Annotated in this window: 60 protein-coding genes and 2 tRNA genes (2 of these 62 only partly in view); 21 read left to right on the top strand and 41 right to left on the bottom strand. The window is 61.3% G+C overall.

The genetic code is table 11. The features are described 5' to 3' along the window. From flgB to QA637_RS01315, 5 genes are all read right to left on the bottom strand, one after another. On the bottom strand, positions 1-67 hold the beginning of the coding sequence (flgB, locus tag QA637_RS01335; protein ID WP_136506090.1) for a flagellar basal body rod protein FlgB. Its footprint begins 314 nt before the window's first position; 67 of the gene's 381 nt are visible here — the first part of the coding sequence; its start codon is at positions 65-67; its stop codon lies beyond the left edge, outside the window. Between the two features lie 222 nt (positions 68-289). Further along, the gene (locus tag QA637_RS01330) at positions 290-847 is read right to left on the bottom strand and encodes a flagellar protein (RefSeq protein WP_184108450.1); all 558 of its coding nucleotides are present in this window, start codon (positions 845-847) and stop codon (positions 290-292) included. After that, positions 844-2,247, bottom strand: coding sequence for a flagellar protein export ATPase FliI (gene fliI, locus QA637_RS01325; protein ID WP_153438897.1), 1,404 nt, complete (start codon positions 2,245-2,247; stop codon positions 844-846). Before fliI ends, QA637_RS01330 begins: the two co-directional genes overlap by 4 nt. Before the next feature lie 15 nt (positions 2,248-2,262). Continuing rightward, complete coding sequence (gene flgF / locus QA637_RS01320) at positions 2,263-2,985, bottom strand: flagellar basal-body rod protein FlgF (RefSeq protein ID WP_283063022.1); 723 nt, start codon at positions 2,983-2,985, stop codon at positions 2,263-2,265. 1 nt (position 2,986) lies between these two features. Further along, positions 2,987-3,766, bottom strand: coding sequence for a DUF1217 domain-containing protein (locus QA637_RS01315; RefSeq protein ID WP_184108431.1), 780 nt, complete (start codon positions 3,764-3,766; stop codon positions 2,987-2,989). Between the two features lie 183 nt (positions 3,767-3,949). Here QA637_RS01315 and motA point away from each other — a divergent pair, with 183 nt between their 5' ends. The 6 genes from motA to QA637_RS01285 all read left to right on the top strand — a co-directional run bounded on the left by motA (position 3,950) and on the right by QA637_RS01285 (position 9,206). Further along, a complete protein-coding gene (gene motA, locus QA637_RS01310) occupies positions 3,950-4,828 on the top strand; it encodes a flagellar motor stator protein MotA (RefSeq protein WP_153438433.1) in 879 nt (292 codons plus the stop codon). Between the two features lies 1 nt (position 4,829). Beyond that, positions 4,830-5,777: a FliM/FliN family flagellar motor switch protein gene (locus tag QA637_RS01305; protein WP_153438434.1), complete on the top strand. Its 948-nt coding sequence runs from the start codon at positions 4,830-4,832 to the stop codon at positions 5,775-5,777. A gap of 58 nt (positions 5,778-5,835) precedes the next feature. Continuing rightward, positions 5,836-6,450, top strand: a complete 615-nt coding sequence (fliN, locus tag QA637_RS01300; RefSeq protein ID WP_167528201.1) for a flagellar motor switch protein FliN — start codon at positions 5,836-5,838, stop codon at positions 6,448-6,450. 28 nt (positions 6,451-6,478) lie between these two features. Next, the gene (gene fliG, locus QA637_RS01295) at positions 6,479-7,510 is read left to right on the top strand and encodes a flagellar motor switch protein FliG (RefSeq protein ID WP_153438438.1); all 1,032 of its coding nucleotides are present in this window, start codon (positions 6,479-6,481) and stop codon (positions 7,508-7,510) included. Between the two features lie 167 nt (positions 7,511-7,677). Beyond that, positions 7,678-8,760, top strand: a complete 1,083-nt coding sequence (flhB, locus tag QA637_RS01290; protein ID WP_153438440.1) for a flagellar biosynthesis protein FlhB — start codon at positions 7,678-7,680, stop codon at positions 8,758-8,760. Then, positions 8,760-9,206 carry a hypothetical protein gene (locus tag QA637_RS01285; RefSeq protein ID WP_184108449.1) on the top strand — a complete coding sequence of 149 codons (447 nt, stop codon included), beginning with the start codon at positions 8,760-8,762 and terminating at the stop codon, positions 9,204-9,206. Before flhB ends, QA637_RS01285 begins: the two co-directional genes overlap by 1 nt. A gap of 143 nt (positions 9,207-9,349) precedes the next feature. Here the strand turns inward: QA637_RS01285 and visR are convergent, their stop codons facing one another. Both visR and visN read right to left on the bottom strand, forming a co-directional pair. Continuing rightward, entirely contained in the window at positions 9,350-10,093 is a 744-nt protein-coding gene (visR, locus tag QA637_RS01280) for a transcriptional regulator VisR (RefSeq protein WP_153438444.1), read from the bottom strand. An 11-nt stretch (positions 10,094-10,104) separates the two neighbouring features. Then, positions 10,105-10,842 carry a transcriptional regulator VisN gene (gene visN / locus QA637_RS01275; RefSeq protein ID WP_153438446.1) on the bottom strand — a complete coding sequence of 246 codons (738 nt, stop codon included), beginning with the start codon at positions 10,840-10,842 and terminating at the stop codon, positions 10,105-10,107. A gap of 183 nt (positions 10,843-11,025) precedes the next feature. Between visN and QA637_RS01270 the strand changes: the two genes are divergently transcribed. After that, positions 11,026-11,298, top strand: a complete 273-nt coding sequence (locus tag QA637_RS01270) for a hypothetical protein (RefSeq protein ID WP_153438447.1) — start codon at positions 11,026-11,028, stop codon at positions 11,296-11,298. 403 nt (positions 11,299-11,701) lie between these two features. On the opposite strand, the gene fliF is transcribed toward QA637_RS01270, so the two are convergent. From fliF to QA637_RS01180, 18 genes are all read right to left on the bottom strand, one after another. Then, positions 11,702-13,375: a flagellar basal-body MS-ring/collar protein FliF gene (gene fliF / locus QA637_RS01265; RefSeq protein WP_153438449.1), complete on the bottom strand. Its 1,674-nt coding sequence runs from the start codon at positions 13,373-13,375 to the stop codon at positions 11,702-11,704. 247 nt (positions 13,376-13,622) lie between these two features. Beyond that, positions 13,623-14,015: a chemotaxis protein CheT gene (cheT, locus tag QA637_RS01260; RefSeq protein WP_153438451.1), complete on the bottom strand. Its 393-nt coding sequence runs from the start codon at positions 14,013-14,015 to the stop codon at positions 13,623-13,625. Positions 14,016-14,081: 66 nt separating this feature from the next. Next, the gene (cheD, locus tag QA637_RS01255) at positions 14,082-14,630 is read right to left on the bottom strand and encodes a chemoreceptor glutamine deamidase CheD (protein WP_153438453.1); all 549 of its coding nucleotides are present in this window, start codon (positions 14,628-14,630) and stop codon (positions 14,082-14,084) included. Next, positions 14,627-15,016: a response regulator gene (locus QA637_RS01250; protein ID WP_034851752.1), complete on the bottom strand. Its 390-nt coding sequence runs from the start codon at positions 15,014-15,016 to the stop codon at positions 14,627-14,629. Before QA637_RS01250 ends, cheD begins: the two co-directional genes overlap by 4 nt. Further along, a complete protein-coding gene (gene cheB, locus QA637_RS01245) occupies positions 15,016-16,074 on the bottom strand; it encodes a protein-glutamate O-methylesterase CheB (protein ID WP_153438454.1) in 1,059 nt (352 codons plus the stop codon). The genes QA637_RS01250 and cheB overlap by 1 nt, the downstream gene beginning before the upstream one ends. Continuing rightward, positions 16,071-16,979 carry a protein-glutamate O-methyltransferase gene (locus QA637_RS01240; protein ID WP_153438456.1) on the bottom strand — a complete coding sequence of 303 codons (909 nt, stop codon included), beginning with the start codon at positions 16,977-16,979 and terminating at the stop codon, positions 16,071-16,073. The genes cheB and QA637_RS01240 overlap by 4 nt, the downstream gene beginning before the upstream one ends. After that, positions 16,976-17,446: a chemotaxis protein CheW gene (locus QA637_RS01235; protein WP_153438458.1), complete on the bottom strand. Its 471-nt coding sequence runs from the start codon at positions 17,444-17,446 to the stop codon at positions 16,976-16,978. The genes QA637_RS01240 and QA637_RS01235 overlap by 4 nt, the downstream gene beginning before the upstream one ends. 5 nt (positions 17,447-17,451) lie before the next feature. Next, positions 17,452-19,722: a chemotaxis protein CheA gene (locus tag QA637_RS01230; RefSeq protein ID WP_283063006.1), complete on the bottom strand. Its 2,271-nt coding sequence runs from the start codon at positions 19,720-19,722 to the stop codon at positions 17,452-17,454. A 19-nt stretch (positions 19,723-19,741) separates the two neighbouring features. Further along, positions 19,742-20,107, bottom strand: coding sequence for a response regulator (locus tag QA637_RS01225; RefSeq protein ID WP_065784641.1), 366 nt, complete (start codon positions 20,105-20,107; stop codon positions 19,742-19,744). A 3-nt stretch (positions 20,108-20,110) separates the two neighbouring features. Further along, the gene (locus QA637_RS01220; RefSeq protein ID WP_153438461.1) at positions 20,111-20,404 is read right to left on the bottom strand and encodes an STAS domain-containing protein; all 294 of its coding nucleotides are present in this window, start codon (positions 20,402-20,404) and stop codon (positions 20,111-20,113) included. Between the two features lie 38 nt (positions 20,405-20,442). Next, complete coding sequence (locus tag QA637_RS01215; RefSeq protein WP_283063003.1) at positions 20,443-22,077, bottom strand: globin-coupled sensor protein; 1,635 nt, start codon at positions 22,075-22,077, stop codon at positions 20,443-20,445. Positions 22,078-22,755: 678 nt separating this feature from the next. Then, the gene (locus QA637_RS01210) at positions 22,756-24,150 is read right to left on the bottom strand and encodes an FGGY-family carbohydrate kinase (protein ID WP_153438465.1); all 1,395 of its coding nucleotides are present in this window, start codon (positions 24,148-24,150) and stop codon (positions 22,756-22,758) included. Further along, complete coding sequence (gene rhaM, locus QA637_RS01205; RefSeq protein WP_153438467.1) at positions 24,147-24,461, bottom strand: L-rhamnose mutarotase; 315 nt, start codon at positions 24,459-24,461, stop codon at positions 24,147-24,149. The genes QA637_RS01210 and rhaM overlap by 4 nt, the downstream gene beginning before the upstream one ends. An 8-nt stretch (positions 24,462-24,469) precedes the next feature. Further along, positions 24,470-25,474: an ABC transporter permease gene (locus QA637_RS01200; RefSeq protein ID WP_153438469.1), complete on the bottom strand. Its 1,005-nt coding sequence runs from the start codon at positions 25,472-25,474 to the stop codon at positions 24,470-24,472. Continuing rightward, positions 25,474-26,454, bottom strand: a complete 981-nt coding sequence (locus QA637_RS01195) for an ABC transporter permease (RefSeq protein ID WP_283063002.1) — start codon at positions 26,452-26,454, stop codon at positions 25,474-25,476. The genes QA637_RS01200 and QA637_RS01195 overlap by 1 nt, the downstream gene beginning before the upstream one ends. After that, the gene (locus QA637_RS01190) at positions 26,451-27,962 is read right to left on the bottom strand and encodes a sugar ABC transporter ATP-binding protein (RefSeq protein WP_153438903.1); all 1,512 of its coding nucleotides are present in this window, start codon (positions 27,960-27,962) and stop codon (positions 26,451-26,453) included. Before QA637_RS01190 ends, QA637_RS01195 begins: the two co-directional genes overlap by 4 nt. Positions 27,963-28,246: 284 nt before the next feature. After that, entirely contained in the window at positions 28,247-29,236 is a 990-nt protein-coding gene (gene rhaS / locus QA637_RS01185) for a rhamnose ABC transporter substrate-binding protein (protein WP_153438473.1), read from the bottom strand. Positions 29,237-29,359: 123 nt separating this feature from the next. Beyond that, complete coding sequence (locus QA637_RS01180; RefSeq protein WP_153438475.1) at positions 29,360-30,172, bottom strand: DeoR/GlpR family DNA-binding transcription regulator; 813 nt, start codon at positions 30,170-30,172, stop codon at positions 29,360-29,362. Positions 30,173-30,372: 200 nt separating this feature from the next. Here QA637_RS01180 and QA637_RS01175 point away from each other — a divergent pair, with 200 nt between their 5' ends. The 5 genes from QA637_RS01175 to QA637_RS01155 all read left to right on the top strand — a co-directional run bounded on the left by QA637_RS01175 (position 30,373) and on the right by QA637_RS01155 (position 35,018). After that, positions 30,373-32,469, top strand: a complete 2,097-nt coding sequence (locus tag QA637_RS01175; RefSeq protein ID WP_283063000.1) for a bifunctional rhamnulose-1-phosphate aldolase/short-chain dehydrogenase — start codon at positions 30,373-30,375, stop codon at positions 32,467-32,469. A gap of 13 nt (positions 32,470-32,482) precedes the next feature. Beyond that, on the top strand, positions 32,483-33,775 hold the full coding sequence (gene rhaI, locus QA637_RS01170; protein ID WP_153438479.1) for an L-rhamnose catabolism isomerase: 1,293 nt from the start codon (positions 32,483-32,485) through the stop codon (positions 33,773-33,775). A 173-nt stretch (positions 33,776-33,948) separates the two neighbouring features. Next, complete coding sequence (locus QA637_RS01165) at positions 33,949-34,203, top strand: GlsB/YeaQ/YmgE family stress response membrane protein (RefSeq protein ID WP_153438481.1); 255 nt, start codon at positions 33,949-33,951, stop codon at positions 34,201-34,203. Between the two features lie 69 nt (positions 34,204-34,272). Beyond that, the gene (locus QA637_RS01160; protein WP_153438483.1) at positions 34,273-34,461 is read left to right on the top strand and encodes a hypothetical protein; all 189 of its coding nucleotides are present in this window, start codon (positions 34,273-34,275) and stop codon (positions 34,459-34,461) included. Positions 34,462-34,556: 95 nt separating this feature from the next. Beyond that, positions 34,557-35,018, top strand: a complete 462-nt coding sequence (locus tag QA637_RS01155; RefSeq protein WP_153438485.1) for a YbaK/EbsC family protein — start codon at positions 34,557-34,559, stop codon at positions 35,016-35,018. 44 nt (positions 35,019-35,062) lie between these two features. Here QA637_RS01155 and QA637_RS01150 read toward each other — a convergent pair whose 3' ends face one another. Both QA637_RS01150 and QA637_RS01145 read right to left on the bottom strand, forming a co-directional pair. Continuing rightward, positions 35,063-36,142, bottom strand: coding sequence for a nucleotidyltransferase family protein (locus tag QA637_RS01150; RefSeq protein WP_283062997.1), 1,080 nt, complete (start codon positions 36,140-36,142; stop codon positions 35,063-35,065). Further along, positions 36,129-37,235, bottom strand: coding sequence for a phosphoenolpyruvate carboxykinase (ATP) (locus QA637_RS01145; protein WP_153438487.1), 1,107 nt, complete (start codon positions 37,233-37,235; stop codon positions 36,129-36,131). Before QA637_RS01145 ends, QA637_RS01150 begins: the two co-directional genes overlap by 14 nt. A 515-nt stretch (positions 37,236-37,750) precedes the next feature. Here QA637_RS01145 and QA637_RS01140 point away from each other — a divergent pair. The 3 genes from QA637_RS01140 to QA637_RS01130 all read left to right on the top strand — a co-directional run bounded on the left by QA637_RS01140 (position 37,751) and on the right by QA637_RS01130 (position 40,506). Next, positions 37,751-37,987, top strand: coding sequence for a hypothetical protein (locus QA637_RS01140; protein ID WP_153438489.1), 237 nt, complete (start codon positions 37,751-37,753; stop codon positions 37,985-37,987). A gap of 469 nt (positions 37,988-38,456) precedes the next feature. Then, the gene (locus QA637_RS01135; RefSeq protein ID WP_153438491.1) at positions 38,457-38,846 is read left to right on the top strand and encodes a DUF930 domain-containing protein; all 390 of its coding nucleotides are present in this window, start codon (positions 38,457-38,459) and stop codon (positions 38,844-38,846) included. Positions 38,847-39,429: 583 nt separating this feature from the next. Next, positions 39,430-40,506, top strand: a complete 1,077-nt coding sequence (locus QA637_RS01130; RefSeq protein ID WP_153438493.1) for a GlxA family transcriptional regulator — start codon at positions 39,430-39,432, stop codon at positions 40,504-40,506. 35 nt (positions 40,507-40,541) lie between these two features. On the opposite strand, the gene QA637_RS01125 is transcribed toward QA637_RS01130, so the two are convergent. Further along, complete coding sequence (locus QA637_RS01125; protein WP_184108428.1) at positions 40,542-40,784, bottom strand: hypothetical protein; 243 nt, start codon at positions 40,782-40,784, stop codon at positions 40,542-40,544. 83 nt (positions 40,785-40,867) lie between these two features. After that, positions 40,868-41,056 (bottom strand): hypothetical protein, encoded by a 189-nt coding sequence (locus QA637_RS30855; RefSeq protein WP_153438495.1) that lies wholly within the window; start codon positions 41,054-41,056, stop codon positions 40,868-40,870. A 210-nt stretch (positions 41,057-41,266) separates the two neighbouring features. On the opposite strand from QA637_RS30855, the gene QA637_RS01120 reads away from it, so the two are divergent. Then, positions 41,267-42,424 carry a ceramide glucosyltransferase gene (locus QA637_RS01120; protein WP_153438907.1) on the top strand — a complete coding sequence of 386 codons (1,158 nt, stop codon included), beginning with the start codon at positions 41,267-41,269 and terminating at the stop codon, positions 42,422-42,424. A 167-nt stretch (positions 42,425-42,591) separates the two neighbouring features. Then, complete coding sequence (locus QA637_RS01115) at positions 42,592-42,792, top strand: hypothetical protein (RefSeq protein WP_153438497.1); 201 nt, start codon at positions 42,592-42,594, stop codon at positions 42,790-42,792. A gap of 944 nt (positions 42,793-43,736) precedes the next feature. Here the strand turns inward: QA637_RS01115 and QA637_RS01110 are convergent. From QA637_RS01110 to QA637_RS01065, 10 genes are all read right to left on the bottom strand, one after another. Beyond that, a tRNA-Phe gene (locus tag QA637_RS01110) sits at positions 43,737-43,812 on the bottom strand. A gap of 295 nt (positions 43,813-44,107) precedes the next feature. Next, entirely contained in the window at positions 44,108-44,317 is a 210-nt protein-coding gene (yacG, locus tag QA637_RS01105) for a DNA gyrase inhibitor YacG (protein WP_153438500.1), read from the bottom strand. A gap of 6 nt (positions 44,318-44,323) precedes the next feature. Beyond that, positions 44,324-44,944 (bottom strand): Maf-like protein, encoded by a 621-nt coding sequence (locus QA637_RS01100; RefSeq protein WP_153438502.1) that lies wholly within the window; start codon positions 44,942-44,944, stop codon positions 44,324-44,326. Between the two features lie 48 nt (positions 44,945-44,992). Continuing rightward, positions 44,993-45,211 (bottom strand): translation initiation factor IF-1, encoded by a 219-nt coding sequence (gene infA, locus QA637_RS01095; RefSeq protein WP_004435948.1) that lies wholly within the window; start codon positions 45,209-45,211, stop codon positions 44,993-44,995. 189 nt (positions 45,212-45,400) lie between these two features. Next, on the bottom strand, positions 45,401-45,871 hold the full coding sequence (locus QA637_RS01090; protein WP_153438504.1) for an arsenate-mycothiol transferase ArsC: 471 nt from the start codon (positions 45,869-45,871) through the stop codon (positions 45,401-45,403). A 10-nt stretch (positions 45,872-45,881) separates the two neighbouring features. Continuing rightward, on the bottom strand, positions 45,882-46,361 hold the full coding sequence (locus tag QA637_RS01085; protein ID WP_153438506.1) for a UPF0262 family protein: 480 nt from the start codon (positions 46,359-46,361) through the stop codon (positions 45,882-45,884). Continuing rightward, positions 46,358-47,662 (bottom strand): histidinol dehydrogenase, encoded by a 1,305-nt coding sequence (gene hisD, locus QA637_RS01080; RefSeq protein WP_153438508.1) that lies wholly within the window; start codon positions 47,660-47,662, stop codon positions 46,358-46,360. The genes QA637_RS01085 and hisD overlap by 4 nt, the downstream gene beginning before the upstream one ends. Positions 47,663-47,698: 36 nt before the next feature. After that, a complete protein-coding gene (locus tag QA637_RS01075; protein ID WP_153438510.1) occupies positions 47,699-48,139 on the bottom strand; it encodes a DUF2948 family protein in 441 nt (146 codons plus the stop codon). Between the two features lie 304 nt (positions 48,140-48,443). Beyond that, positions 48,444-49,736, bottom strand: coding sequence for a UDP-N-acetylglucosamine 1-carboxyvinyltransferase (murA, locus tag QA637_RS01070; protein WP_153438514.1), 1,293 nt, complete (start codon positions 49,734-49,736; stop codon positions 48,444-48,446). A 164-nt stretch (positions 49,737-49,900) separates the two neighbouring features. Next, entirely contained in the window at positions 49,901-50,113 is a 213-nt protein-coding gene (locus QA637_RS01065; protein WP_153438516.1) for a hypothetical protein, read from the bottom strand. 151 nt (positions 50,114-50,264) lie between these two features. On the opposite strand from QA637_RS01065, the gene QA637_RS01060 reads away from it, so the two are divergent. Beyond that, positions 50,265-50,339: transfer RNA gene (locus QA637_RS01060), tRNA-Thr, on the top strand. Positions 50,340-50,496: 157 nt separating this feature from the next. Here QA637_RS01060 and QA637_RS01055 read toward each other — a convergent pair. Next, on the bottom strand, positions 50,497-52,119 hold the full coding sequence (locus QA637_RS01055) for an ABC-F family ATP-binding cassette domain-containing protein (protein WP_153438915.1): 1,623 nt from the start codon (positions 52,117-52,119) through the stop codon (positions 50,497-50,499). A 246-nt stretch (positions 52,120-52,365) separates the two neighbouring features. On the opposite strand from QA637_RS01055, the gene QA637_RS01050 reads away from it, so the two are divergent. Then, a complete protein-coding gene (locus tag QA637_RS01050) occupies positions 52,366-52,848 on the top strand; it encodes a DUF2380 domain-containing protein (protein WP_167528203.1) in 483 nt (160 codons plus the stop codon). Between the two features lie 195 nt (positions 52,849-53,043). Continuing rightward, positions 53,044-53,250, top strand: coding sequence for a hypothetical protein (locus QA637_RS01045; protein WP_153438545.1), 207 nt, complete (start codon positions 53,044-53,046; stop codon positions 53,248-53,250). Here QA637_RS01045 and QA637_RS01040 read toward each other — a convergent pair. Then, the gene (locus tag QA637_RS01040; protein WP_184108424.1) at positions 53,219-53,431 is read right to left on the bottom strand and encodes a hypothetical protein; all 213 of its coding nucleotides are present in this window, start codon (positions 53,429-53,431) and stop codon (positions 53,219-53,221) included. The two genes, QA637_RS01045 and QA637_RS01040, sit on opposite strands and share 32 nt — an antisense overlap. 330 nt (positions 53,432-53,761) lie before the next feature. Between QA637_RS01040 and QA637_RS01035 the strand changes: the two genes are divergently transcribed. After that, on the top strand, positions 53,762-55,680 hold the 5' portion of the coding sequence (locus QA637_RS01035) for a methyl-accepting chemotaxis protein (protein ID WP_153438548.1). Its footprint extends 373 nt past the window's final position; 1,919 of the gene's 2,292 nt are visible here — the first part of the coding sequence; its start codon is at positions 53,762-53,764; its stop codon lies beyond the right edge, outside the window.

Raw genomic sequence — 55,680 nt, 5'->3', positions numbered from 1 at the left:
CGTTCTGACGAACCGTCAGCCATTGGGCCTGGCGCGACGCAAGTTCGAAAAGCTGAATCGGTTCCATCAAAAGCTCCTGCCTGATGATGACGAACCTAGGCAGGTAATCTTGCGTGGGACTTGTCGGGATCGCGGATTTCTGGCTGCACCGCGATCCAGCTCTACAGCGGCTGCAATTCCAGGAAACATGCGACAGCGCCGCATTTTCATGCACGAATGGGAAACGGAGCTAACGACGGCTAAAGGGAGGCGCCTTGTCATTCGCGGCCGCCTGCGTTTGATCGCCGGTCTACTGCTCTTCGTAGATCTCGCCCTTGGATGTGATCATCACCCAGCGGCCATCGCGCTCCTGAAACGTCGCAAGACGGCTGTTGTCAGGCAGGATCGACCCTACGCGAACGATATACATGCCGCTTGCGTCCTCGATCAGGGCGCGGCCATTGATGACATGCCTCAGCCTGAAGCCCGACTGCCCCGGGAACGGCTGATCCATCCCAGCTTCTGTTTCCGCCTGCCCGCGACCCGGCGCATCACCAAGCCCGGGCACGGTCGCCGTCGTCAGACGATCCACGGCGGCCGCCGTGTCGCTATCCATATCCTTCATCGCCTGGGGCGAAACGGACAGCACATCGCGGCCGGGGCGCCCCGGCATGTCGCGCGCCGATCCCTGCCACAGCCGCGGCATCGAGAATTCACCCTGATGGACGAAGGCATACCAGGGAAAGAAGGTCGCAAACGCCGCCATCGTCAGTCCGATGGCAGCCAGGAACTTGTCGATCAGCGGCATCTTTGCCTCGCGGCGGCGCTGCTTGACGATCTCGTCTGCGTCGTAGTCGGTCACCCCTATCCCCTCGGTCGCATGCCGGCTGCACCCGGCTGATTTCCCATCGCGGCCGCCTTCAGCGCGTTGGCGAGATCGGTGAAGGCGTCGAACGCGGCTCGCTCGCCGGGCGTCTGCTTGAGTACGTCATAGATGATCGGCACCTGCTTGATCGCCATGTCGAGATCTGCATCGCCGCCCGGCCGGTAACCACCGATCAGGCGAAGGTCGCGCGTTTCCTCAAAGCGATGAATCAGTGCCTTGAGACGCGCCACCAGCTTCTCCTGATCCGGAGTCCACGCCTTCCGCGCCAGGCGCGAGATCGAGGCGAGCGGATTGATCGGCGGGTAGCGTCCCTCCTCCGCCAGGCTGCGCTCCAGCACGATATGCCCGTCCAGAATGCCGCGCGTCGAGTCGGCGACCGGATCGTTGTGGTTGTCGCCATCCACCAGGATTGAGATGATCGCGGTGATCGTCCCGGTCCCCTCGACGCCGGGGCCGGCGCGCTCGAGCAGGCGGGGTAGTTCGGTGAAGACGGAAGCCGGATAACCGCGCGCGATCGGAGGCTCACCCGCCGCCGTCGCCACCTCGCGGATCGCATGGGCGAAGCGCGTCACGCTATCGACGATGAGGAGCACGTTGTCGCCCTTGTCGCGGTAGTGCTCGGCAATCGTGACGGCCGTCAGCGGTGCCATCTTCCGCAGCATCGGGCTTTCGTCGCTGGTAGCGACGACGGCGACCGATTTGGAGAGATTGTCGCCGAGCGTGTCCTCGATGAATTCACGGACTTCGCGGCCGCGTTCGCCGACCAGCGCTATCACCACCTTGTCGAAGGCATCCGCACGCGCCAGCATCGAAAGCAGCGTCGACTTGCCGACACCGGAGCCGGCAAAGATGCCAAGGCGCTGCCCGAGGCAAAGCGGCGAGAAAATGTCGATGGCACGCACACCCGTTCTGAAGCCATGCTCGACGCGCTTGCGCGCCATGGAGGGCGGCGCGGTGTTGGAGATCGAGCGGCGAACGTCGCCCTGTAGCAGCGGCCCGAGGCCATCGATCGGCTCTGCCAGCGCGTTGATCGTGCGTCCGCACCAATCGTCCGTCGGAGCAATCCGGAATGCACCCTTGCGAATGACCGTATCGTGAGTGCCGATCGGATCGCCGGGTTCGATCGGGCAGACGACGACCTGCCCCGGCTCGACACGGACGACCTCGCCGAGATGGGTGCCCGTCGCGCTTTTGTGCGCGACGAAATCGCCGAGCCGAACGTGGCGCGAAAGACCGCTAACGGTGTAATGCCCCGGCGCGATCGTCTGCACGTGCCCACCCGGCGCGATCGAAAACTCCGGCTTCGAATAGCGCTCGACCAGCCCGGCAAGCGCCGCCAGCGATGTCGATGCGGCAAGGGTCTCGGGACCTTCGCGTTTCATGGTTTCCGTCATTTATCAGCTGCCGCCCAGCGTCTTGATCGCTTCTTCCAGCGATCCCTCGCTGTCGCGCATCAGGGCCGTGATGTTGTCGAAGGCACGGGTGACCATGATGAGCTGCGACATTTCCTGAATGGCGTTGACGTTCGACTCCTCGAGGAATCCCTGCATGACGCCGACATCGAAACGGTCGACGACCGGCTCCGGCTGGATGGCCGGCATGACGGCGCTGTTGTCGTAGCGCATGAAGCCGTTGCTGAAGTCCGCCTCAAAGAGGCCGAGCAGAGCGACCTGATTGCCGTTCTGGTGGATGGCGCCATCGGCTCCGACGGTGATTTCGCCTGCTCCGCCATTCAGCTGGATCGGCGCCCCGCCGGCATCGAGCACCGGATAGCCCTTGATGGTGACGAGCTCACCGGCTTCCGTCAGCGTGAACCGGCCGTCGCGGGTCAAAGCCGGCCCGCCGGGCGTGTCGATCGAAAACCAGGCGTCGCCCTTGATCGCAAAATCGAGCGAGGCGCCGGTGCGTGCGAGCGACCCGGTATTGGTGTTGAGGTACTCCTCACCTTCCGACACGTAGGAGACCTTGGTCGGCTTGGTGTCGCCGAGCATCTGGTTGAACTTCACTTCAGCGCCGCGGAAGCCGACGGTGCCGGAGTTTGCGATGTTGTCGGCGATTGTGTTCAGGCGCTTTTCGAGCGCCATCTGCGATGAGATCGCCACATAGAGACCGGTCTGCACCTCAGCGTCCCCCGAGTTTCAGGCTGTTAATGGACAGGAGCAGATCGGAGGAGATGCCGTAGCCGCTCGATGAACCGAAAACCGCAAGCGGATCGTAGCTGTCCGTGGAGTTGTTGACTTCCCAAAGGGCGGTAAAGCGATCGAGAAACGCCGCCAGCTTCTCGGGATCCTGGAAGTCCTTGAGGTCGATCGCCGCCTCATAGGCCTCGGCCTGGCGGTCGACGTCGGTCGCCGCGAACTCCTCCGGCAGTTGCAGAGCAGTCCGCACGACCTGTGCCAGCGCCTCGTCGGCGATGATGGCGTAGCCGCTGGTGATCGTCGGCGCCATGCGCGAGAAATAGAGCGCCAGCCGCACGCCGGCATTTTCCTCGCCGGCATTCTGTTCCAGCGTCTGGCGCGCATATTTGTCGGCAACACCTTTTTGCGCGCGGTCGAATGAGGTCGCCGCCTCGCCGTTGCGGGCGAAATTGAGCGATTCGACCAGCGCCTTGTAACGACCGTCCGTCAGCTTGTTGGCGAAGGCGTCGTCGCTGTCGATGCCCCCGGAAAGCACCTTGCGCATGAAGGCCTTCGCATAGGCCATATCTTCGAGGCCGTGCGCCTTCATCGCGTAGTTGTAGAGCCGGCTGTCGGCGAAGAAATCGTCGATGGTTTTGATGCTGCCGATCTTCGACAAGTAGTATTCCGTCTCGCGCGCGACGTCCGGCTGTTCGGAAACGCGCTCCAGCGACTTCGTCAGATCGGCGGTGATCAGCTTGTAGCTCGTATAGGTCGTGGTCACGATCGCTTCGCCCTGTCCGGAATAAAGCCGGGCGCAATGTGGCCCGACCTCGCAAATCCTGACCTGACTGGCTTGCGCGAACCTGTTCCGGGCGCGGCTTCAAGAAGGTCTTAGGAACAGCCTCACGCAAGGATGAAATCCTATTCCATCAACGGAAAATCACGATCGCGACAGGTATCGACAATGAACATCATCATCGGGCTTCTTGTGACCTTCGGCTGTATCCTCGGCGGATATCTCGCGATGGGTGGCCACCTGGAGGTGCTGAACCAGCCTTTCGAGTTGATGATCATCGGCGGTGCAGGCATCGGCGGCTTCATCATGGCCAACTCGATGAAGGTCGTGAAGGACACCGGCAAGGCGCTCGGCGAAGCCTTCAGGCATAAGGTGCCGAAAGAGCGCCACTACCTTGATACGCTCGGCGTCCTCTACAGCCTGATGCGCGATCTCAGGACCAAATCCCGCAACGAGATCGAGAGCCACATCGACAACCCGGAAGAATCCTCGATCTTCCAGTCAGCGCCCACCGTCCTGCAGAACAAGGAACTGACCGCCTTCATCTGCGACTATGTGCGGCTGATCATCATCGGCAACGCCCGCTCACATGAGATTGAGGCGCTGATGGACGAGGAAATCCAGACAATCACCCATGACAAGATGAAATGTTATCACTCGCTGACGATCATGGGCGATGCGCTGCCGGCGATCGGTATCGTCGCAGCGGTTCTCGGCGTCATAAAGGCGATGGGTGCCATCAACGAGGCCCCGGAAGTGCTTGGGGCCAAGATTGCCGCCGCACTCGTCGGAACGCTGCTTGGCGTCTTCCTCTCCTATTCGGTCGTCGGCCCGCTCGTCGCCAACATCAAGGCCGTGCGCGAGAAGCAGAACCGCCTCTACGTCATCGTCAAGCAGACGCTGCTTGCCTACATGAACGGCTCGGTTCCGCAGGTCGCGCTCGAATATGGCCGCAAGACGATCTCCGCCTATGAGCGGCCGTCCATCGACGCCGTCGAGCAGGAGATGATGAACCCGGGCGGCGGCAGCGAAAGCAAGGCGGCATAACATGAACCCGAGCATGGCATCCAACGTCTACGCATTCGACAAGAGGCTGCTTGCGCGCATGATCGGCGCGCTCGGCGACGACAAGGTGATCGGCCGAACCGCACTCGAACTCGGCCAGGTTTTCGGCGAACTGCTTCCGGGCATATACAAGGCCGAGACTGGTCACGACATTGCGATCGGCTATGCCGGTTTCAAGACCGGTTTCAGGAACGAGCTCATTGCGGGCCTTGGAGACGGTGTTCTGCTCACAGACGCTTCGCTGCGCAACTGGTGCCAGGATTTTCAGATCGGTTGTGACAGTCCCGTTCTCATCACCCTCGTCGAGGCTCTGCTCGGCGCCGAGCCCACGAGCATCGGGGAACCGCAGCCCCGGTCGATGTCGCAGATTGAGATCGACGTCGCGGTGCCGATCTTCGAAAAGATCGCCGATGTGCTGCGCCAAGCGGTGAACGCGCCGGGTGGATTCGAGGTCGTCGTCAGCCGTCCATACAACAGCGAAACGCGCCCCAAACCCGATCCCGCGATGGAGGACGTTTACGCGGCCTCCATCGACATGACGATCGGCCTCGGGCCGGTGCTCTCGACCTTTTCGGTCGTCGTTCCCCAGAGCGTTCTCCTGAAGACGCAGATCGTCCCGCCCAAAGGCGCCGGCCAGGGTCAAAAAACAAAGACGGAATGGACCGAACAGCTCGAGGAGCAGGTTCGCCGCTCCGCCGTGACGCTCGAGGCACGCATCCGGTTGGAAAGCCTGACGCTCGACACGATCAGTCGCCTGCAGCCAGGAGACGTGATCCCGTTTCATGACGGTCAGGACGTTCGCGTGGAGGTAAACGCCAATGGGCGCGAGCTCTATGTCTGCGAGTTCGGGCGGTCCGGCGCGAAATACACGGTCCGGGTCAAGGATACGCACGGCTCCGAGCAGGACATTCTTCGCCACATCATGAGTTAACAGCCCGCCCTCTCCCGGCAGAATGCCTGAGGCAAGCTTCAACTGGAATAAATCGCACATGGCACCCAAGAAAGCAGCACCCATCCAAGAACAGGCCGCATTCGCCGTCGAAGACACGGAGCTCGACCAGGCGATCGACGACCTGCGCGGCGTTCTCAAGAAGGATGGCGAGCAGGCGACGGATTTTGGCGCCGACTTCGGCTCCACCGGCGCGCTGGACATGGCAACAGAATTCGGCGGCGACTTTGGGGGTACCAGCGATACTGCAAGCGCATTCGGCGGCGACTTCGGGGCGGATAGCTTCGGCGGCGACTTCGCGGGCGCCGGAATGAACGGCGCCTTCGACGCCGGCGGCAGTTTCGGCGGCGGCTTCGATGCCGCCGAGCCGGCAATCGAAGCCGCGCCAGGCAGCGGCATGACGGCCAATCTCGATCTGATCATGGACATTCCGATCGATGTTCAGATCGTGCTCGGCACCAGCCGGATGCAGGTTTCCGGGCTCATGGGCCTCAGCGAAGGCGCAACGATCGCGCTTGACCGAAAGATCGGGGAGCCGGTCGAAATCATGGTCAACGGCCGGGTGATCGGTCGTGGTGAAATTACGGTACTCGAGGGCGACGTGACCCGTTTCGGCGTCAAGCTCATCGAGATCAAGGGCAGCAAGAACTCATAGGCCCGATGATTGGGCGAGGGATAAATCCATGATGGATTTCGAAAGTTTCGGGGCACAGACGCCGGCAGCTCCGCTGAGTCAGACAGACAAAGCGGCGGCCGTATTGCTTGCGATGGGCAAGTCCGTAGCCGGGAAGCTCTTGAAGTTCTTCACCCAGAGCGAACTCCAGGCCATCATCGCCGCGGCGCAGTCACTGCGCGCCATCCCGCCTCACGAACTCGAATCGCTCGTCAACGAATTCGAGGATCTTTTCACCGAAGGCGCCGGCCTGATGGACAATGCCCGGGCGATCGAGAGCATCCTGGAGGAAGGGCTGACCCCGGACGAGGTCGATGGCCTGCTTGGCCGCCGCGCCACCTTCCAATCCTACGAAGCAAATATCTGGGATCGTCTGCAGGAGTGCGATCCGGTGCTCGTTGCCCAGTCGCTCGCCAAAGAACACCCGCAGACGATCGCTTATGTCCTGTCGATGATGCCTTCGAGCTTCGGCGCCAAAGTGCTGCTGCAGCTCTCGGAAACACAACGGCCGGACATCCTGAACCGCGCCGTCAACATCAAGAACGTCAGTCCGAAGGCGGCCGCCATCATCGAGGCGCGCGTGATGGAAATGATCGACGAGATGGAAGCCGAGCGCAACTCGCCCGGACCCGCCAAGATCGCCGAGGTCATGAACGAACTCGAAAAGGGACAGGTGGACACGCTGCTCGCCTCGCTCGAGACGATCAACACCGACTCGGCCAAGAAGGTCCGGCCGAAGATCTTCCTCTTCGACGACATTCTCTTCATGCCGCAGAGAAGCCGCGTGCAACTGTTCAACGACGTCTCCACCGACATCATCACGATGGCGCTTCGCGGCTCGGCGCCGGAACTGCGCGAATCGGTTCTCGCGTCGATCGGCGCCCGTCAGCGCCGTATGATCGAATCGGATCTGGCTGTCGGCGATGCAGGCATCAACCCGCGCGACATCGCGATCGCCAGACGGTCCATCACGCAGGAGGCAATCCGCCTCGCCGCCAGCGGACAGCTGGAGCTCAAGGACAAGGAAGCGGAGGCCGCCTGAGGCCGGTCGCGACCGCAACTCCATAATTCCTGTTGACCCGGCCCCACCGGCGTCGCCAGACCCTTGCGCGCCTGAGCTTTGAGGTTCACGACAGCGGGAGAGCATCGCCGCGGGCTTGCCTGATCGGGTGACGTTCGATCGGGAAATCGCCGGGAGCTTCCTGTTTCATGTCGGAAGATCAGGACAAAGACAGCAAGACCGAGGCGCCATCGGAGAAGAAGCTCTCCGATGCCGCCGACAAGGGTAACGTCCCATTTTCCCGCGAGGTGACAGTGTTCGCCTCGACGCTTGCGATTTATATCTTCGTCGTCTTCTTTCTGTCGGATGGCGCCGCGAGCGTCGCCGAGGCCCTCAAGGACATTTTCGAGCAGCCGGAAGCCTGGAGGCTGGACACATCGACCGACGTCGTCGCGCTGATTTCGCACATCATCCTGAAATCGGCGGCGCTGCTCGTCCCGATCTTCGTGCTGCTGATCATCTTCGGCGTCGGATCGTCGACCTTCCAGAACCTCCCTCGCCCAGTCCTCGATCGCATTCAGCCGAAGATGAACCGCATATCCCCTGCGGCCGGCTTCAAGCGCATCTACGGCGTGCAGGGATTGGTCGAATTCGGCAAGTCCCTGTTCAAGATCGTCATCGTTTCGACCGTTGTGGTCCTCGTTCTGTGGAACGACTATTTCGCCACGCTCGATCTGATGTTCTCGGATCCGGTGACGATTTTCACGGCCATGACGTCCGACCTCAAGCAGATCATGATCGTCGTGCTCCTGGCGACGGCCGTGCTTGCGATCGTCGATCTCTTCTGGACACGGCATCACTGGTACACGGAACTGATGATGACGAAGCAGGAGGTAAAGGAGGAACTGAAACAGTCCCAGGGCGACCCGATCGTCAAGTCGCGGTTGCGCTCGATCCAGCGTGATCGGGCGCGCAAGCGCATGATTTCCTCGGTGCCGCGTGCCACATTGGTGATCGCCAACCCGACACACTATGCCGTCGCGCTCCGATACGTCCGCGAAGAGAACGATGCACCGGTTGTGGTCGCCATGGGCCAGGACCTTGTCGCGCTCAAGATCCGCGAACTTGCCGAAAAAAACGGCATTCCGGTCTTCGAGGATCCGCCGCTCGCACGCTCCATGTTTGCACAAGTCTCGGTGGATAGTGTTATTCCACCGGTGTTTTACAAGGCAGTCGCCGAACTCATTCACCGGGTTTATGCAGCTCAGCCGCAACAAAAACGGGTGACGTGATCTCGATGAAAAAGTGCGAATTCTCCGAAAAGCGCGAGCAGATAGTGGCGGAAGCAATCCGCCCGGTGGCGACAGAACTGCGTCTGGTCGACGCCGCGGACTTCATCGCGCTGTTACGATTCGAGTCTCATGCGAGCCTCGCTGACCTCGTGGAGTCTGCCGCCGAGCTCTACTTCCTTCCCGGCACGGTGAATTTCGGCCTCGGTGGCAACTACAATCTGGATTGGGACAGCAACCCCGAGATCGTTCTCGACCTTGAACTGAAGCTGCGTGGCGTTACGGTCTATGCGCGGCTGACTCTCGGCAACGACACCGCCGGGGTCGAGATCAGCCATATCAGCTTCCAACATCCCTCCACGGATCCGGACGAAAACACCGTCTTCCTCGCGAAAAGCCTGGAAGAGGCGAAATTCGTCAAATCTTACGCCCTTCCGCTCGCGAGCTAATGCATGTCGCTCAAAAGTGTGCAGCGGTTTTGGGCCAACGACATGCATGAAAACAAAGACCTAAAGCGCGTCGCTTGAGGCCGTTTGAACGCGACGCGCTTTAGCACCGATGCTCTCGTGTCGGAGAGCCACCGTTCAACTCGTCAGCTGATGTAACCGAGGCGTATCGCCTTGGCGATCGCCTGGATGCGATTGACGGAGTCGAGCTTCGTCGTTGCCGCCCCGAGATAGGCGTTCACCGTGTGCACGGAGAGACCCATCTTCTCGGCAATTTCCTCGCTGATGTGCCCGTCGCCGGCCATCTGCAGACAGGCGATCTCCCGGTCGCTGAGCGCTTCCGCCTGAAACAGCCGCCTTTCGTCTGCCGCGAGCATATCTGTCATGATGTGGCAGCTCTGCGCGTGCAGTTCGACGACCTGCTCGCTGGACGCGTCGATATAGCTGCTGGTAAAGACGACATAGCCGTTGCCCTGGGCGCCGAGCCGGACCGGAAAGGCGATTCCCGAATAGGCGAGTTTTCGTCCCGCCAGCCGCTGCGCGAACGGGCGGAAATCGGCGGCTTCGGCGGCCTGGTGCTCACCGAGGCCATCCCACAGGACCGGCAGCAGGGACCGGTCGAGATGTGCGAGCAGTTCCTCACCATAGATGCCAATGAGATCGCGCGCGTTCGCCTCGCACGCAGTGCCCCAATTGTGAAGAACGCAGGTCAACTTGCGCGCCGCAGGCGTGCCTCTGCCGTTGACGCGCAGGACCGCGAAATTCTTCGCATTGATTTGCCGCTGCATCGCCTGCAGCCGTGTCACCAGGGTGGCCGCACGCGCAGCTCGCCCATTCCTGCCCAGTCGGCCATCATCCTCGGGGCGACCGCCTGTGACGAAATGAACCATCGGTGCCTCCCCTAAACCAGATTGTTGCGAACGGCGTGGGCGATCGCTTCCGACCTCGTTCGCGTCGCAGTCTTTCGCATCACGCTGGTGATGTAGTTGTTGATGGTGTTGCGCGATATCCCGAGGATGACGGCGATCTCCTCGCTTGTCTTGCCTTCGGCGATCCAGAACAGGCATTCGATTTCGCGCTCGGTCAGTTCGCATTCGCGCTCATGCCGCGCATCGACGCTGGTCTTGAGGCTTGCGACATAGGCGGCAAGCAGCGCGATATCGCGCAGTCCCTCCTGCGACAGGATGACGTCCGCGGGGAACAGGAGCATCAGCGAGAAGCGAGCGCGTCCGACATTGAAAACAATGGCGCAATATTCCCGGCTGACCCCGCGAGGCAGGTCTATGTCGTCCGGCATCGTGTGAAAACACGGCTGCAGGACCGCGAGGCACTTCTCCAGTTCGGTCGTCTTGGCGTTGAGGCCGACGACGATTCCGGCCAGCCGCCGCACGACATCGAACGGCCAATCGGAGCAGACGACGCTATCAAGCCCGCCGTCCTGCGAAAGCTCGTGGCGCGCGAGCAGATAGTGGGTGGCACCAACGTAATCGGTCAGCGCCGTAAGTGCGTTTGCGAAACCACCACGTTCGGCGGTTTCAGCGAGTCGCCGGATCAATTGTTCCCTTGAAATTTCCCGACCGCTTCGATGCGGCGCCGCCGTCTGCAAAGGCCAGACGGCCCCTGCCTGCGAAATGTCCATAACTTCAGCCCCCGTGCCGAGTTCGACGCCCTGGACATGCGCTCGTTATCGCCGCCGACAGCCCGGTCGGAACCGATATTCACCGCCATCCGCAAATCAGGACGCGAATCAGTTCCTAAACTGTACATCGCGTCCGCGGAAAAACCACTGGCGCGATCCGGGCGGTTACTTCAAGAGTGACCGATGAAAGGCCTTGCATCTCCCTGCCTAGCGACTGATCAAGCGAAAACCGCGCGGAACAGCGTGAACAGATATACCACATTGATATTCCATATTTTTTCATGCAATTTTGATGCCACGAAAGTTGAGGAAGGTGCCTCCGATCCAAGACACGCGCGCGATTTCGTGCTGCCCGCAAGCCTGCTTTTTCGCCCAAACGCTCCCAACGAAATAAAGGCAGAATTTACTTTACCTCAGCGCCTGTTGCCGAAATGCATCGGTTCCGGAGCAGTCTGACGCGGTGAACGCCATGAATAGAACCGCACCAATGTCACGTTATATTTGGATTCGTCGAAACTATATTAGATGAAAACTAAGCATTGGACACAGCGCCCATCAGTAGATGCGCCGCCGGTCGGGGCGCCAACCGCGGCTCAGAATCTATAAAGGTTGCGATATTGTTAATTTTCATGCCGGCCGACTCGCCGGAGACTCCGTGGGCGGCAGCGGATTCTTGATGCCGATTCCCTTTTCAGTCACCAATACACGCCGGACTCAGCCAATATTTCGACCGGCGCCAAAATCGGCGTTCGGGATCTCTGGCGGGGCCACACGAGACGGAACTGATGCGACGGCAAAAAAATCCCGCCACTTTTGGCGGGACTTTTCTGCGAAATGCCGTTTGCCTTGCGAACGTTCGTCAGGCGGCGCGGTCGAGGGCCCATTTGCGCAGGATCTTCGCTGCGCGTTCCTCGCTGATTTCCACCATGCGGGCAAGCCGCCGTTCCGGTCCCTCCTTGACCCGGCGGTTGAAGTTGCCCTCCTCGCCGAGGTTGAGCAGGTCGTCGGTGCTGTCGAAGCCGAAGTCCGCGCCGAAGCCTTCCATGAGCGCACCCCCGGCACCGGCACCGACCGGCGAGAAGTCGGGCAGTTCGAGACCGGCCGCCTCGCCTTCGAGTTGGCCTGCCTTGCCGCCGAAACCCATCTGGCGGGCGAGCGGCCGCATGCCCATCCAGACAACCAGGAAGGCGACCGCAACGAAGGCAAGCGAGTTGATGATGCCGCCGAGATTGCGCGTCAGCATTTCCATGACGCCCGGGCCCGCAACCGGCTGGTCCAGCAATTGCGTCTCGACGAAATCCATCGCGTTCAGCGTGACGACGTCGCCGCGGTTTGCGTCGACGCCAGCGGCCGAGGAGACGATCTTCTGCATTTCCTGGAGATAGGCGTCGATCTTCGCCTGGTCTGCCGGTTCCCCCACCATTGCCGCGAGGCGGCCGCGATTGACGACAACGGCGATCGACAGCCGCTCGATCGAATAGCTGCTCTTTACGGTGGCGATCGTCTTGCTGTTGATCTCGTAGTTGGTTTGCTCTTCCTTCTTTGCCGCCTCGTCACTGGACTGGGGACCGGCGCCACCGCGCGGTGCGGCCTGGGGCACGTTCTGCTGCACGGTTGCGGCATTGTCCGGCTGCTGCTGGCTGGACTTCTGCTCTTCCTTGGTCACGCGGGTCGAGCGCTCGACACGCGACTCGGGGTCAAAGACGGTTTCCTGGATCTGCTGCGCATCGGTGTTGAGCGTCGCCGTTACGCTTGTGCGGAAATTGTCCATGCCGAGGAATGGCGCGAGCGCATTGTCAATCTTCTTTTCGAGGTCAGTCTGGACATTCTGGACGACGCCGAGCGACTGGTTGAGCGCGCTGTTTGCCGGATCGTCGCCGGAGGCGAGAAGCTGTCCGGTCGAGTCGAGGATGGTGACGTCGTCGACATCGAGCCCCGGCACGGAGGATGCGACGAGATGACGGATCGAGGCGGCGGCATTGCGGCCAACCGTTGCGCTCGCGCGAATCATGACAGACGCCGTCGGCGTCTGGTCGGCCTTGCGGAAGCTCCCGCGCTCCGGCATCACGATGTGCACGCGTGCGGCGGCGATGCCGGAAATTTGCTGGATGGTGCGGGCAATTTCGCCCTCAAGCGCACGAACGCGCGTCACTTCCTGCATGAAGGAGGTGAGACCCAGCGATCCGACATTGTCGAAGAGTTCGTAACCGGCATTGGCGCTGCTGGGCAGACCCCGTTCGGCAAGCAACAGGCGGGCCTTGCCGGTCATGCCGACCGGAACCTGGATGCTACCGCCATCCGACCCGACATCGAAATCGATGTTCGCCTCGGCAAGCGCAATGCTGATCTGGGTCACATCGCTGCGCTCAAGGCCGACATAGAGCGTTTCATAGGAAGGTCTGTTGACGTAGATGCCCGCTGCAAGGACGAAGCCGACCGCAACGATACCGGCCACGGCGAGCGCGATCAGTTTGCTTTGCCCCAGACTGCCGAGGTTTTTCGTGAACGTCGAGAATTGATCGAACAGATTCATTCTGTTTCCGCACCCAGTATCGCAAGAGGCCAGCCGGTCATCCGGCCTACGCCTTGCGCAGATCCAACATTCGGGTTCGCTGGGTATCGGCTTGCGCTCAGCCGATGTCCAATACGCGCGAATCTACCAGCCCCGGATGCGAAGCTAGGTGGCGAAACTTGCGCGAACTTGGTCAGACCGCATTGCGTCGGCTAAAACGACCTCGTGGTTGTTTCTCAGGCATGTAGCGGAAACTGTCGGCTACGGATCAGAATGCCTCGAAGTCGCCGGAGGCTTTGTTCAACGGCTGAGAATGGCCATGGCGCAGCATGCCATTACTCAACGCCTTCTTCATATCGGCAAGCTTGATTAGGTTGACCGCAGTCGTAACGTCGACGAGCCAGGTGTCGGGGATGGATGCCGTGATCGTGTCGATAAACTCGGCCAGACCGCGCGTCTTCTGGACGGCGAGATCGATGCCCTGGAGCACCATCATCTGTTCGGACTCATCCGCTGCGGCCAAGCCGCGATCGCCGTAGAGCTGCGGCTCGATGCGCTCGATGAGATAGGCGACGTCATGGAGCTCGGTGACGATGCGCATCAAAACACCGGGCAAGGATTCTTCGGCGTGAGGCGTATGGCTCTGATAGTCGATCTGCATGGTCTGATCTCACGTCGTCTGCGAATTCGGAAATTGCGTTTCCTGCCGGCTCATGGGTGAGCACGATCAGAAAAATTCGATCGAGCTTTCCACCGGTTTCGGCACGGGCATGGGCCGCTGATCCAACTGGATTGCCCGCTGGGCCTCGACGCCTGTCAAGGCATATTGGCGGGCACGACCCGAGGACGGCCAATATTCCAGCTTGCGGCCGTGCTCCCCGCCCGTGCTCTCACCGACGATGCGGATGCCTTCGTCCAGAAGAAACTGCCGCGCAAAGGCGGCATTCTGCTCACCGACATTCGAGAACCTTGCGATCGTCTTGGCGCCGCCGAAGATCTTGGCTTCCAATCGGTCGCGGCGCGCTCCCTGCTTCAGCAGACCGTTGATCAGCAGTTCCATCAGGTGCACGCCATAGCGCGTGGCATCGCCGCCGGTTGTCGCGGAGCCGGGCAACAGGAAATGATTCATGCCGCCGACACCGATCACGGGATCGCGCAGGCAGGCGGCCACGCAGGAGCCGAGAATGGTCGAAAGAACGATATCCGGATCGTTGACGACCTTGAACTCGCCCTGGATGACGTGCACGCGCCTTCCGGCGGCAGCTGCGGTCGTCATTTCAGCGCCCCGAACACAGCCTCGATTGCAGCCTTCATCTTTTCGATCGTGAACGGCTTGGCGAGAACATTGTTGGCGCCGAGGGCGGCTGCCTTCTGCACCAGCGCGCGATCGCCCTGCGCGGTCAGGATGATGAAGGCCGCCTTCTTCGTCGTCGGGTTCGACCGAACGGCCTGAAGCAGCCCCAGACCATCCATCTTCGGCATGTTGAAATCCGAGATAACCAGATGGTGCGGGTTCTGGGCCATGATCTTCATGCCCTGCTCCCCGTCGCCCGCTGCGGTGATCTGCTTGAAGCCGAGCTGCTGCAGGGCATCGCCCAAGAGCAGGCGGCTCGTGACCTGATCGTCGACGATCAGAACTTTTATTTTTTCGGCGATGGACATTATTCGCTTCCTTCTTTTCGGGCTGCTGCGGTCTTCAGGATCTCCTCCCCGATCGATCCGAGGGGGAGCTGCGTTTCGACAGCACCCAATTCATAGGCAACTCTCGGCATGCCGTAGACGACACAAGTCTTTTCGTTTTGTCCGAAGGTGCGTGCTCCGGCATGTCGCATCTTGAGGAGACCGGATGCGCCGTCACGGCCCATTCCGGTCAGGATGACACCAATCGCATTGCGGCCTGCGAGCTCGGCGACCGAATCGAACAGCACATCGACCGAGGGGCGATGGCCGTTGACAGGGGCGCGTTCGACCAGCCGGCAGCAAGGTGCGGCGGCATTGGCCACCTGAAGGTGGCGTTCGCCGCCCGGTGCCAGGTAGATCTTGCCGATCTCCAGGCGCGCGCCATCGGTCGCCTCCTGTACCGTCGGCGCGCAAAGACGATTGAGCCGCTCCGCAAAGCTCCTGGTGAAAGTGTGCGGCATATGTTGCGTGATCACCGTCGGAGGGCAATTGGCCGGGAACTTCTGCAAGACGGTAATCAGCGCTTCGACCCCGCCGGTCGATGCTCCGATGGCGATGATCTTGCGGCCGGCCCTGTATTCGGAAGCGGCATTGGCGTTTGCGGCAGCCGGCGCGGCGGCCTTGTTGCCGGTGATGATGAGTTTTCGCTGTGACCGGGCGGCCGCCTTCACCTTGTCGACGAGATCGCCAAAGGGATTCGGGTCGCCGGGATGCGGCTTGCCGACACAGTCGAAGGCACCGATTTCAAGCGCGGCGATCGACGCTTCCGCGCCCTTGTGGGTCAAGGTCGAGACCATGATGACCGGCATCGGGCGCAGGCGCATGATCTTGTCCAGGAACTCGAGCCCGTTCATGTTCGGCATCTCGATGTCGAGCGTGATGACGTCGGGATCGAGCTGCTTGATCGCCTGTCGGGCCTCGATCGCGTCGGCCGCCTGACCGACAACGGTGACGTCCGGATCCGCACTGAGCACGGCTGTGATCAGGCCGCGCATGGTGGCCGAGTCATCGACAACGAGAACGCGTGCGGGAACACTCATGCCCGAACTCCATGAAACTTGCCCGTATGGCGATAGGTGGTGATGCCAATGTTGTCGAACTTCGACTTGGCGTCGCCCGACACCCGCTCCGAATGGCCGATATAGAGGTACCCGTTGGTGTTCAGCACATCGGCAAAGCGCGACCAGATCTTCATCTGCGTCGGCTCGTCGAAATAGATCACCACGTTGCGGCAGAAGATGACGTCGAAGGGCCCCTTTACCGGCCATTGCGCCATGAGGTTGAGTTCGTTGAAGGTAATCAGCCGCTTGACCCGATCGTCGATCTGCCATTTGACGCAGCCGCCGACATTGACCTCGCTGAACCATTGCTTGCGCATGGCGGGGTCGACGGTTTCCAGTGCCGTCGCGTCATAGGCACCTGCCCGGGCGAGCGCCAGGATCTTCGGATCGATGTCCGTCGCAAGAATGCGGAAGTCGTAGTCCGCCGCGTTCGGCAGCAGCGAGAGAACCGTGAGCGCGATCGAATAGGGCTCCTGGCCATCCGAGCACGCAGCCGACCAGATGCGAACGCGCCCGCCATTCTTCGCGCGAGCGATGAGGTCGGGCAGCACGTCCGACTTCAGATGCTCGAAGTGATGATTTTCGCGGAAGAAGCGGGTGAAGTTCGTCGTCAGATGCGAGAGCATGTCGCGCCGTGCCGCCGCGCCGGTCGGCGAGGCGACGAGCTGGCAATAGTCGCGAAAGCCCTTGAGCCCGAGATTGCGGATGTGCTTCGAAAGCCGCGAATAGACGAGCGACGCCTTGGATTCGTTGAGGTAAATGCCGGCATCCGCATAAATCATCGCAGCGATTTCGCTGAGATCGCGGCGTGTCAGCGGATACTCGCCGCTTGCAAGGCATTCGTCCGGCGACAGCTTCGGTTCGAGAATGGCCTGGGCTCTCATGCCGCCTCCCTTTCTTCCTGGCGGGGGAAGACCGCTTCGAGTTCGATCAGGCAGATCATCCGGCCTTCGATCGCTAATACGCCTCGGGCGAAGCTCTTCTCGAATTCCGACGAAATGTCCGGCGTCGGCTGGATCTCCTCATCCCTGACGGTCAGGATGTCGGATACGGCATCGACCAAAAGTCCGACCATTTGGCGCTTTACCTGGGCAACGATGATCACATGCCGAACGGTCGGCTCCGCAGGCTTCATGCCGAGACGCGCTGACAGATCGACGATCGGCAACACTGCGCCGCGCAGATTGATCACGCCGAGCACATAGGATGGCGCATGCGGCATCGGGGTCGCCGGCGTCCAGCCGCGAATTTCGCGTACTGCCATAATGTTCACGCAGAATTCCTGATCCCCGACGCGGAAAGCGATGAGCTCCCGTCCGCCAGTCGTCAGATTTTTCGCGGCATAGGTCATGACTGTTATCCGGCTGCAGCAAGCGACATTTCAGGTTTCAGGGATTGCCCGCGCGATGCGGCAACGATGGCGTCGACATCAAGAATGAGCGCCACGCGGCCATCGCCAAGGATGGTCGCCGCGGCAATTCCCGGGACATGGGTATAGTTCGCCTCAAGGCTCTTGATCACCACTTGCCGCTGCCCCTGGATCGCGTCCACCATCAGGGCGCGCTGGCCGCCGCCCTCGGACTCGACGAGCAGCGCCACGCCCTCGACCGGATTGGCCTGCGTCGCGCGGAAGTTCAGGATGCGGCCGACATCGACCAGCGGGCAGAATGAGTTGCGGATCGAGATCAGGCGCTGGCTGGCGCCGAAGCTGTGGATCGCGGAAGCCTCGGGCTGAAGCGTTTCGACGATCGCGGTCAGCGGCACGACCAGCGTCTGGTTGGCGACCGTCACCACCATGCCGTCGAGGACGGCGAGCGTCAGCGGCAGGCTCATCGTGAAGACCGACCCCTGTCCGGGCTTGGACGAGATGTTAATGCGCCCGCCGAGCGCCTGGATCGAGCGCTTGACGACATCCATGCCGACGCCGCGGCCGGAAATGTCGGAGATCTTGTCGGCGGTCGAGAAGCCCGCATGGAAGATCAGGTTGTCGATTTCCTCGTCCGAGAGATTGGCGTCGGCGGCGATGAGATCGTTGTCGATCGCCTTCTGGCGCACCTTCTCGCGATTGATGCCCGCGCCGTCGTCGGCAAGCTCGATGACGATGCGGCCCGAACGGTGCTTGGCCGTCAGGCGCACAGTGCCTTCGGCGCTCTTGCCGGCGGCAAGCCGTTTTTCCGGCGTTTCGAGGCCGTGGTCGACGGCGTTGCGGATCATATGCGTCAGCGGTTCGGCGAGCTTGTCGATGACTGTCTTGTCCACTTCCGTATTCTCGCCCTCGGTGACGAGGCGAACGGACTTGCCGGTCATGTCGGCAATTTCGCGGACGATGCGCGACATGCGCTGGAAGACTGGCTTCACCGGCTGCGCGCGGATCGCCATGACGCTGTCCTGGATCTCGCGGGTGAGCTGTTGCAGCTCCTCGAGGCCCATGTTGATCGACGACGTACCATTGGTGTCGTTCTCGATCACGCTCTGCGACAGCATCGCCTGGTTGATGACGAGCTCGCCGACGAGGTTGATCAGCCGATCGACGCGATCGAGGTCCACGCGGATGGTCGGGGTCGCGGCCGAGGCGGCCTGCTGGGCGGCGGCGCTCGCCGCAGCCGTCGCATTCTTCTGAGCCTCCGCCGGCGCCCGGGTCGACGACTGGGCCATCTGCAAGACATTGCTTGCCGTCTCGGCCGCCGAAACGGCCGCATCGCGGTCGCGGTTGGCGAGTTGTTCTTCCTCCTCTGCCGAACCGGCGGGTGCCTCGTCCAGCAGCGAGAGATCGAAGGGAACGGGCTGCATCGGCAGCTCCTCGTTCGCATCGACCGTACAGGCGTCGGCCAAAGTGATGTCGAGGTCGCAGTCCCATTCCGCGAATTCGAACACTGAGCGGATCGCGTCTTCGCCCTTGTCCGTCTTCAGCGAAATCTTCCACGAGAAATAGGCCGCCTCCGGATTCATCCGGTCGAGCGGCTGCAGGCCATCCATGTCGCAGTGGATGCTCATCTCGCCGAGGCGCGAGAGGTCGCGCAGAAGCAGCGTCGCGTCATTGCCTTTGGCATAAAGTTCGGATTTCGGCCTGAAGACGATCTCGTAGCAGGTCGCCTCGATCAGGGCCGTTTCATCCGCCTCGAAATCCTCGAAGGAAAAGGCAACGGGCTGGAAGCCTTCCTCGTTGAGAGGGGGCGTGGCAACGGGCGCAGGCGCGGGCGCTGCAGCCTTGGGCGCCGGCTCGGCAGCGGAGGTCTGCGGCGGCTCGCCGTTCGCCAGCGCCTCGAGTTCCTTGATCAGTTGGCGGCTGCGGGCCTGGTCGACACTGCCGCCATCCCGGGCAGCATTGGTGAGGTCGGCGAGCACGTCCGCCGACTTCAGCATGACCTTCAGAACGTCCTGGTTGGGCTCCAGCCTGTTGGATCGAACGCAATCGAGCGTCGTCTCGAACACATGCGCGAACGACACGAGATCATCCAGCCCGAACGCACCGGCGCCCCCCTTGATGGAGTGGACCGCGCGAAAGACGGCGTTGACCGTTTCCGGATCACGATCGCCGTCGTTGAGCTTCAGGAGACCCGACTCCAGTTCCGCGAGCTGCTCCTCGCATTCCTGGAAGAAAATCTCTTTGATTTCGTTCATATCCATTGGAGGCTGTCCTCGGATTTCAGGCCGTTACGCGCTCGATTGCATCGATCAGCTTGGTCGGGTCGAACGGTTTGACGATCCAGCCGGTGGCGCCTGCCTGCCGTGCACGGTTCTTCTTTTCGGCGTCGCTCTCCGTGGTCAGCACGAGGATCGGTACGGCGCGGTAACGGTCGTTCTTGCGCACGCCCTCTATGAAACCGAAGCCGTCGAGGCGCGGCATGTTGATGTCCGTTACGATAACGTCCGGATTGGCTTCCTCGAGCACCTCTAGACCTTCGACGCCGTCCTCGGCCTGGATCGTTTCGAATCCGGCATTGTTGAGCGTGACGAGAAGCATGTTCCGGATGGTCCGGGAGTCGTCGACAGTCAGAACTCTCTTCTTCATTTCTCAAATCTCCTTTGCCATCAGGGGATCGATGTCCACGCCGATGAGCTGTGTCGTTTTAACGAAGGCGTCCGACACCTTCGCAAAGGTGAAAGACAGCTGCTGCTCTTCCCAATTTCTTGCACCCGCGATCAGCACCTGAACGCAGAGCGCACCGATCCGCTCGACGGCGGAGGCGTCGATGGCGACCGCGCTGCCTTTCAGCGCCAGCAGCTTTTCATGCAGGGCCGTCGCCTCATTCAGATCGAGCACAGGAGCGAGCCTGAGCGTCTTCTGAGCGGTCTTCTTGCTGGCCATTTCGGTTTTCCTCGCCTGCCTAAATGTCTTGCCCAAGGCTAATGATGCCGCCGCGCAGCTTGTCGCTCCGAGACAGCATCGTTGTCGAAGAGAGCGGACGCGTCGTCCTCGCCGGCCGGCGCTGCCGCGCACTGCGGTGCGCGCGGCAGCGCCGGGCTGCGCGTCGCCGCGGCACGCGCCGCCTGATGCCGTTCGAAACGGAACCTGCGGATGGTCCGGCTGAGCTCTTCGATCACTCCATGAAGGTCGTCCGATGAACTCGCCGCGCTTTCCGCCAGCGCCGCGCTTTGCTGCATTGCTAGCGAGATGCCGCCGATTTCTGACGTCGCGGCACGAAGATCGCTCACCTGATCTTCGGCATCGCGGGCGATGCCCGAAACGGCCGCGTTGATGGAAATCACCTGCTCGACAATGCTGCTGATCGCGTCCTGGGTCCGAGCGACCCTCTCGACGCCGGCCTCGACCTGTGCCTTGGTTCCGGTAACAAGCTGCTTGATCTCACGCGCCGCCTCGCCGGAACGCTGCGCAAGTGCGCGGACCTCCTGGGCGACCACCGCGAAGCCGCGGCCGCTCTCGCCGGCGCGCGCGGCCTCGATGCCGGCGTTGAGAGCCAGAAGATTGGTCTGGAAGGCAATCTCGTCGATCACGCCGATGATCTGACCGATTTTTTCGGCCGATGCCTCGATGTCGGCCATCGCGGAAATCGCCTGGCCGGCAATCTCACCGCTGCGCTCGACGGCAATGCGCGTCGCGTTCGCTTTCGCCTCGGTTTCACCGATGCGCGCCGATCCGGCTTGCACACGTTCGGTCATGCCGCCAAGCGTTGCCGCCTGACGCGAAAGTGCCTCGGCTTCGCCTCCAGCCTTGCCAGAGAATTCAGCCGCGCGGGCGTGCAGCTGCGAGACCATCGCTTCTGCCGCTACGCTACGCTCGTCCGCGGATTGCAGGGCAGCCTGAATCTGATCGAGGGAGGCATTAAGGCGTGTGACGATCGGTTGATATGCATCCGAAGCGTCTTCCGGCAGGCGGACAGCAAGGTCGCCGTCTCCGAGAGCCTGCAGAAAGTTTGCGAAAAGATCGCTGACTTCCGTCTCGTCGTCCCGGCGCTGTTCGGCGAGCTGCCGCTGATGCTGCTGCCTCAGCGCATTGAAACGCAGCGACACCGCAATCTCCGTGTCGACGAAGGTGGTGCGCACGAGCGCAGCGACAAGGGCGCAGAGTTCCTTCTTGCGCGCCTTGCCGAAGGGAAGCAGTGAGTTGGGCCACGCGTCCTCGATAAGACCGGTCAGCAAATGCTCCAGCACTACCGCATGGCCGGCGACCTGCCAGCGCGGGTCGAGCCCCATCCGGCCTTCCGTATCGGCAAGCACTTTCACGCGCTCTGCATAAAGCCCGTCGAAACGGGCATCGGTCAGCACGTTCCAATGCGACGACTGCAAATCGTGCAGGCGATCGAGCTGGCGGTCGCTGTCGAAATGGCGGGCGGCCTCCGGATAGGTCTGGAACCTTTGAAAGAGATCGCGAAGCGCAAGGTCGATGCGCGGCGAAAGGGCCTGCCGATGGTGGCGCAGAAGCGCGCAGCCGTCTTCGTCGAGCCCGGCAAAACGCAGGCGCTCAAGCAAGCTTCCCGCTTGGCCCTTCCTTGCCTGTTCTGACGACGCGTCCTGCTTCACACCAATCCCCGGCCTGTTGCACAATCGAAACTCGCCTGGGGAGGGCCGGCCAGCAAGCCAGCGGTGGGCACATCCGATCAATGTGATCAGCGCGCCGCAGCGTCTGCCATCGTCCATCCCGCAAGTAATTTCGGTGAAGAATAGATACCGGACCGGAACCGGTACGGCGGTGCGGCGTCATGCCTTGAGGAGTAGCTGAGACTTTCCTATTCCGACGTGTACGACCATGTTTATGGTTAATTCGTTGCTTGAAAGTTAACGGTTCCTGGCCCGCAATTGGATTCGCTAAAGTTCGCGGATGACTTGTGGACCACCGGTTGTGCAATGCAACGGGACGGCGTTATTCGATCAAACAACAACAGGTTTTCAATCACAAGAGTTTAGAGTTGTGCTTCTACTTGCCATCGCGTATCGAAGCGCAAGTGGAAAAGGCGCAGGCCGCCGGCAGTAACTTTCACACGGGCTGGGCGACATCATGATGGTGCGCCGACGGGAAATGAACAATGATTGTTCTTGGAATAGGCGCCGCCATCACTGCAATCCTGACAATGGCGGCAATTTCGATCGTCATCAATCTTGAACACAACCGGTCGCTACGCCGGAACGCGGTTTTCTGATCGACCTGCGCGATGCAACAGCTCTACTTGGTAATGTACATCACATTACAGCGGGTAGACTTTAGGCATTGACTGCGCGCTTTACGTGCGCCGCAGTGAGCGCTCGCCATTCCTCGGCATATTCCGCATAGCCATCCGAGACGGTATCCTTGAAGGGTTCCGCCCCCGTGTGAACACGAACGCCGGCCACGAGACAGGCTGCACCAAGGCTGGTTCCGGTGGCACTGTGGCTGCCGGCAAGGACCGGTCTGGCCGTGGCTGCGGCAAGCATCCGCAGGTAGGCGGCGTTGGCGGCGAAGGGTCCTTCGACGACGATCTCTCCCCTTGCTCCGATGAGATCAAGGCATGTCGCCGTCATCAGGGCGAGATGAAAGGAGACGACAGCAAGCCGCTCGTCCGGAGCGAGCGCCCTTTCGTCGGTCGTCCAGCACGCACGGGTCGAAGGAAAAGGACCCGAGCCGACGGGCACCGATGGCAGCAGCATGTGGCGAGCGTCCAGAACCTTGCCTTCCGCCTCCAGGGAACCGGTGGGCGGGTCCTCGCCGACAAGCGTCGAGAAGGCGCGACCGCCCATGAAACGGGCCGAGGGGACCGGATCGCCAAGCGCGTTGACGTTGATCAGCGTGTCACGTTTCTCGTCGAGATCCACCCTGTCGCCGCCGACCGACAGGATCACAACCCAGGTACCGGTCGAAACAACCGAGAACGGGGCGCTGCGGGTCAGCAGATGCGGCAGCAATGAGGCATTGGAGTCATGGATCCCGCAATAGACCGGCAGATTTCGCGGCAAGCCCGTTTCGTCCGCCAGCTGTTGTCGCAGCCCGCCCAGCACGTCGCTCGCCTTGCGCACGGGCGCGAAGAGTTTGCGCCAGCCGAGTGCCCCGACCATCGATGAAAACGCCGCGGCTTTCGGATTCCAGAGGTCGGTGTGGCAGCCGAGCGAGGTCAATTCGTTCGCCCTTACGCCTGTCAGCCGGTAGGACCAGTACTGCGCATAGGTCAGGATCGTCGTGACCTTCGCGAAGTGCTCCGGAAACATGCGCGCCTGCCAGAAGAGCTGTGCGCCGACATTCAGGCCCATCGGAAGACGCGCCGAGCCGGTCTCCGAGAACGGCGCACGAACCCGGTCATAATCCTCCGCGAGCGCATCCGGCCCGGTGAACTCGTAATCCAGAACCGGCAGCGCAAGATTGCCGGCATCGTCGAGCAGGACGGCGGTCGCCCCGTGTGTCGCAACCGATATGGCGTCGACCTTGTGCTCGCGATGAAGTGCCGCGAGACTGTCGAGAACGAAGCGCCAAAGGCGCTCGATATCGAAGTGCGGGTAAAGGCCGTTGTCGACCACGCCATTGCCCGTCTTGCGCACGGCGATTTCCTCGAACCGGTCGAGATCGACCAGCGCGACCTTGGCGTTCGTCTTGCCTATGTCGATGACAGCGACCGTCTTCATCGTCAGCTCAGATGGAAAACAGTCTTCAGCGGTACGGCGACAGGCTCGTTGTCGTCATGCGTCTCCATAATATCGGCCATATGGGCCCACCACTTTTGCATGACCGGGTGCGAGGGAAGCTCCGCCATCCCGTGCGTGTCGGTCCGCCAGAGCACGCCGAAAAGCAGGTTGGTCTCTTCGTCGAGATGGATCGAATAGTCGGAAATTCCCGCTTCCTTGAGCAGAACGACCAGTTCAGGCCAGATCGCGTCGTGGCGCGCCTGGTATTCGGCGGCCATGCCGGGATTGAGGCGCATGCGGAAGGCATATTTTTCCATCGATAACCTCAATGTGCGAGGCGGCGGCGCGCACGCTGCCAAAGGATCGGCAGGGCGATGACCGAGATCAGCAGCAGGCCGATGAAGATCGACATGACGATGCCCGGCACGTTCAGGAGGCCGAAGCCGAAGGTGACCATGCCCATGATCAGCGCCGCCAGCACGACGCCGGGAATGGTACCCGAGCCGCCGAGAATGTTGACGCCGCCGAGAACGACCATCGTTACCACTTCCAGTTCCCAGCCGAGTGCGATCGACGGGCGTGTCGAGCCAAGGCGCGAGGTGAGGCAGATCGAGGCGAGGCCCGCCATCAGCCCGGTCAGCAGGAAAAGGATGAACTTCACCCGCGCGACGCGCACGCCCGAAAAAAGCGCTGCGGTCTGGTTGTTGCCGATCGCATAGACGGCGCGGCCGAAATTCGTCTTGTGCAGCAGCACGCCGTAAAGGATGGCAAGCAACACGAAAAGCGTGAACTCGAAGGAGAAGACCCACCAGACATAGCCCTGCCCGAACCAGGCGAAGCTTTCGGGATAGCCGGTAAACGCCTGGTCGCCGAGGACGATGAAGGAGAGCCCGCGAAACAGGCTCATCGTGCCGATCGTCACCACGATCGACGGCAATCCGAGGCCGGTGATCAGCAGCCCGTTGACCATGCCGCAGACGAGCCCGACGCCAAGGCCGATCGCGACGAGCGCCGGCGTATCGACGCCCAATTGCACGGCATAGCCCATTGCCGTCGAGGCGAGCGCAATGATCGATGCGACCGAAAGGTCGATCTCGCCGGAGATGATCACGAGCGCCATGGCGAAGGCAATCATTGCCTTCTCGGTGAAATTGAAGGTGGCGTCGGAGAGGTTCCACGGATCGAGAAAATAGGGCGACGCCAGCGAATTGCCGAGAAAGATCGCGATCGCGACAGCAAGCAGCAGGCTTTCCCAGCTTTTCAGGATGCGGGCACCGCGGCCCTGCAGCCGGTCCGGAATATTGCGGGGAGAAAGGTGAGCGTCCGTCATCAGACCGCCTCCGCTTTTCTAAGAATGACACGGCCCTTGCGCTTCTCGGCGCGGGCGTTGACGGCGACCGCGATGATGATGACCGTTCCGGAAATCGCCATCTGCGCGAAGGGCGATATGTTGATGACCGGTAGCGCGTTCTTGATCACGCCAAGGAACAGGGCGCCCAGCACGGCGCCCGCCACCGAGCCGATGCCGCCGGCAATCGAAATGCCGCCGATGACGCAGGCCGCAATGATATCGAGCTCGAATCCGGCGGCGATATCGACATAGGCGACCGCATAGCGCGACACCCAGAGATAGCCGGAAAGGCCGGCGAGCGTACCCGAGAGGCAATAGGCGAAGAAGCGCGTGCGGCCCACATCGATGCCTGTATAGGCGGCCGCATGCGGATTGCCGCCGACGGCATAGAAGGCGCGCCCAAGCGGAGTGCGGCTCATCACCAGGAACATCAGCGCAATCATCAGAAGCGAGAGCCAGGAGAGCACCGGCAAGCCCACAAGGTCCAAACGCGGCAGCGCCTTGAAGGCGTCACTCATCTCGTGCGCGTTGATCCACTTGCCGTCGGTCAAGAGAAAGATCAGGCCGCGATAGATCGTCAGCGTTCCAAGCGTGACGACGATCGGCGGGATGTTGAGTTTCCAGACGAGCGTTCCGTTGATCATGCCAAGCACGCAACCGAGCGCCATCGCCGCAAGAATGACCAGGGGAATCGGCAGGCCGGGAAAGGCGTTGTTCAACATGGCCGCGACCATGCCACTCAGCGCAAGGTTGGCGGCCATCGACAGATCGATACAGCGGGTAAGGATCACCGCCATCTGCCCGAGCGCCAGAATGATCAGAATGGAGGTGTCGTTGTAGACGCGAGCAAAGCTTGCCGGCGTTACGAAAGCGGGGAACCGCAACGCGATCAGGGCGACGAGCGCGACGATGGCGACGACCAGCAGGATTTCGCGATTCTTCAGGAGCTTCGCCATCATGCGGCCCTACCGTTCGATTGCGTTTCGATGCCGGCCGCCGCGCGCACCAGTGTCTCGGCGGTCAGCTCGGCGCGCTCGAAGCGTCCGGCGATCCGCCCCTCACGCATGACGATCACACGATCCGACATGCCCATGATCTCGGGTATTTCCGAGGACACCATAATGACGCTCAGGCCCTCGGCCGCAAGTTCGCTCATGAAGGCGTGGACGGCTGCCTTGGAGCCGATGTCGATGCCCTTGGTCGGTTCGTCGAGGATGATGACCTTCGGCTTGGTCGCGAGCCATTTGGCGATCACCACCTTCTGCTGGTTGCCACCGGAGAGCGTGCCGACGTCCTGGTCGAGAGAGGCAGCGCGGAGGTCGAGGCGCGAGGTGTATTCGCGTGCGAGTGCGAATTCGTTGGCGAGCTTCAGAAAGCCGGAGCGCGAGGTGTGCGACAGCGACGGCAAGGTGACATTCTGGAAGATCGGCATGCCGATGATCGCGCCCTGCCGGCCGCGTTCCTCCGGCACATAGACAATGCCGGCGCGAATCGCCTCGGCGGGGCTTCGGATCACCAGCACTTGTCCGTCCAGCTTAACCGCGCCGGCCGACGGCCGGGTGATGCCGATCAGCGACTGCATGAATTCCGATCGGCCGGCGCCGACGAGGCCGTAGAAACCGAGGATTTCGCCGCGCCTCAGTTCAAAGTTGATGTCCTCGAATTCGGTCGGGTGGCGATAGCCGGAGACGGTCAGCACCGGCTCGCCGATCGCGACCTCCTTCTTCGGATAGACGGACCCGACGGCGCGGCCAACCATCATGCGGACGAGATCGTCCTGGCTCACGTCGGCGATCAAGCCCTCCCCCACCATCGTTCCGTCACGGAAAACCGTGTAGCGGTCGGCGATCCGGAAGATCTCGTCGAACTTGTGGCTGATGAAGAGGATCGCCTTGCCGTCGGCCTTGAGGCGCTCGATCAAGGCATAGAGTTCGTGGATCTCCTTGTGCGAAAGCGCCGCCGTCGGCTCGTCCATGATGACGACGCGCGCATCGACCGAGAGCGCCCGGGCAATCGCCACCAGATGTTTCCTGGCAATTCCGAGGTCGCGCAGCCGGATCGTCGGATCAAAGTCCGCCCCAGCCCGATGCAGCAAGGCCCGCGCGTCGGCATTGAGCTTCTTCCAGTCGATGAAACCGAAACGATTGCGCGGCGCATGGCCGAGGAAGATGTTTTCGGCAACGGAGAGTTCGTCGAAAAGCACCGTCTCCTGATGGATCGCGGTGACGCCGGCACGCGCGGCCGCAAGAGCAGTTGGAAACGTCGTTTCCTCCTCCGCCACACGGATCACGCCGGCGTCGGGCTGATAGATACCGGTCAGGATCTTGACGAGGGTCGACTTCCCGGCACCGTTCTCCCCGACGAGCGCCGTCACCGACCCGGGATAGAGTGCGAGCGAAACATCCGAGAGCGCGCGCACGCCGGGGAAGGACTTCGATATGCCCTCGAGCGTGATGGCGGGCTTCATCCGCGATGTGGTTGTATCCTGCAGCAAGAGAGGGTCCACCAGTTCAGTCGTTTCAATTGGGCGGCGGTCGTTCGTTCAACCGCCTTCGCCGTGAGGCCTCGGCAATGAGGTTGCCCCTCACCCTAACCCTCTCCCCGCTCGCGGGGAGAGGGGACACCGCAGGCGGCCGCCGGATACCTCGACGTTCGTGAGGGCGAGGCAGCGCCGCTTGTTTCCTTCTCCCCGCCTGCGGGGAGAAGGTGGCCGGCAGGCCGGATGAGGGCAACGGCCCCTCGCCTCGCCGATCAGAAGATCTTCGCGAACTCTTCGACGTTCGAGGCATCATAGACGAACGGATCGGCCATGGCCCCTTCATTGTTGTCGTCGAGCTTGACCGTGCCCATGCGGCCCATCTTGAGTTCCGCGCCGGGCTTGGCTTCCGCGCCGCCGATGAGATCATAAGCGATCATCGTCGCCGAGTAGCCGAGGTCGATGGGGTTCCAGATCGCGAAGGATTTCGACGCGCCGGACTTCACGTGGCCCGCCATTTCGGAAGGCAGACCGAGGCCGGTGACGTTGATCTGGCCGATCTTGCCGGCGTCCGTGACCGCCTGCGCGGCCGCAACGATGCCGACGGAGGTCGGCGCGATGATCGCCTTCAGGTTCGGATAGGACTGAATGAGCCCCTGCGTTTCGCGGTAGGACTTGTCGGCAAGGTCATCACCATAGACGGTGGCCACGACGTTGATGCCCTTATAGTTGCCCTGGACCTTCTTCATTTCGGCAATCCAGGTGTTCTGGTTGGTCGCCGTCGCCGAGGCCGAGAGCACCGCGACGTCGCCGCCTTCGGGCAGGTTGTCGGCGGCAAGCTTGATGATCATGTTGCCGATGAGCGGGCTCGATGACGGATTCAGGTGCATCAGCCGGCCTTCCTTGGCGACGCCCGAATCCCAGGAAATGACCTTGATGCCGCGGTCCATCGCCTTCTTCAGCGCCGGCACGAGGGCGTCGGTATCGTTGGCCGAAACGGCGATCGCATCCACCTTCTGGGCGATCAGCGAATTGATCACCTCGATCTGGCCTTCCGCTGTCGTCGAGGTCGGTCCGGTATAGATGACGTCGACATCGCCGAGTTCCTTGGCGGCTTCCTGCGCACCCTTGTTGGCGGCTTCGAAGAAGCCGATGCCGAGCGCCTTGACGACGAGCGCGATCTTCTTGTTTTCCGCATGCGCGGCATTGGCCATGAGCGCCACCGCGACGGCGGCAGTGACCATCAGTGATTTCAAAATTTTCATGACTCTCTCCTCCCTTTGGGCCGCGCGCATTCGGTATGAATGCATCGGTCCGGCCCCTATCTGCGGCCCGCCCGGCCATGCCCGGGATTGCCGCAACGTCCCACTCCCCTCTCCTCGCCCGTGTCAGGCGGGCGATGAAGCACTTTCCATGTCGACGACGGGCTTCGCCTTGGCGATGACCAGATTGACGCCGGCGCCTTCGAGCATCGCGGCATGCCTGTCCTCGATGCCCGAATCCGTGATCACAGTGGCGATGCGCTTCAGTCCGCAAAGTATGAGGCTCGATCGCCTGTGAAATTTCGAGGAATCGACCAGCACGACCAGTTCGTCGGCCTGATCAATCAGTTTCTGTTCTGCCTGGATCAGAAGCGGATCCGCTTCCATCAGCCCGAGTGGTCCGAGCCCCTGTGCGCCCATGAACATGCGACGCGCATAGAAATTGCGCGTCACGTCGTTGTCGAAGGGGCTCAATATGATGTTCTGCTCGCGGTAGATCGTGCCTCCCGAAAGCATCACGGTGTTCTTCGAATGCTTGAGCAGGTGCTCGGCAATTGGGAAGGAATTGGTGAAGACCTGCATCCGGCGGTTTGCAAGAAAATGCACCATCTGGAAGGTCGTGGTGCCGCCGTTGATGATGATCGGCTCTCCGTCCTCGCAAAGCGCAACCGCCTCCTTGGCGATCGCCTGCTTCTCGCGGGCGTGCAGGCCTTCGTTGACGCTGAAGGGGCGACCGGCGAGACCGACGAATTGCGGCGGATTGATCGCCTCGGCACCGCCGCGTACGCGGCGCAGGCGTTTTTGCACGTGAAGAGCGGCGATATCGCGCCGGATCGTCGCCTCGGAACTGTCGGTCAGCTCGACGAGTTCGGGCACCGTCACGACCGGTTTCTCCTGAACCGCAGACAGGATGATCCTATGTCTTTCTTTTTCGTGCATTCGCTCCTCCGATGCCCCGCATGCTTCCATCACTCCCGAGCATTGTCAATCAGTATCAATCATATTTTTTCCTTGTGCAGCGCAATATGAACGATTTTGATCGTTTTTGATTGACATTCGCGCGCCGACCGTGTGATCTGATGCCAATCATGTCGCCGCGGTCCTACTGCCGCCGGATAGCTTACCGGGAGGAATTCAACATGCTCGACAAGCAACAGGGCGCTCGCCTGGCCAATCTCTGGGATGAGGCCAAGGTGACAGGGATGAGCGAGCCGGAGAAGCTTCTCTACCGCTCGAATCTTCTCGGATCGGACAAGCGGATCACCAATTACGGTGGCGGCAATACCTCGGCCAAGGTCATGGAAAAAGATCCACTGACGGGCGAAATGGTCGAGGTCCTCTGGGTGAAGGGATCGGGCGGCGATGTCGGCACCATCAAGCTCGACGGCTTCGCGACCCTTTACATGGACAAGCTCCGCGCCCTGAAAGGCATTTACCGGGGTGTCGAGTTCGAAGACGAGATGGTCGGCTACCTGCCGCACTGCACGTTCAATCTCAATCCGCGCGCCGCTTCGATCGATACGCCGCTGCACGCCTATGTGCCGAAGACCCATGTCGATCACATGCATCCGGATGCGATCATCGCGATCGCTGCATCCCAGAACAGCAAGGAGCTGACCCAGCAAATTTTCGGCGACGAGATCGGCTGGCTGCCGTGGAAACGGCCGGGCTACGAGCTGGGCCTGTGGCTCGAAAAATTCTGCCTCGAAAATCCGAAGGCACGCGGTGTGGTCCTGGAAAGCCACGGGCTCTTCACCTGGGGAGACACGGCCAAGGAAGCCTACGAGACGACCATCGAAATCATCAACCGGGCGATTGCCTGGTTCGAGGCAGAGAATACGGCACCTGCCTTCGGCGGGGCGGTAAAGCCGGCTCTGGATAGCGCCGAGCGCGCGGCGATCGCCAAGCGATTGATGCCAATCATCCGCGGGCTGATCAGCGCAGCGGAGAAGAAGGTCGGACACTTCGACGACAGTCAGGCTGTGCTCGATTTCGTGACATCCAAAAATCTCGAACCGCTGGCCGCGCTCGGAACGAGTTGCCCCGACCATTTCCTTAGAACGAAGATCCGGCCGCTGGTCGTCGATTTCGATCCGGCCAATCCCGACATCGAAAAGACAGTTGCCGGGCTTTCCGAGGCGATCGTCGCCTATCGCGCCGACTATGCCGCCTATTACGAGCGCTGCAAGCGCGCCGACAGCCCGGCGATGCGCGACCCGAACGCCGTCGTCTATCTCGTCCCGGGCGTCGGCATGATCACCTTCGCCAAGGACAAGGCGACAGCCCGCATCTCCGGCGAATTCTACGTCAATGCGATCAATGTCATGCGTGGCGCCTCCGTGTCGACCTATGTCGGCCTGCCCGAGCAGGAAGCCTTCGATATCGAATACTGGCTGCTTGAAGAAGCAAAGCTCCAGCGCATGCCGAAGCCGAAGAGTCTCGCCGGCCGCATCGCGCTCGTCACCGGCGGCGCCGGCGGTATCGGCAAGGCGACGGCCAACCGGCTGATGCAGGAAGGCGCCTGCGTCGTTCTCGCGGACATCGACGAAACGGCGCTCGAGGCGGCGCAAACCGAACTGGCCGGCCGCTACGGCAAGGATTTCGTCCGCTCCGTCAACATGAACGTGACCAGCGAGGCGGCGGTGGAAGCCGGTTTCGGCGACGCGCTCCTCGCCTTCGGCGGCCTCGACATCCTCGTCTCCAATGCCGGGCTTGCCTCGTCGGCAGCGATCGAGGATACGACGCTGGCGCTCTGGAGCAAAAACATCGACATTCTCACGACCGGCTATTTCCTCGTTTCGCGCGAAGCCTTCCGCATCTTCCGCAACCAGAAGGCCGGCGGCAATGTCGTGTTCGTCGCCTCGAAGAACGGCCTTGCCGCCTCCCCCGGCGCGTCCGCCTACTGCACGGCGAAAGCGGCGGAGATCCATCTTGCCCGCTGCCTGGCACTCGAAGGGGCGTCGGCGCAGATCCGCGTCAACGTCGTCAATCCGGACGCGGTGCTGCGCGGTTCCAAGATCTGGACTGGCGAGTGGAAGGAGCAGCGCGCTGCCGCCTACAAGATGGACGTGGACGACCTGGAGGCTCATTATCGCGAGCGTTCCATGCTGAAGCTCAGCGTCTTCCCGGAAGACATTGCCGAGGCGATCTACTTCCTCGCTTCCGACATGTCGGCAAAATCGACGGGCAATATCGTCAATGTTGACGCGGGCAATGCCCAGTCGTTCACGCGCTAATCCGGAGGCTGCCATGACCGAGATGATCAGCAAGGCCGTTGTCGAGGCGGAGAATGCGAGCCGTCGGGACGCGCTCAACCGAGACTATGAAAGCCTCGGCGAAAGGCTTGCCCGCCGCGGCATCGCGATCGACTCCATCAAGGAAAAGGTCGCCGCCTATGGCGTTGCCGTCCCCTCCTGGGGCGTCGGCACCGGCGGGACGCGTTTTGCCCGATTCCCAGGGCTGGGCGAACCGCGCAACATCTTCGACAAGCTCGAAGACTGCGGCGTCATCCATCAGTTGACGCAGGCGACGCCGACCGTCTCGCTGCATATCCCGTGGGACAAGGTTTCCGACCTCAAGGCGTTGAAGGAGAAGGGCACGGCGCTCGGCTTGGGTTTCGATGCGATGAACTCGAACACCTTCTCCGATGTGCCCGGTCAGGCGCATTCCTACAAGTTCGGGTCGCTCTCGCATAGCGACGCGGCGACACGGCGCCAGGCGGTCGAGCACAATCTCGAATGCATCGAGATCGGCAAGGCGCTGGGGTCGAAGGCGCTGACGGTGTGGATCGGCGACGGCTCCAATTTTCCCGGGCAGAGCAACTTCACCAAGGCGTTTGAACGCTATCTCGACGCGATGAAAGCAGTCTATGCGGCGCTTCCGGACGACTGGCGCGTCTTCACCGAACACAAGATGTACGAGCCTGCTTTCTACTCGACCGTAGTGCAGGACTGGGGGACGAATTACCTGATCGCGCAGGAGCTCGGCCCCAAAGCCTTCTGTCTCGTCGACCTCGGCCACCATGCGCCGAACGTCAATATCGAGATGATCGTGGCTCGGCTGATCCAGTTTGGGAAGCTCGGCGGCTTCCACTTCAACGATTCCAAATACGGCGACGACGATCTCGATACGGGGTCGATTGATCCCTATCGCCTGTTCCTGGTTTTCAACGAACTGGTCGACGCCGAGATGCGGGGTGCGGAAGGCTTCAATCCCGCGCATATGCTCGACCAGAGCCACAACGTGACGGATCCGATCGAGAGCCTGATGACCAGCGCGATGGAAGTCTGCCGTGCCTATGCCCAGGCCTTTCTCGTCGATCGCAAGGCGCTCAACGACTATCAGCAGAGCAATGATGCGCTAATGGCGTCGGAAACGCTCAAGGCCGCCTTCAGGACGGACGTCGAACCGATCCTGGCGATGGCACGCCTCGAACATGGCGGTGCGATCGCGCCGGTTGCGACCTACCGCACGAGCGGCTATCGCGCCAAGGTGGCGAGCGAACGGCCGGCGGTCGCCGGCGGTGGCGGCGGTATCGTCTAATCAGTTGCGAGCGATTGCGAGCGGTCGCTCCCAACCCCACATCGCGGAACCGTTGGAAGCGTGCACCGGCCGCCGGAAAACGGTGCAAAATCGCCACACGATAAAATTGCCCCCTATCTGATTTCAAATCCTGATCTATCTTTTCCTATGGATCCACTGGAGAGGAGCGATTCATGGGTATTGAAAGCATCCTGGTATTCCTGATCGTGGGCGCGGTTGCCGGCTGGCTTGCCGGTCTGATCGTCAGCGGCTTCGGCTTTGGCCTGATCGGCAACATCGTCGTCGGCATCGTCGGTGCATTCATCGCCGGCTATCTCTTTCCCGCGATCGGGATCAGCCTCGGCACTGGTATCCTTTCCGCGATCATCCATTCGACGATCGGCGCGATCATCCTTCTGGTGCTGATCCGCATCGTCAAACAGGCATAAGCCTGCTGAAGAACCTTTGCGACCTTTGCGCGTCTGGAAGGACGCGCGGCGCTGCAAGCGGAGGCAACTATGACCGAACTCTATGCCGCAAATATCGAGACGGCCCTCAAAACCTTCATCACCGACCATCGGGGCACGCTGACGCGCGAACAGGCGATTTCGACAATCCTCGAGAGCTGGTTCGCAAGCCACGGCTATCTGCCGCCGCAGCAGGAAGGCCGGCGTCCCGAAGATCTTGACGCCTCGAACGACGATTGAAACACTAACGCCGTCCGCAGCGAGCGCAATCCCGGCTTGCCGCCACACATTCGCATTTTTCCCGACAACCTGTTTTGCCACACAGATTGCCCCCAATGAGCCTTGCTTCCGTCAAACAGTTCTTTTCCGAACACGCGCCTGACATCGATGTCATCGAACTTGCTCAAAGTACCGCCACGGTGGAACTTGCAGCCCAAGGCCACGGTGTCGAGCCCGCGCAAATTGCCAAGACGCTGGCACTCAAGGTCGGAGACGACGTCATCCTGATCGTCACGCGCGGTGACGCCCGGCTCGACAACAAGAAGTACAAGGCCCGCTTCGGCACAAAGGCCCGCATGCTCGGCTTCGACGAGGTGGAGGCGGAAACGGGCCATCCGGTCGGCGGCGTCTGCCCTTTCGGTCTGGCCAAGCCGCACAACATCTATTGCGACGAGTCCCTGAAGGCCTATGACGTCGTCGTTCCCGCGGCCGGCGCGACCAACGCCGCCGTCCATATCAGCCCTGAGCGCATCGCGGAATTGACCGGAGCGGAATGGGTCGACGTCTCGGCGCTGTGAAGCGGAACGTAACCGTCGAAACCGTTAATCTCATTCGACTATCCCTAAACTTTTCCCGGCGGCTTCAGCCGGAAGACGCGCCGCAGCTCGCGAATCTTACGCCTTGCTTCCAGCCATCGGGAGGCATGAGGCTCACCTCCGTAACGGTCCCAGGACGAGTAATGAACGATCTCGGTCAAAAGCGTGAGAAGCGCTAAGGGGACGACGAGATAGTCCCTCCCGACCTGCAAGCGGCGTCGCGCCAGTTGAAGATGCGCAAGCCTGCCTAACGACAATTCGGATACCTCCTCGGCACCGAACAAGGCATGTGCGGTGAGAATCTGCGTGTCCACGGCATTTCGCTCGTAACCGGCGGCAAAGAGCGCTCTCAGCACCTCCCACTCGATACGATGCGACCGGGCAAGTTTCACCATATCGAGAAGATGGCGCAGGTCGATCAAGCCGCGCCAATAGTCGCCGTCCTGGAACTGGTCATGCAAGATCAGGAAGACGATCTGGGCGAAGGGTGACGGGACGTGGACATATCCTCCGTCGAGTGCGAACTGCCGGCTGTGGCGGTAAAGCCATTCGATGTCGCTAAAGGAGGCGGGACCTTTCGGCCGGCATTGCAGATCGATGCTACCGACATCCGTCGGCCGGTCCAATACGGTCGGCAAATGAAACTTCGGGTTTCCCGGCCATGAGCCGTCACCGGCGCCGAGCCGGATTTCATATCCGATGCCCTGAAGCGCTCCGATGCAGGCGGCGATATCGGCGGGGCGCACGAGAATGTCGAGATCCGTGAGCATCCGCCCGCCGATCTCGCCCTCCTCCTGCGCAAGCAGAATGGCAGCCCCTTTGGAGACAATCGGCTCGATGCCGATACGGTTGAGGCAGTGTACCGCCTCCGTCAGTTGCGCGATCAGCCGGCGATTGCGCTCGGCGTTTCTTTCGTAGATCAAAGACAGGTATTCGCAAACGTCTTGTGGCACGTTCTGCGCGGTTCTTGTCGCCAGGGCGAGGGAAGAAACGGTTAGGCTTTCATTGGCCAGGGCTATGATGCCGTCCCAATCCGCGTTGCTCGGCGGATTGCCATTGAGGCACGACACAAGTGCAAGCAGGTTTCGGTAGCTAAGCCGCTTCATGATGCCGACTCAGCGCCTCCACGGCTTCGTCGAGCCGCGAGTAGGAAAGTTCGATCGCGCGAGCGCGGCGCATGACGCCGAGCAGGGTTTCGAACTGCGACAGGTCGAGACGCCCCGCCGGCGTGAAGGCCCCGGAAAAGAGCTCGGACAGGACCCGTGCCGGCTCCACGGCCGAAATCGTAACCGGACCCTTCCTGCGGCGGCGAAGAAGCACGATACTGCCAAGCGGAACCCCCTCATGCGGTGCGTAGGGGATCGATGCGAGATAGCGAACGCGCTTCTTGTCGAGGCGGCGGTGGATCGGGGCAGCGGCGATCGCATCGCGGACGACGCCGTCGATCAGGCCCCATGAGCCGCGCTTCAGTGCCGGCGCAAAAGGCACCCCCTGCACCAGGCCATCGGCACCCACAACCGCGATATCATCCCCAGCACAGGCAAAACCAGCTTGGAGAAGGGCTAGCGCGAGCGTCGTCTTGCCGGCACCCGGCGCGCCACAAATGAGCAGGCCCTGTCGGTTCTTTACGAGAAGCGCGGCATGGAGCGCGACATTCCTCCCGAGGCATGCGAGCACATCGTCCGTCAGCATGGTCTTCAGCGCAGGCGCCGCCTCTTCGGCCGCAATGATCGTTCCACGAGAGTGGTTGCGGCTGATGCAAGCTCCGTTGCCGAAGGCCGCCACCTCGTAGACGAGCGAAGACTTTCGCTCCGGCGTCTCCAGATGCTCGAAAACGGGCAGCACGAGCTCGGCGAGAGGACTATCGTAACAGACTATCGAGACAGCAGTTCCTGCCAGATCAAGCACCTGGCTGCGCAGTGGCGGGCCCTCCTCCTCATCAAGGAGGATGTCCAGCAGGCCCTGACGGGACCAATGCGCAAGGTATTTCCGCACGGAGGCGCGTGCCGTCGCCCGGCTGGCACCGCGCGCCACGAGGCCCGACACCAATTGCTGGAGCGACGCCGGCTCGGTGAGAGCGCATGTGAAATAGGCCGTGAGGTCATCGACCTCAAAAATCTGCTGCGACGATTCTACGAAAATCGTCTTGCGTTGGCCCAGCAGAAAAAAACGTGCCCCCGCGGAGATGCTGAACTTCATTCCAATCCCCCACACCTGCCGTCGCCCAAGGGCGACCCCGCACATGCCTCAAGCATGCGTGCCTATTTGTGATGGAAAATCCGAGTTCCCGCCAGCCCAGACTGCCTTGAACACACGAGAATCAAACACGTAAGGCGGTGTTTCGGCGTCTTGTCACGCAAAAGCGGGCCCGCGCCTGACGCATGGGCCCAGTCCGCTAATCCGCCTGAAAACATCGGTTATTGTAGCTAATAAGCAGGAAGCTTAGGATTCCCGGCTGCTCCGATCCATGGACTTAAGTCCCATGCGACAAGGGCAAAGGTCTTAGGACCATTGCATGCGGACTCTCGTGATACATACTGGCCTGTCGGCGGGCAGCTTTGTAAGCCGCTGAGGCGTTGGCAGGTCCCCGAGATAACCGCGATTTTCGGCAGCAAACCAGTCGCGGGACATGCGAGTGAGTTAACGCCAAAGAGTTATATCCCTTTTTAGCAATTGCTGTAATATAGACAGCGACGAAACCCGGAGGACGCAAGATGGAGAAGGCTCAAAGGGAACATTCTCCCGCCGAGGAAGATAGACGCGCGTTCCTGAAAGCTTGCGGCCGTTTTGCGGCCGTCACGCCACCTGCAGTGACGATGCTTTTGTCCACAAGCCTCACATCAAATGCAATCGCGAAATCAGGTAGCGGTGGCGGATCTGGCGGCGGAAAGGGCAAGGGTGCCGGCAAGGGTAATAAGGGCGGCAAGGGCAAAGGGAAATCCAAGCCCTAAAAACATTTAGCAATTCAGAGTGCTACAGCGACCTTTGCGCGTCTGATAAGACGCGCGGCGGGGGAGAGCCGATGCGTCGCTCTCGCGGAGCGCCTTCTGCGGCGTCCCCGCCTTTCCGATAATGCAGGCGACCTCGTGTCCTGGGCGGAACTGCGACCACGGTCTCGGTCGTCGTCTTTGCTCGGCAAGCAGCATCTATCGCACCGATGTTTCCGCTTACGCAGGAACCTCAAGCCAGTCACCTATCGATGTCCAATCCAACGCCGCCGTCCATGTCAGCCCCGAGCACATCGCGGAATTGACCGGAGCGGAGTGGTTTACGGCAACGTGATCGTTCTGCCACGGAATAGCCACAGAGCTTAATTGAAACCTCGGACGCCGAGCGGACAGTGATTCGCGCGGTCGCCCGCGCGGTTTGGCGCTTACCTGAAAAAATGAGCAGCCACTCTTTCGGAGGAGAACACCGAGAATGAAAGCACTCGCCTGCGCGTTTGTCCTTGGCCTGTCGATCGCAAATCCGGTAGCTGCGATGGATCAGACTCTCGTGCGACAGTTCGAGAAGCTCGACCCGCAGACGCGCCTGGAACAGCGTTGCGATACCGAGGCGATGGAGCGGATCAGCGCGGACAAGACGTCATTCAAGCCGGACAAGGTGATCGCCTACACCTTCGCCGATCCAATCTTCAAGGGCGACAAGATGAAGGCGCCGGGTGCGGTGTTCCGAAGTGGGGGCGATTGGTACAAGCTTGCCTTCAAGTGCCGCACCAACTCAGAGCACCTCGACGTGTTGTCGTTTGAATACAAGATCGGGGAACTTGTGCCGCGGGAACGCTGGGACCAGCTTTATCTTTACCCCTGACACAGCACGCGGACCCGTAGTCCTGCCCATACTGCCCGCACGGCTAGGGAACGCTGCTTTCACATCTATATCAGTGAAAGCAGAAAAGACGCCCCAGGTTCGAAATCCTAGAGCACGGCAATAAGGAACATCAGCGAGCCGAGCGAAAGCGCGGCCATGATGCTCATGAGCACTTTCATCATGTGTTCCGTCATTTCGTACATCCCAGCCTCATTCCCCGACGAACGAACCTAAAGCGCGCCGCATTCAATCGAACTCATGCGCCGCGCTTTAGGTCATTGCTTTATGCACGTCGTTGTCCCAAAACCGCTGCACACTTTTGGGCGACATGCATTAACCGCCAGACCGGCGAAACATGCGTCCGATGCGCCAGCCACGCGCCTGCCGGACAATGACAATTTTCTGACAAATCGGTTAATAAATCACCATATACATGGGGATTAGCCCGCTACGCGCAGACCGGCATGGACGAAGGCATCCGGAACTGCACCTCAGTTCCGTCTACCTATAGCGCATCGCGCTTGGTATCATGCATTCGCTCATGGACACCGCTAAACGCCCAGCAGGAATGGATTGCATCGCATTGGAAACGACCCTGATAGGAAAAAAGGCGGCCACGAAGAGCCATCGCGCCGGCCAAGGGGTGCTACGCGTCGGTTTCATTCTCGCACGGAGCTTCACGCTCAGCGCCTTCTCGCTGTTTGCCGATGCCTTGAGGCTTGGCAGCGATATCGAGGACAAGTCGGGCCGGGTGAACTGCGACTGGGAGGTGCTTGGCAGCACGAGAAACTTCGTCATGTCCAGCTGCGGCATACAGGTGGCGCCCACGGCCTCGCTCCGCCCGCCGACCGAGTTCAGCTACATCGCCGTCGTTGGCGGGCGGCTCAACGTCGAAGAGCCGATCGACCGGGAAACGATCAACTATCTTCACCGGGCGGTACGGGCGGGCGTGCCGATCATCGGAGTGTGCACGGGAAGCTTCATCCTGGCCGAGGCGGGCGTGCTCGATGGGCATGCCGCCTGCGTCAGCTGGCTCCATCACAATGAGTTTCGATCACGCTTCCCCGCAATCGCGGTGACGTCAAAGCACATCTTTGTCGAGGACGGCAATGTCATCACCTGCGCCGGAGGCAGCAGCGTCGCTGACCTGGCCACCTATCTGATCCGCAAACATGTCGGCGAAGAAGCCGAGCGCAACGCGCTCGAAATCATGCAGATCACCCGCCGCAGAGATGCTACCGAAATGCAGACGCGAAATCCGCTCGGCACGGTCACCGTGCAGGACAAACGGATCAGTCTCGCCCTCATGGTGATGGAGCAGCATCTTGAGGACATCATCGGCATAGACGATGTGGCGAACGCGCTCGGCATATCGCGCAGGCAGCTCGAACGCCTGTTCCAGAACGAGCTCGGCGCCACGCCGGTTTCGGTCTATCTGAAACTTCGCCTCGACGCGGCGATGCGGCTGGTTGCATCCACCGAAAAGCCGTTGATCGACATTGCGCTCGAAACCGGCTTCGAGAACGTGTCTCACTTTATCCGGAAATTCAGGGAAGCGTTTTCGCTCACTCCCGGCGCGGCCCGCAAGCAGCTTGCGGCGGCAAAACGCCCGGCTTCTACAGCGCCCCGCGTTTTACCCAACGCGCAAAGCAGCCGTTAACCCGTTCGCATTACGCGGTTCCCAGCGGAATTACGCTAACCGAAAAGCAATAAAACCGCGCCCACTGCCATCAGAGCCAACCCGGGCCAGTTCCGCGCGAGGCTGAGAAAGCCCAATCCCTGCCGCTTCGGCTCGAGCGTCGGTCCGGTTCCACCCTGGTCGATTCGGTCCTGCGATTGGGGCGACGGGTTGCTCAAATCTCGACGGACGAGCGCCTCCCGCGCCATGAAGAGCATGCCGCAGACGAAAAGAACCGCGCCGACCAGAATTGTCCACACACGCGCCTCCTCCGGCGTTCCTACAGCGCCGCGCGTCCGATCAGACGCGCAAGGTCGCTGTCTTTGTGCCTCAGACTTACCGGTCAGCGGATGCGGCTTTGAGGCCGGACGATGTTCATCTGCAACTCGTGACTCGATGCGTACCTGCCGAGTACTTTGATCAGGCGCTTTTCTTCGGCTTTGTGTATGCCGGCCCGCCTGCAATAGTCTGCCACGTCCCAAACATGCCTGGCCCGAGACTTGTCGAGCGTTCTGATATCAGCATGTGTCATGCTTCGCCTCCCGGATAGCCTTCAAAGAACGCCGGCAGCGGGGTTTGGTTCCGCGGGGGCGGGAACTTGACTCGATGTAGCAGCAGGCCACGTCGACAAGCAGGTAACCTCGGTTAGGCGCCGGGTGTCATAGGCATGTCATCTAACGGTGATGTTTATTCGATGCCTGAGTCCGTCGGAATGGCGCCGCGACTCGTCGCTGGGTAGATGATGCTGAATTTGTTTGACGCCGCCGGTGCGTTCCTGGCCATCAATGTGTTGAGCCTGATGATTGCGGGCTGGCGTATCTGGCCGCGTCTGGGCTCGCAGCCTGAGACGCTGCATCGACCTCCAGTTTCTGTCGTGATCCCGCTATGCGGCCTCGAGGTATTTTCGCGGGAAACGCTGGAGAGCGCGTTTCGCCTGGATTGGCCCGATTATGAAGTCATCTTCTGTGTCGCCGACGCGGGGGATGCCGTGATCCCATTGATCGAGGAAGTGCGCGAACGCCACCCAGCTATTCCCGCAACGGTTCTTGTCGGTGACGACCTGATCAGCGCCAATCCCAAGCTGAACAACTGCGTAAAAGGCTGGAATGCGGCATCGCATGAATGGGTGGTTCTCGCCGATTCGAACGTTCTCATGCCGGCCGATTATCTCATTCGCCTGATGGCCGTGTGGCGGCAGGATACCGGATTGGTATGCTCGACCCCGCTTGGTTCCCGCCCGCATGGGTTCTGGGCGGAAGTTGAATGTGCGTTCCTCAACGCCCACCAGGCGCGCTGGCAATACGCCGGAGAAGCCCTTGGATTCGGCTTTGCCCAGGGCAAGAGCATGCTCTGGCGCAAAAGCATGCTGGATGCCCACGGCGGCATTCAGGCACTGGCGTCGCATATCGCCGAGGATGCGGCCGCAACGAAGCTGGTGAGAAGCCTCGGCTTGAAAGTGCACCTGGTCTCCTCGCCGTTCGAACAGCCATTGGGTACCAGGACCTTTCGCGAGGTCTGGGCGCGGCAGTGCCGCTGGGCGAGATTGCGGCGTGTCACCTTTCCTCAATTCTACTCGCCGGAAATCCTGCTCGGCGTGATGCCGCCACTTCTGTTGTCGCTGCTCGCCGCCTTCGTTGCAGGTCGCAGCCCGTTTGCGGTTACTGGTTTTGTCGTCGGTGCTGCCTATTTGCCGGAACTCGCCCTCACCTATCGGAAGAACTGGCACATGTCCCGATGGTCGCTCATCGCCATGTTCACGCGCGATGCTTTGCTTCCAATCATATGGGTTCGAGGCTGGCTGGCGGGCAGCGCCGATTGGCGAGGCAACAGGATGTCGATCGGCTCGCACGAGTCCCGGCTCGAAACGATTGCGCCCCGGCCGCTCGCAAGCACCTCGTAATCGCGCTGGTGAGGCAGATCAGCAACGGTGATCTGCGGCGTGATGACGGAAAGGACTCGCGTTTGCTGAAAATAGGCGTACCCTGCCTCCATCATCGGCTCGTTATACGGGCGCCGATGCCTGGAAGATCATAGCGCTTTCGCCCCAAGTTGATGGAATCCGGCGCTATGCCTCGTCTCCACCCTCCCCAATCCTTGCGCCGTGGCGAGATCGATCTGCTCGCCCTGTTGTTCGAGCAGCTGCTGGAGGAACGTCAACTACCAAACTGCGGCGAGGAGGCGGAAGCGCTCGCTGCTCGGTTGTTCTCGATTTTCCAATCCGGCGAGCGAAACGTCGAACGGCTGAGAATGCTGACCATGCATTCCTGAAGGCCACCGGCAGCGGATCAGCCAGACGTAAGGCAGACCGCATGAAGGAAAAATCATGAGATCTTACGTTGGGAGCTTCGGGTATCGCTTCAGACCGGTCGAGTTTGCAATCAGGTCAACCCCCGCACTCTGCATTGGAATGATTGTTTTTATTACCCTGTACGGCGTTCTTTGGTGACCGCATCTTGAAAACGGAGCCGGGCGGAGCACGCCATCCAAATCCTGGTGCGAAGCCGCTCCAATGCGCCTTGGCGACGAAGAGGCATGCTGTTGCAAGAGTTCCTGTGAAAAATGAAGAGATCCGCAGCCCGCTATAGTGACGAATAAGCCCAGCTGCCTCGCTCCCCTTCCACGCCGCGCAATCTCCAACGTCGTGATGATGTCGGCCGGCGCAGCCTCGCGGGTCGCCGTCCGTCCTATGTCACGACTCGTACTCTGTGAGCCTCTTACGAAGCTCGTGCGAGGAACGCGTCCCGGATTGGTAGAGGTAAAAGATCTGGCTTGCGAGATTCTTCGCGCGCTCGCCTCGGCGCGACCACCCCCTTCGTACAAGTTCGTCGTCAAAGACCCTGCGCAGATGCACCAGTTGAGCAGGATACATGGGGGAGCGAGTATGTGGGAATTGAAGATCAAGCATGGCGCTTTCCCTTACCGGGGCGAAAGCGTGACGAACTTCCGGCCATCGGCGCCCGTATCACTTGCCGATGATCAAACCAGTCTACGCCTATCTGCCGGAAGCGCGAGTCACTACAGCGCCGCGCGTCTTATCAGACGCGCAAAGGACGCTGTAGCACTTTGAATTGCTGCATGTTTTTGTCCTTATATCGGCTACGATTTAAGGAAACATGCAGTAGGGAAATCCGTTGCAGGGTGCGCAACGTGAAATTGGCCCGAGAGACTCGCCCGGAAGGGCTTAACCGATGGAGATTGGTTCCTAAATGGAATGGTGCCCGGAGGCGGATTCGAACCACCGACACGCGGATTTTCAATCCGCTGCTCTACCAACTGAGCTATCCGGGCATCCTGCCTTTGACGGCAACGGCTCTCTTCAGAGCCATCGGGGCGGTGTGTTCGCCCCGGAAGCGAGCGGGGTTATAACATCTTGTTCGGCCGTGTCCAGCACCAAATGACTCTTTTTTGAAAGGAATTCGGCGCGCGGTGGAAAAGGCGAAAAAGATAAGGCTATTCAGCAGGATCGCGCCGGATCGCCAACGATTTCGGAGCGTCTCACGCGGAAATCGAAGCAGGGCGACTGCCGCAGGAACAGTTAAGATACGGCGGAAATCGAAGCACGGACCGGACGCATCAATAGGCGTCAGCGATCCTCGTCGTCCGCCTTCGACTCGTCATCGGCGACCGGAATCGCATAGGATCCGGAAAGCCAGCGATTGAGGTCGACGTTGCGGCAGCGCTCGGAACAGAACGGATAATGCTCGCGCGCGGACGGGCGGCCGCATTCCGGGCAGGGCCGCGTCGCGCGCAGGGGTTCGACGTTCGAACCGCTCTTCTTGCTTTCGCCGCTCAATTCTCTTCAGCCTTCCAGCCAGCGATTGTGCACGTCATATCCTTCACCGATGAGAAGATTGACGGTTTCGTAGAGTGGCAAGCCTACCACATTGGTATAGGAACCGACGAGCTTGACGACAAAACTGCCGGCAATGCCCTGGATGGCATAGCCACCCGCCTTGCCGCGCCACTGGCCTGAGGCGAGGTAGCTTTCGATATCGTGGCCCGAAAGACGCTTGAAGCGCACCTTGGTGTCGATGACCTTCTGGCGGATGGTGCGATCCGGGGTGACGAGGCAGATGCCCGTATAGACGCGATGGCTACGGCCGGAGAGAAGATGCAAGGCGCTCGACGCCTCGCTCACCAGCTCCGGCTTCGGCAGAATGCGGCGGCCAACGCAAACGACGGTGTCGGCAGCGAGAATGTAGCTGCCGTCCCAGCCCGGCTCCCCCTTGATCGCAGCAAGCGCCGCCTTCGCCTTCTCGGCCGACAGGCGCCGCGCCAGAGAGCGGGGATGCTCCGCACGCTTTGGTGTCTCATCAAGATCCATCGGCAGCAGGCGCGCAGGCTCGATGCCCGCCTGCGCCAGAAGCTCCACACGACGCGGCGACCCGGACGCCAGTATCAGTTTTTGGTTCACTGCCATCGAAGCGAGCCGTTGTTTCCCGGTTGGTAAGCGCTGTGTCGCCGGGACCTACTTGAAGCGGTAGGTGATGCGGCCCTTCGTCAGATCGTAGGGGGTCATTTCGACGAGCACCTTGTCACCGGCGAGAACGCGGATGCGGTTCTTGCGCATACGGCCGGCCGTATGAGCGATAATCTCATGCTCGTTTTCAAGCTTCACGCGGAAGGTCGCGTTGGGAAGCAATTCGGTGACCACGCCCGGAAATTCTAGGACTTCTTCTTTCGCCATACAGGATTGTTCTTTCTCGTTTTCATTCTGGGATGCGCCACGCATCCGCGAAAATTTGCCGGAAACTACACAATCGGGGAAGCTTTGTGAACCGCTTTGATCCGGCTTTTTCAGCAATTGTACGCCATGCTTCCTCAATCGGCATCAATGCCGTTTGCCCTTGGACGGAACGGCACTGATTTTTGACGGTCAGGCCTCCTCGCGGCGCGCGTGCTCGACAGCCAAGCGGCTGGCGATCAGCGTCGCCAGATGGTCACGAACTGAGCGATAGGCCGCAACGATCTGCTCGCGCGTCCCGGTCGCAACCGTTGGATCCGGTGTCGGCCAATAGACGACATCGACGGCCATGGACCGGGTCAGTTCAAGCGCCACGTGGTGGGCTTCCGGCGCGAGCGTCACGATGATGTCGAAGTAATCGTCCTCAAGCTCATCGAGCGTGCGCGGCTGATGGCGGTCGATCGTCAGGCCGACTTCGGCGAGGACCACATCGACGAAGGGATCTCGCTCCCCATGCCGCACGCCGGCTGATGCGACGTAAGTCCCCTTCGGCAGTGTTGCCTTGGCAAGAGCTTCGGCCATCGGCGAGCGGATGGCATTCATTCCGCACATGAAGAGAACCGAGCGGGGCGATTTCGCTTGCGGCAAGGCGGTACCGGTCATATCGCCCCCGTCAACCACGCCAATAGAGCACACAGACCAGTGTGAAGAGCCGCCGCGCCGTATCGAAATCCAGCCTGATCTTGCCGGACAAGCGATCCATCAGCGTCTGCGAGCCCTCGTTGTGAATGCCGCGGCGGCCCATGTCGATCGCTTCGATCTGGCTCGGCGTCGCCGATCGGATCGCGGCGTAATAGCTTTCGCAGATCATGAAATAGTCCTTGACGATCCGCCGGAATGGCGTCAGCGACAGGATATGCGTAGCGACATCCTCCCCGCCATCGGTCGAGATCGCGAAGACGAGCTTCGAGTCCACCAGCGACAGGTTCAGCCGATAAGGACCACCGGGATGCCCCACGGGCTCGAAGAGATTTTCCTCGAGCAGGTCGAAGATCGCAACCGCGCGCTCGTGCTCCACGTCGGGGGTCGAGCGGCCGATCGTTGTTTCGTCCAGCACGACATCGCAGAGCCGCAGGTTGCGATCGGCCTTCATCCCTCGCCCCCGAGATTGAGGCGAATGGCGACCGAGCGGGCATGGGCCTCAAGACCTTCCGACCGCGCGAGCGCGATCGCAGCGGGACCGAGCGCGCGCAACTGATCCGCACCGAGCCTGAGGATCGATGTCCGCTTCATGTAGTCGAGCACGCCGAGGCCGGACGAGAAGCGCGCCGAGCGCGCCGTCGGCAGCACATGGTTCGAGCCGCCGACATAGTCGCCGATGACCTCCGGCGTATGGCGACCAACGAAGATGGCACCGGCATTGCGGATCTTCGGAACCATCTGATCCGCATCCGCCATAGCCAGTTCCAGGTGCTCGGCGGCGATCCGGTTGGCAAGGGGTACCGCCTTCTCGAGATCCGGCACCTCGATGATGGCGCCGAAATCGCGCCAGCTTGCAGCCGCGGTTTCGGCACGCGGCAGCGTCTTCAACTGCCGTTCGACCGCCGCCGCCACCGCATCCCCGAAGGCCGCATCATCGGTGATCAGGATCGCCTGGGCGCCGGCGTCGTGTTCGGCCTGCGCCAGAAGGTCGGCGGCGATCCAGTCCGGGTCGTTACCATTGTCGGCGATCACCAGCACTTCCGACGGACCGGCAATCATGTCGATGCCGACAGTGCCGAAAACCTGCCGCTTGGCGGCCGCGACATAGGCGTTGCCCGGACCGACGATCTTGGCCACCGGCGCGATCGTCTCGGTACCATAGGCAAGTGCGGCGACCGCCTGGGCGCCGCCGATACGGTAGATTTCCTCGACGCCGGCGAGACGCGCGGCCGCGAGCACGGCCGGGTTGATCGCGCCGCCGCTTGCAGGCACGACCATGACGATGCGCGGCACGCCGGCAACCTTGGCAGGCAGTGCATTCATGAGAACCGAGCTCGGATAGCTCGCCGTGCCGCCCGGCACATAGAGCCCGACCGCGTCAATCGCCGTCCAGCGCGAGCCGAGCCCAACGCCCAGTCCATCTTCGTAGATATCGTCCTTCGGCAATTGCCGGCGGTGATGCGCCTCGATCCGGGTTGCGGCGACCTTCAAGGCGCCGAGAACCTCGGGCTCGACCGCATCGATCGCCGCGTCGATCTCAGCCGCGCCGACGGCCATCGCGGTTGTGGCGAAATCGATGCCGTCGAAGCGAGCGGAGTACTCCGCCAACGCCGCGTCGCCCCGGGCGCGAACATCGTCGATGATGGCGCGTACGGCGGCATTGACGTCTTCCGAAACTTCCCGCTTGGTTGTCAAAAACGCGGCAAACGCCTGTTCGAAGCCGCTGTCGAGATAGTTCAGCCTGGTTGCCAATGCGAGATATCCTTCTGGTGATGACCGGTCGGGTGCTCAGGCGCCTTCGGGATGCCGGGGTCTGAACGCGGTTTCCCACGCCCCGCCCGTGTCGGCAAGCTGTACCTCGATACATTCCACATCGAGCACGATCGATGCCTCTCCGGCGAGCACCAGTTCGATCGCACCTTCCGGCCCCTCGCCCTTCATGGAAAAACGCAGGGCCAGGAGGTCGAGAACCGCTTCTGCATCCCCCCGGTCGAAACCGAGCGAGCGCACGGCGACCACGCGCTTGAACGAGAGCACGGCCCGGCGCCGCTCGAAACTGCGCCGCTTGCCGTCGGCGTTTTCCCAGACGAACCGGTTGATGACCAAGGAAAGCTGACCACGGCGGGCGTCATAGGAAATGCCCGCCACCTTGAAGACTGCGTCCTGCACATGCGCGGAAACGACGCCAAGGTCTTCCTCGTCGAGTGCCAGCAGCTTCAGAGCATCCATGCGATCCATCCTGTTTTCAGGCGCCATCTTTTTGCGCCACAATCGCAATGGACATAAGGCGTCGCGCCAGAAACCGCAACGGTTCCGGGCGCATTACAGCGCCGCGCGTCCAATCGGACGCGCAAAGGTCGCTGTAGCACCTTAAATTGCCGCATCATTTTGTCCTTAAATCGATTCCGATTTAAGGAATCATGCAAGTTGAGCGGGACGAAATGGCGCGGGACGCGGTTTTACGCGCGATCCGCTCCCGCTTTTCCTGAAATCGAACCATCCTGCAATCCTGGACAGGGCGACCCGCCGGGAATTAGTCGCTGACGCGCTCCACGTGCGCGCCGCAGCGCGTAAGTTTCGCTTCCAGGCGCTCGAAGCCCCGATCGAGGTGGTAGACGCGCGAAACCATGGTTTCGCCCTCGGCCGCAAGCCCGGCAATGACGAGCGAGACAGAGGCACGCAGGTCGGTCGCCATCACCGGCGCGCCCTTCAGCCGGCTCACCCCTTCGATCTTCGCCGTCTGGCCCGAAAGCGAGATCTTCGCGCCGAGCCGCGCCAGTTCCTGCACATGCATGAAACGGTTCTCGAAGATCGTTTCCGTGATGTGGGAAATACCGCTCGACTTGGTCATCAGCCCCATGAACTGGGCCTGCAGGTCGGTCGGGAAGCCAGGGAAGGGATCGGTGACAATATCGACGGGCTTGATGCCGGCGCCGTTGCGGACGACGCGGATGCCGCTGTTCGTCTGGCTGATCTCTGCGCCCGCCCGCCGGATCGCTTCGAGCGCGGTGTCGAGGAGGGCGGCGTCGGTGTCTTCGAGAATGACGTCGCCGCCGGCCATGGCGACCGCCATGGCATAGGTGCCGGTCTCGATGCGGTCGGGCAGCACGCGATGGCGGGCGCCGGAAAGAGAGCGTACGCCCTCGATCGTGATCGTGCTCGTGCCCTGCCCGCTGATCTTCGCGCCCATGGCATTGAGGCACTTGGCGAGATCGACGACCTCCGGCTCGCGGGCGGCATTGCCGAGCACCGTCGTGCCGTTGGCGAGCGTCGCGGCCATCATCAACACATGGGTGGCGCCGACGGAGACTTTCGGAAAGACGTAGCGCGCACCGATCAGCCCGCCTTCCGGCGCCTTCGCGTTGACGTAGCCGCCGTCGATCTCGATATCGGCGCCGAGCGCGGTCAGCCCCTCTATGAAGAGATCGACGGGCCTCGTGCCGATGGCGCAGCCGCCCGGCAGCGACACACGCGCCTTGCCTTCGCGGGCGAGCAGCGGCCCGATGACCCAGAAGCTCGCGCGCATCTTCGATACGAGTTCATAGGGCGCGGTGGTGTCGACGATGTTGCGGCTGGTAAAATGGATCGTGCGGGCGTAGCTCTCGCCCTGGCGCTCGCGCCGGCCGTTGACGGAAATATCGGCGCCATGATTACCGAGGATGCGGATCAGTTGCTCGACGTCGGCCAGATGCGGAACGTTTTCCAGCGTCAGCGTATCGTCGGTGAGCAGCGACGCGATCATCAGCGGCAGGGCCGCATTCTTGGCGCCGGAAATGGGAATGACCCCGTGAAGTTGATTGCCGCCTACAATCCTGATGCGATCCATGAGGCCTCTTGAACGGGCTCGAAGCCCGCCTTTCCGTAAATTCAGTGTTGTTTGAAGGCGTCTCTTATTGGAGATGCCGTGAAATTAGAAGTGCGTTGAAATGCGGGTGACGGGAGACCGCCGAGAATTTCCGAAGAATTCACGACAATCGTCGCCATCTCTGTCTAATCGTCCGATTCGTCCGTTTTTGCGGCAGGCAATCCGGATGTCTCGTCGGCGGCGCCTGCGCGGCGCGCTCGCATCTGCTGCTTGCGGCGTTGGAGATTGTCGCGCAAGTTCTTTGCGAGCCGCAATCGCTTGGCGTCTGATTCCACGGTGCGGCCGCCCTTTGCTGCCTTCGGCGGGTGCTGCTTGTCGTCATCGTCCTGCATGGCCAATGCATTAGCGCAAAATCGGGACCTTCGAAAGCATGAGGCCGATTTCTGATGGATCGGGCCAAAAACTTCGAATTGCGGCTTGCGCTCGCCCCAAAGCTATGGCAATAGGCGCCTCGCTTGATGCGGCTTGTCACAAACCGGCCGCCGGAATGCTGCTATAGCTCAGGGGTAGAGCACTCCCTTGGTAAGGGAGAGGCCGAGAGTTCAAATCTCTCTAGCAGCACCAGCCTATCCCCTTGAAATCGCTGGATTCCTTGCACTCAACAACGCAGGCGCTTCGCACCGACAAGTGCGGGTTTCTTCCGCTATAAACAATGGCGCCGCTCACGACGTTTACGCAGGCGTCCATCAGCCTCGGGTGCACATCGCGGAAGCGCCGCCCATCACCCGCGCAGGCCCGGCGCTTCCTGTCCGGTGCGCTCCACGTATTCGATGTAACCACCGCCATATTGATGGATCCCGTCCGGCGTCAGCTCCAGCACCCGGTTGGAGAGTGCCGACAGGAAGCGGCGGTCGTGCGAGACGAACAGCATGGTGCCCTCATAAGCCGAGAGTGCCTTGATCAGCATCTCCTTCGTATCGAGATCGAGGTGGTTGGTCGGCTCGTCGAGGACGAGGAAGTTCGGCGGGTCGAACAGCATTGCGGCCATCACCAGCCGCGCCTTCTCGCCGCCGGAGAGCACCCGGCACCGCTTCTCGACGTCATCGCCGGAAAAGCCGAAACAGCCGGCCAGCGCCCGGAGCGGCGCCTGTCCGGCCTTGGGAAAGCGTTCCTCCAGCCATTGCAGAATGGTGCTGTCGCCGTCGAGCAGGTCCATGGAGTGCTGGGCGAAATAGCCGAGCTTGACGCTGGCGCCGAGCAACACGCTGCCCTTGTCCGGCGCGGTCGTGCCGGTGACGAGCTTCAGCAGCGTCGATTTTCCGGCGCCGTTGACACCCATGATGCACCAGCGTTCGCGCCGGCGCACCATGAAGTCGAGGCCGTCATAAATCGTCCGGCTGCCATAGGCCTTGTGGACATTCTTGAGGTTGACGACGTCTTCGCCGGAGCGCGGAGCTGGCAGGAATTCGAACGCGACCGTCTGGCGCCGGCGCGGAGGCTCGACGCGGTCGATTTTTTCAAGCTTCTTCACCCGGCTCTGAACCTGCGAAGCATGCGAGGCGCGGGCCTTGAAGCGTTCGATGAACTTGATTTCCTTGGCGAGCATGGCCTGCTGGCGTTCGAACTGGGCCTGCTGTTGCCGCTCGTTCAGCGCCCGCTGCTCCTCGTAGAAGCCATAATCGCCAGAATAGGTCGTCAGCGCACCCGCATCGATCTCGATGATCTTGGTGACGATCCGGTTCATGAACTCGCGATCGTGCGACGTCATCAGCAGGGCGCCGTCATAGCCTTTCAGGAAATCTTCCAGCCAGATCAGGCTTTCGAGATCGAGGTGGTTGCTCGGTTCGTCGAGCAACATGATGTCCGGACGCATCAGCAGGATGCGGGCGAGCGCCACGCGCATCTTCCAGCCGCCCGAAAGCTTCGCGACATCGCCGTCCATCATCTCCTGGCTGAAGTTCAGTCCCGCCAGAACCTCGCGGGCACGCCCTTCCAGGGCGTAGCCATCGAGTTCCTCGTAGCGCGCCTGCACCTCGCCATAGCGTTCGATGATCGCATCCATTTCATCCAGGCGGTCCGGATCCGACATCGCCGCCTCGAGCTCGCGCAGTTCCGCCGCCACGGCGCTGACCGGTCCTGCCCCTTCCATCACCTCGGCGACGGCCGACCGTCCGCCCATCTCGCCGACGTCCTGATCGAAATAGCCGATCGTCATGCCCTTCTCGACCGAGACCTGTCCCTCGTCGGGCAGTTCCTCGCCGGTGATCATCCGAAAGAGCGTCGTCTTTCCCGCCCCGTTCGGGCCGACGAGACCAATCTTCTCGCCACGGTTCAACGCCGCCGAGGCTTCGATATAGAGGATGCGGTGACTGTTGGACTTGCTGATATTATCGATACGGATCATGGGGAAAACGACCTGGGTGGGGTTGTGCGCCCCCCTATGCCACGGCGTGGTGCCGCTGTCACGCGAACCCGCATCCTTTGCCATCGACGCTGGCCGCCTCGGTCGAAGAGGCTGCCATCGTTCAGATGCGCATAGCGCTGTAAGTCTCGACCCGGTGGCCAAAGCGTCGAAGCTCTTCTGCGGCAATCGTGATTTGCGTGGTCGGGCCGTGTACAATGGCGGCCCCTTTCACGGGAGGGCTTCCCCATGCGCATTCGCACCTTGACTGTCCTCGCAGCGCTGCTTGCCGGCACCTGCCCATTTGCGCAGGCTCAGCAGACAAAGCCGGTGTCAATCGAGGTCTTTCCTTTCGAATTGGAGGACAAGAGTGCTGGGGCAGGAATAATCTCGGCCGATGACTACGACAGGCGGTATCTGTCCGAGTCGGCGCAGGTCGCGAGGGATATGCTCTCAAAGTCCGGGCGTTTTTCGGTAATCGATGTGCCGGCGGGGGATGAACAGGCGGCTGCACCGCACGGACTGCGAAACTGTGGGGGCTGTGAGGCTTCTATTGCCAAAGCGCACGGGGCGTCCCTTGCCTTGCTGGGAGTCGTAACGCGCGTGAACCGAACAGAGCACACGATGTTCATTCGCATCCTTGACGCTGAAACCGGGAAGCCGGTTTCGACGGGGTGTACCAATCTTCGCATGGGCGCGAACCACGCTTGGCCCGCTCGGCGAAATGGCTGATGACAAACAGGATTTTGCAGTAGGCAACACAGTCCTGCCGAAGATGTCAGGCGGACTGCTTCTCCAGACGAGTAACAGGCAGCGGGCTCGGCAGCCGACCACATGGTCCAACCAGCCACGTCCTACCCAGGCATGTGATCGTCCAACAGCAGAAATCGCTATCAAACGCTCCGCGCGTCGCTTAAGCTTCTGCTTATGGAAGCGCAGAGATACGACCTGAAAGAGGAATCGGACGGCTCCTGGACGGTGATCGACAAGGAAACCGGGCAGGCCGCGGAGCTGAACGGCGAACCGCTGGCGCACCTCGATATTCATCTGGCGAACGAATATTTGCCACTGTTGAAACTGAGGGACACCGTTTCCGGCCTGATCAGGAAACCCGATGACGAGGGGCCGGCCTGAAATCGGCGAGCTGTGCCAGAAGCTGGTCGCAGGTGAATTTCTTCCTGCCCATCAGATCCAGGATGCGGCGGGCGGCCTCATTGGCTTCCACACCATCCCTTCCGACGTTGTGCAGAGCGCACCAGACATCCAGTGCGCCGCGCATGATATCGACATCATCCGGCGAATAGGCTTGACGCACGAACCCCTCCCAAGGTGTGTACCTCAATGCATTCATCAATGGCATCATGGGGCATTCTGGGGCAAATTCAAGAAAATATTGAGGTACCCCAATAAGTCATACCATTGGCATCCCTTTCAGCGCCGTTTCGTCCTTCGCACGTGCCGCGCGGCGCACCTTTGAAGATGTGAAAAGGGTGCGCCGCTATTGCTATTTGCGTCATGAACGACGCCCGTCATCAAACCTTAAAACAAATCCGTATAACTCCGCGGGCGGAAACCCCGCCAGGCGCATGATGCGCCATGACCTGCCTCTCGGCATTTGATTTTTTTCCAAAATTTCGGTGTTGTCATGCGTTTATCCGTGAAGCTCCCGCTCGCAGCGGCGGGTCTGGCCGTTCTTTCCATCGCCGCTACCAGCCTTGCCAGCCTCACCGTCAGCGGCAGAATGTCCTCTCAAGCGGTGGTCGAGAAACTCGAAGCCCTGGCGGATGCCCGACGCAACGAATTGCGCCATTACCTGACGACGATCGAAAATGACCTGCGCAATCTGCAGGAGCAAAAAACGGTCGCGAAGGCATTGAGCGACCTCAGCAGTGCGATGGCCGGGATCGGCAGCGATGCCGCAGGCGAACTTGCGCGGCGCTACGCGACGGAGAACCCCAATGCCGAGGACAAGCGGGCACTGCTCAGCTCTGCCGGAAAGGACAAGTATGACGACCTGCACGGCCGCTACCATCCGTTCTTCCGGCGGTTTGCCGAGGCGCACGGTTACAAGGATGTTCTGCTCGTCAATCTCAATGGCGACGTCGTCTACACGTTGAACAAGAAAGGCGATTTCGCCGTCAATCTGTTGCGGGCACCGTGGAAGGGCACTGGCCTTGGCCGCATCTTTGAGGCGACCGCCGAAGGTACCGACAAGAACAGCCTTGCCTTCGCCTCCTACGAGAGCTACGGCCCGCTTGGCGAAAGACCGTCGGCCTTCATTGCCATTCCGATCGCGTCGCTCGACGGCAAGATCGGTACGCTCGTGCTCGAAATGCCCGACGCAATGATCGGCCAAATCGTCGGCAACACGACCGGACTCGGCGAAACGGGTGAGACGATCCTCATCGACCAGAACGGCTTCTTCCTGACGGACAGTGCCAGGACGAGCGAAAACGACATGCTGCGTACGCGGGTGGACCGACCGGCAGCGGTCACCCAAAGCGAGGCGATCGCCAGCAGCGCGCTTCCGGATTTCCGCGGTGAAGAAGCGCAGATGGCGGCGACCACCCTCGATGCCTTCGGCACCCGCTGGACTGTCGCCGCCGTCATGACTTCGCGCGAGGCCTTCGCGGCTGTGACGGCGCTGCGCAACTGGACATTGCTGTCGGCACTCATGGTCCTGATTGCCGCGATCGTCACTGCAATCTGGTACTCACGCCGCCTGACGGATCCGATATCGGCTCTGGTGAAGGATATGGATCGGCTCGCCGGCGGCGATACGGCGATCGCCTGCGCGGGCCAGACGCGCAAGGACGAAATCGGCGACATGGCCCGCTCCGTCGTCGTCTTCCGCGATGCGGCGATCGACCGGGTTCGCCTCGAGAAGGAGGCGGAAGACACGCGGGCATCGATCGAGGACGAGCGACGGGCACGCGACGTCGCGCGGATAGAGGAGGCCCGTCACATCGGCGAAGCGGTCGATGAACTGGCGACAGGGCTCGAACGACTTTCGCACGGCGACCTGACCACATGCATCGACCAACCGTTCGTCGAAGGACTCGATCGCCTGCGCCTGGACTACAACATGTCTCTCGACCGGCTCGCGCTCACACTCCGCGATGTGAAGACGAGAATCGCCCACATTCACGGCGACGCCGGTGAAATGCGAGATGCAGTAGACCAGCTTGCAAAGCGCACGGAGCATCAGGCGCTGTCGCTGGAGCAAGCGGCGGCGGCGCTGGGCACCATCACGCTTACCGTACGGCGCACCGCCGAACATGCCACCTCCGCCACTGAGATTGCAGCCGCTGCGAAAGAGAGTTCCGACAAGTCAAGCGATGTCGTCAGCGATGCGGTTGATGCCATGGGCAGGATCGAATCCGCCTCGCATTCGATTTCGCAGATCATCGGCACGATCAACGACATAGCCTTCCAGACCAATCTTTTGGCGCTGAATGCCGGGGTCGAAGCCGCACGCGCCGGCGAGGCGGGCAAGGGGTTCGCGGTTGTCGCACACGAAGTGCGGGAGCTTGCCCAGAAATCCGCCGTCGCGGCGCGTGAAAT

The sequence above is a fragment of the Sinorhizobium terangae genome, from assembly GCF_029714365.1.
GTDB lineage: Bacteria > Pseudomonadota > Alphaproteobacteria > Rhizobiales > Rhizobiaceae > Sinorhizobium > Sinorhizobium terangae.
The sequence above is the reverse complement of the archived record's forward strand: the minus strand, read 5'-3'. Positions and strand labels throughout refer to the sequence as shown.

Excerpts from the sequence above, each read along its gene's own strand:
- fliI (WP_153438897.1), bottom strand. The coding sequence starts at position 2,247 with ATGAAACGCGAAGGTCCCGAGACCCTTGCCGCATCGACATCGCTGGCG.
- motA (WP_153438433.1), top strand. The coding sequence starts at position 3,950 with ATGAACATCATCATCGGGCTTCTTGTGACCTTCGGCTGTATCCTCGGC.
- QA637_RS01305 (WP_153438434.1), top strand. The coding sequence starts at position 4,830 with ATGAACCCGAGCATGGCATCCAACGTCTACGCATTCGACAAGAGGCTG.
- fliN (WP_167528201.1), top strand. The coding sequence starts at position 5,836 with ATGGCACCCAAGAAAGCAGCACCCATCCAAGAACAGGCCGCATTCGCC.
- fliG (WP_153438438.1), top strand. The coding sequence starts at position 6,479 with ATGATGGATTTCGAAAGTTTCGGGGCACAGACGCCGGCAGCTCCGCTG.
- flhB (WP_153438440.1), top strand. The coding sequence starts at position 7,678 with ATGTCGGAAGATCAGGACAAAGACAGCAAGACCGAGGCGCCATCGGAG.
- visR (WP_153438444.1), bottom strand. The coding sequence starts at position 10,093 with ATGGTTCATTTCGTCACAGGCGGTCGCCCCGAGGATGATGGCCGACTG.
- visN (WP_153438446.1), bottom strand. The coding sequence starts at position 10,842 with ATGGACATTTCGCAGGCAGGGGCCGTCTGGCCTTTGCAGACGGCGGCG.
- QA637_RS01270 (WP_153438447.1), top strand. The coding sequence starts at position 11,026 with ATGAAAGGCCTTGCATCTCCCTGCCTAGCGACTGATCAAGCGAAAACC.
- fliF (WP_153438449.1), bottom strand. The coding sequence starts at position 13,375 with ATGAATCTGTTCGATCAATTCTCGACGTTCACGAAAAACCTCGGCAGT.
- cheT (WP_153438451.1), bottom strand. The coding sequence starts at position 14,015 with ATGCAGATCGACTATCAGAGCCATACGCCTCACGCCGAAGAATCCTTG.
- cheD (WP_153438453.1), bottom strand. The coding sequence starts at position 14,630 with ATGACGACCGCAGCTGCCGCCGGAAGGCGCGTGCACGTCATCCAGGGC.
- QA637_RS01250 (WP_034851752.1), bottom strand. The coding sequence starts at position 15,016 with ATGTCCATCGCCGAAAAAATAAAAGTTCTGATCGTCGACGATCAGGTC.
- cheB (WP_153438454.1), bottom strand. The coding sequence starts at position 16,074 with ATGAGTGTTCCCGCACGCGTTCTCGTTGTCGATGACTCGGCCACCATG.
- QA637_RS01240 (WP_153438456.1), bottom strand. The coding sequence starts at position 16,979 with ATGAGAGCCCAGGCCATTCTCGAACCGAAGCTGTCGCCGGACGAATGC.
- QA637_RS01235 (WP_153438458.1), bottom strand. The coding sequence starts at position 17,446 with ATGACCTATGCCGCGAAAAATCTGACGACTGGCGGACGGGAGCTCATC.
- QA637_RS01230 (WP_283063006.1), bottom strand. The coding sequence starts at position 19,722 with ATGGATATGAACGAAATCAAAGAGATTTTCTTCCAGGAATGCGAGGAG.
- QA637_RS01225 (WP_065784641.1), bottom strand. The coding sequence starts at position 20,107 with ATGAAGAAGAGAGTTCTGACTGTCGACGACTCCCGGACCATCCGGAAC.
- QA637_RS01220 (WP_153438461.1), bottom strand. The coding sequence starts at position 20,404 with ATGGCCAGCAAGAAGACCGCTCAGAAGACGCTCAGGCTCGCTCCTGTG.
- rhaM (WP_153438467.1), bottom strand. The coding sequence starts at position 24,461 with ATGGAAAAATATGCCTTCCGCATGCGCCTCAATCCCGGCATGGCCGCC.
- QA637_RS01200 (WP_153438469.1), bottom strand. The coding sequence starts at position 25,474 with ATGACGGACGCTCACCTTTCTCCCCGCAATATTCCGGACCGGCTGCAG.
- QA637_RS01195 (WP_283063002.1), bottom strand. The coding sequence starts at position 26,454 with ATGATGGCGAAGCTCCTGAAGAATCGCGAAATCCTGCTGGTCGTCGCC.
- QA637_RS01190 (WP_153438903.1), bottom strand. The coding sequence starts at position 27,962 with ATGAAGCCCGCCATCACGCTCGAGGGCATATCGAAGTCCTTCCCCGGC.
- rhaS (WP_153438473.1), bottom strand. The coding sequence starts at position 29,236 with ATGAAAATTTTGAAATCACTGATGGTCACTGCCGCCGTCGCGGTGGCG.
- QA637_RS01180 (WP_153438475.1), bottom strand. The coding sequence starts at position 30,172 with ATGCACGAAAAAGAAAGACATAGGATCATCCTGTCTGCGGTTCAGGAG.
- QA637_RS01175 (WP_283063000.1), top strand. The coding sequence starts at position 30,373 with ATGCTCGACAAGCAACAGGGCGCTCGCCTGGCCAATCTCTGGGATGAG.
- rhaI (WP_153438479.1), top strand. The coding sequence starts at position 32,483 with ATGACCGAGATGATCAGCAAGGCCGTTGTCGAGGCGGAGAATGCGAGC.
- QA637_RS01165 (WP_153438481.1), top strand. The coding sequence starts at position 33,949 with ATGGGTATTGAAAGCATCCTGGTATTCCTGATCGTGGGCGCGGTTGCC.
- QA637_RS01160 (WP_153438483.1), top strand. The coding sequence starts at position 34,273 with ATGACCGAACTCTATGCCGCAAATATCGAGACGGCCCTCAAAACCTTC.
- QA637_RS01155 (WP_153438485.1), top strand. The coding sequence starts at position 34,557 with ATGAGCCTTGCTTCCGTCAAACAGTTCTTTTCCGAACACGCGCCTGAC.
- QA637_RS01150 (WP_283062997.1), bottom strand. The coding sequence starts at position 36,142 with ATGAAGCGGCTTAGCTACCGAAACCTGCTTGCACTTGTGTCGTGCCTC.
- QA637_RS01145 (WP_153438487.1), bottom strand. The coding sequence starts at position 37,235 with ATGAAGTTCAGCATCTCCGCGGGGGCACGTTTTTTTCTGCTGGGCCAA.
- QA637_RS01140 (WP_153438489.1), top strand. The coding sequence starts at position 37,751 with ATGGAGAAGGCTCAAAGGGAACATTCTCCCGCCGAGGAAGATAGACGC.
- QA637_RS01135 (WP_153438491.1), top strand. The coding sequence starts at position 38,457 with ATGAAAGCACTCGCCTGCGCGTTTGTCCTTGGCCTGTCGATCGCAAAT.
- QA637_RS30855 (WP_153438495.1), bottom strand. The coding sequence starts at position 41,056 with ATGACACATGCTGATATCAGAACGCTCGACAAGTCTCGGGCCAGGCAT.
- QA637_RS01120 (WP_153438907.1), top strand. The coding sequence starts at position 41,267 with ATGCTGAATTTGTTTGACGCCGCCGGTGCGTTCCTGGCCATCAATGTG.
- QA637_RS01115 (WP_153438497.1), top strand. The coding sequence starts at position 42,592 with ATGCCTCGTCTCCACCCTCCCCAATCCTTGCGCCGTGGCGAGATCGAT.
- QA637_RS01100 (WP_153438502.1), bottom strand. The coding sequence starts at position 44,944 with ATGGCAGTGAACCAAAAACTGATACTGGCGTCCGGGTCGCCGCGTCGT.
- infA (WP_004435948.1), bottom strand. The coding sequence starts at position 45,211 with ATGGCGAAAGAAGAAGTCCTAGAATTTCCGGGCGTGGTCACCGAATTG.
- QA637_RS01090 (WP_153438504.1), bottom strand. The coding sequence starts at position 45,871 with ATGACCGGTACCGCCTTGCCGCAAGCGAAATCGCCCCGCTCGGTTCTC.
- QA637_RS01085 (WP_153438506.1), bottom strand. The coding sequence starts at position 46,361 with ATGAAGGCCGATCGCAACCTGCGGCTCTGCGATGTCGTGCTGGACGAA.
- QA637_RS01075 (WP_153438510.1), bottom strand. The coding sequence starts at position 48,139 with ATGGATGCTCTGAAGCTGCTGGCACTCGACGAGGAAGACCTTGGCGTC.
- murA (WP_153438514.1), bottom strand. The coding sequence starts at position 49,736 with ATGGATCGCATCAGGATTGTAGGCGGCAATCAACTTCACGGGGTCATT.
- QA637_RS01055 (WP_153438915.1), bottom strand. The coding sequence starts at position 52,119 with ATGATCCGTATCGATAATATCAGCAAGTCCAACAGTCACCGCATCCTC.
- QA637_RS01050 (WP_167528203.1), top strand. The coding sequence starts at position 52,366 with ATGCGCATTCGCACCTTGACTGTCCTCGCAGCGCTGCTTGCCGGCACC.
- QA637_RS01045 (WP_153438545.1), top strand. The coding sequence starts at position 53,044 with ATGGAAGCGCAGAGATACGACCTGAAAGAGGAATCGGACGGCTCCTGG.